Raw genomic sequence first — 57,671 nt, 5'->3', positions numbered from 1 at the left:
TGTGGGGTCGAACGCCCATCCCATCTGGCGGTGCGCGGCAATTCGCTCCTGCATGAATGCTGGATGGGTTCCAGCAAACGGGCGCAGCTCGAAAGCTCCGTCGTAGCCATACTGCTCGGCCTGGGTAACGTTCTGCTCCACCCACTTGTCATCGTGCCACATCCGGCTGCTGTCGCGCTGCTTGCTGGCTTGCACCTTTGGCGGGCGCACCCATCCGTAGTGGAAGATTCGCACCTCCGTTTGCCGCGCTTTCAGCAGTGCATCCTGGCCGGAAGGGAGGAGCTTGCGGAACCCCTGGGCATCGCCCCATGAGGTGACGGCGCGGGTGTTCCGCACGGCGCGGATTTCGCGGCGATACCACTGGCGGCCAGCCCCCACATAATCATACGTCCCGTAAAAATGGACGTACCGCATCAGCAACGCCTCAACGTTGGGGTCGTTGTGGGCTTGCTGAATCATCTGACGAAGCAGCTGGTGATCCTCCTCGTGGATCACCTCATCGGCTTGCAGGTAGATGCACCAATCGCCACGGCATTCGGCAAGGGCAATGTTGGTTTGTTGCGCCAGCACCCGCCCCCCTTCGCGAAGGGAATCGTCCCACACGGTTTCCACAATGCGGATGCGGTCGTCGCCAATTCCTTGGACCATCTCTAACGTGTCGTCCTCCCCCGCGCCAACCGCCACAACAAGCTCGTCGCAAAGCGGAAGCAACGAACGGAGCGATTCCACAAGGGGGAAATCGAACTTCCGTGCGTTGCGCACAAACGAAAAACCGGAGATAGTTATGGGATTCACGATATGCGATTCAGGAGAGTGCCAGATTGCAGAAACGATTTATGGATAGTAGCGGACCCCAATGGCTCCCATAAAATTCAAGCCGATGCTGGGCGCGAAGCTGAGGATTGGGTCAATCTCAAAAAAGAACTCGATTGGGGAGCTAAACGGAACCGTGTTGAATCCCGCAACGCCACGCACCCCAACGGCGGTTTCCTTCTTCTCATCATCATCATCGTTTTTGATGACGATCCCCTTCCCATTTCCAATCCCCAGCGCGCCGCCAACCCCAAAGTACAACCCCGCTTTGTTGGAGTTGAAGACGTTCGCATTCCACAGGTAATCGGCTTGGATTGTCACGTTGCCAAACCATGAGGTCCCGATTGCCATATCCCAAGCGTTGTTCCCTTGCAGCGATCCCTTCAGGGTGATCCCCGTTGGCTCGCCAAGCATCAGGCCAAACCCGATGCTCCCAATTTTTGGCTGTGCGTGAAGCGTTGCCGCCCCGGCAGCAATCGCAATCACGGCTGCGATTATTCTGAGTTGATTGTTCAAAGTTGATTCTTCCAGGCCCTGCGTGTTGGATAGTGGAGAGATGGGCAATCGCCGAAAGAAGGAATCGGCAATGGCCAAGCTGATGATGCCACGGCAGTGATTCTTGGCACCTCCCCATCCCAACGAATTATCCCCGCGCTATGATAGCACAGATTGCCGCAACATCAACAATGTCATCCACCGAGCACCCACGCGACAGGTCGAACATCGGCTTGGAAAGCCCTTGCACGATTGGCCCAATCGCCAGCGCGCCGGCCATGCGCTGCGCCATTTTGTAGGCGATGTTCCCCGCGTCAAGGTTGGGGAAAATAAGGACGTTGGCTTGGCCGGCGACGGGTGAGTTCAGTGCCTTCCGCGCAGCAACATCGGGGACGATTGCCGCGTCAAGCTGAAGCTCGCCATCCATCACAAGGTCCGCCGGGGCCTTTGCCCGGGCAAGCTGGAACGCCTGCTGCACCTTCTCCACATCGGGATGCGCCGCGCTCCCTTGCGTGCTGAAACTGAGGAACGCAACACGCGGCGGGGTCCCAATCAATGCCCGATAATTTTCTGCGGTTGCCAACGCGATGTCGGCAAGTTGCTGGCTGGTGGGGTTGGGCATCACCGCGCCGTCGGCAAAGGCGTAGGTGCGGTCGGGGAAGACAATCAGGAAGAAGGAGGAGACAACGGAAATGCCTGGCTGCAGCCCAATCACCTGGATTGCCGCGCGCAGGACATCGCCGGTGGTGCTAAGGGACCCAGCAACGCACCCGTCGCAATGGCCGGCGCGGACCAGCATTGCGGCGGTGTAGAGTGGGTTCCGCATTGCCTCGTGCGCCGTTTCCAGCGTCACCCCTTTGTGCTGGCGGGCCTGGTGGAACGCCACGGCAAACGCCTCCGCCTGGGAATGCTGCCCGGGTTCGATGATGGAAATATCAGCAAGGGGGATACCAAGCTGGGAAGCCTGCTGCGTGATTGCTGCTTTGGTGCCAACCAGCACCGGCTGGGCAATCTGTTCATCGGCAAGAATCCGTGCGGCGCGGAGCGTGCGTTCGTCCTGGGCATCGGGGAAGGCAATCCGCGCAGGGCGTTCGGCGGCTTGGGCGCGGAAACGGAGCAGTAATTCTGGGTATGAACTCATGCCGGCAAAAGTACGCCGCCGCCGCCGGAAGGGGGGCGTGCTAGTCGGTACAAAATGGAAACGGAGCAGGCCAGCGCGTGGCCGCCGCGCCATCAGTTTTGTAAGTTTGCCCGCAATGAATGCCAACACCGCACCGCCGCCGCCGCTGAATTTGCGCTGGACCCTATCGAACGGATTAAGCGCGCTTCGTATGCTTCTGGTGGTCCCCACGTGGTTCACGCTTGCTTCCGGGATGCGGCTTGCAACGGTTGCCCTGTTCATCCTTTCGGCCCTGACCGATGTTCTGGATGGATGGCTTGCACGCAAACGGAACGAGGTCTCCGATCTCGGCAAAATCCTGGACCCGCTGGCCGATAAAGTCTATGTTGGCGTGGTGGTGGTGGTCATGCTGATGCAGGGGATGCTCCCGCTTTGGTTTGTGTTGGTGGTGTTGGGCCGCGACCTGCTGATCTTGGTGGGGGGAATTTTGTTCGAGCGGCGCACCGGCGTGGTGCTTCCCTCCAACTATCCCGGAAAAATTGCCGTGCTGGTGCTGTCGGCAACGCTGCTGGCGATTGTGGCCGGCGCGTCAACATTGGTGGTGGAGATCATGGGGGGGACGGCGTTGCTGCTGCTGGCCATTTCCTTAACTCTGTATGCGGTTCGGGCCGTGAAGCAATGGCGGTAAGGCGAAGCACTGTTGTGGATATTCAAAACAGATTCAAGGGTATGCTATGGGATTGTTCGACAAACTGAAAAGCAAGGTGAAAGAGGCGATTGAGGAGACCAAAACCTCAATCCGCGAAACCGTGGATAGCCTTCGGGCCGACCGGCTGAAAGAAGGGCTGGCAAAAACCCGCGAAGGGCTTGCCGAGAAGATCGGCTTGGCCGCACGCCAGGGGCGGAAGATTGACGACGCGTTGCTGGATGAGCTTGAAGAATCGCTCATCATGGCCGATGTCGGGGCCGACACCACCATCCAAATCAGCGACCGATTGCGCGAACGGGTGAAGGCCGAGGGGTTCAAAGAAGCCGCCGACCTTAGCCGCTTGCTTCGCGAAGAAATCAGCGCGCTGCTGAAGCGTTCCCCTTCGGCGGACAACGACCGTTTGTTCGCAATCCCCGAAGAGAAACGGCCACACGTTATCATGGTGGTGGGGGTCAACGGCGTTGGCAAAACCACAACGATTGGGAAGCTGGCCTACAACTACCGCAACGCCGGGTTGAACGTCCTGATTGGCGCAGCCGACACCTTCCGCGCAGCCGCCAACGAGCAGTTGGAGGTCTGGGCCGAACGCGCCGGTGTGGAGATTGTGGGGCAAGGCCAGGGGGCCGACCCCGCCGCCGTTGCCTTCGACACACTGCAAGCCGCCGTTTCGCGCGGGGCCGACGTTGTGATTATTGACACCGCTGGCCGGCTTCACACCAAAAGCAACCTGATGCAGGAGCTTCAGAAAATGTCCCGCGTGATGAAAAAGGTCCGCGAGCACGCCCCCGATGAAGTCTTCCTGGTGCTGGATGCCACCACCGGCCAGAACGCAATCCAACAAGCAAAGGAGTTCACCCGCGCGGTGGAGGTGACGGGGCTTGTGCTGACCAAGCTAGACGGAACAGCCAAAGGGGGCGTGGTGATTGCCATTGCCAACGAACTGAGTATGCCGGTTCGCTACATCGGCGTTGGGGAGCGGATTGATGACCTGCAGCCGTTCAACGTGGATGAGTTTGCCGAAGCCCTGTTTGCCTTCGAGGAGACGGAGGAGGTAAAAGAGGAATGAACCGTGGATGCAGCATCGGGCTGATGATTGCGTTGGTGATTGCTGGGGTTGTTGGATACATCGGCTACCGTTTCGCCAACCAGTTTGCCGAGCTTCCAGAAGAGATCGCGCCGTACCAGCATCTGGATTCCGTGCGTGGCATGGTGGCCAACGCCGCGCCGCGCCCGTCCGATTCCGCCCGGTTGACCGAAGCGTGGCTATCGCCACTGCTTGCTGCTACCGATTCCTCCAACGCGGTTGTGGGCCAGATCGCCAACAAAATTGCGGCGTTAAAAAAGGAGGATGGAGGCTTCATAAAAAACTTTGGCGCAGGGATGAATTTGGTGAAAGAAGCGCGCTTGATCCCGTTGCTGGTGCGCCGTGGGTTGGTTCAGATTCTGAACCAACAGAACCGTTCGTGGGCGGAATATGACTGGGTCAAGGAGCGTGCGATTGCGGCGGCGGGCATCACCCGCAGCAACGTAGATTCGGCAGCGCAGGCGTTATTCCACGCCACCCTGGGCGACACCACAAGCACGCAGATACGGATCCCCGATGGAGCAGTCGGGGATTTCTACCGCCGCACCGATTCGCTGCGAGCCTCGGGGGCGATTGACTCGGCAGAGTTCGCGCTGATGCGCCCGTACCGCCAAATGCTGCTGGATCGTGGAGTGCTGCTGCTGCTGGGAATTGAGGCCCATGATTCGTTCGATGTGATCGTCTCCGAGTAAAGCAAAACGCCAAGCCGGCTCGATGTGAAAAACTATCAAATAGCTTGCGCTGGCCTACTGCTGGGCGTATGTTTGCAGTCCTTTCAGCGGGCAACGCGCCCAACAAAAGGTTTTGACATCGCGGGGTGGAGCAATTGGTAGCTCGTCGGGCTCAAGAGGTAAGATGAACAATCTTGCACATTGGGCTGCATGAAGGGAAACCTTCATGTGATAACCTCTCAAATTCGGGGAAGCCTGTAAGATGGTAATCCCGAGCCAAGCTCAAACAGGAATGTTTGAGAAGGTGTAGAGACTTGATGGGAGGTACCCTAACGTAAAGCCGAGGGTAAAGGGAAAGTCCAGACTACAAACGTTGCAGGCGCAGCGGCAGTGAAAACTGTAGTAGTACGCATAACCCGAAGGTTGTCGGTTCAAGTCCGGCCCCCGCTACTAAAAACGCCGATTCTTTTTTTTAGAGTCGGCGTTTTTTTTGTTGAGTCTCATTGGCTCTTTACCTGGCCTCTTCTTCCACCCGCTCCATCACCTCCAAAATCTCCCGCACTGTTGTTCGCCCTTTGTCGCGGGCGTACCAGGCGCGGATGTGGCGGTAGCGTTCATCTTTCTCCATGGTGATCCCAACGCTTTTCACCCATGCCTGCAGCTCCGTCGGGCGTGGTCCCACCAGCCTAGCTCGTTGAAATTTTGGTCATAGACAATCACCACGGGGATGGAGCGCGATGCCCCGGTAAGGTGGGTATCCATCAGGTCCGGGTTTGCGTCGCGGCCAAGCACCCGAAGCTCAACGTTCGGTGCCGATTCGGCAAAACGCGCCACCACCGGCAGCAGGTTCGCTGTGTCGCCACACCAGTCTTCCGATAATGCCAGCAGGTGGAAATGATCCTTCAATTCGCTTGCCTGCTCCACCGCCTCCGGCGCGATTGTTGCCCGCTGATAGACCCCACGCCACAAGTCCGGGGTCTTCTGAACCGTTTCCAAATAATCGGTGAAGGTAAGCGCTGCCTGATAACGTTCGCGAGTCATCATGGTTGTTCGATTAGAGATTGATGAGAGTTGAGTTAGGATGGCAGCAAGGGGAATGACGGATCAACCAATGTTTTTGGGGGACGGCGGCGTGTTGCGAAATGTGCCGTTGCCAACCCTTCTTGAAAGAGGGAAGAGCAGCCTCCACAACGCTCCGATCCCCCCTCGGATTTCCACCCCTCTCCATGCCGAACACTTCCGGCTTTGGCCCGTTCGTCATCGGCGCATGAATGGCTTGCATTCCATCCGCAACGGCTCCGGCCCGCCCATGGTGTTTGTGCATGGGAATCCCTCCACCCACACGCTCTGGCGGCCACTAACCGAACGCCTGTGCGACCGGTTCACGGTGGTGGCGGTGGACCTGCCAGGGTTCGGAAAAAGCCAGGCCCCACACCAGCAATCGGGGTTCCGATTGGACCAGATGGCGGAAACGCTCCTTCGCTTCTGCCAGCATCACCAGCTTGAACGGATTCATCTTGTTGGCCACTCGTTCGGGGCGGCGGTTGCTGCAACCATGGGGGCAATGGAGCCGGGGCGCATCCGCACGCTAACGCTGATTACTCCATTGGGTTTGCAGACACCTCCGGTTGGCCAGCTGGCAAAAATTCGGATGCTCCGCGCGGTGGCGATTGCCGCGTGGCCACGGCTTCCGGCAGGGGTGAAAGGGGCGTTGGCAAAAGGGGGAGCGCGATTCAGCTACGGGGCGGCATATCACCCCCACCGCGCCGCCGAGGTTGCCCGCGAATCGCAACGCCACGACCTTCCCCGAAGCATGAGTTCCTTGATGATGGAAGCCGATTTGCAGGGATACCGCCAAGCCCTTTGCCAGCTGAATATGATCCAAGAATTCCCGCTTCTGCTGATCGGTGCCGGGCGCGACAGGGTGGTTCCGCCAAAGCAATTCCAGAAGGTGGCGGAGCTTCTGCCGCGTGCACGCCGCCACGTGTTCCCGAACGCCGGCCACGTCCCAATGTGGCAGCATCCCGATGAAATCGAGCGGCTGATAATGGATGGCTTGGCGCAGGAAGAAGGCTAAACAACCGCAGGCCACAATCAGCATGGCAGCCGCCCGCAACGGATGCCCCATTTTTTTTTTCTAACCCTTGCATCTTGCCGAACGCCGTGAAGCAATGCTTGGCCGTATGTTTGCGGCAAACCACTGATAACTAACCATCAACCCACCATGAACTTCTCCCTTGTCTCCGATTACAAGCCCATGGGCGACCAACCCGAAGCCATTCGCCAACTGGTGGAAGGGGTCAACCGTGGCGACCGTTTCCAGACGCTGCTTGGCGTTACTGGCTCCGGAAAAACCTTTGCTGTCTCGAACGTTGTGCAGCAGTTGCAACGCCCCACGCTGGTGTTGTCGCACAACAAAACCTTGGCGGCGCAGTTGTATGGTGAGTTCAAAAGTTTCTTCCCGAACAACGCGGTCGAGTTTTTCATCAGCTACTACGATTACTACCAGCCGGAAGCCTACATCCCCAGCACCGATACGTTCATCGAGAAAGATTTCAACATCAACGATGAGATTGACCGCCTGCGGCTGAAGGCCACCAGCGCGCTGCTGGACGGGCGGCGCGACGTTATCATCGTTAGCTCCGTCTCCTGCATCTACGGTATCGGCTCCAAGGAGGCCTACGGCGGGCAGCTGCTTCGGCTGCAGCGTGGCCAGCAGATTGAGCGGAACGCACTGCTGTACAAACTTGCCGACATCCATTACAGCCGCAACGATGTTGATTTCTACCGTGGCAATTTCCGCGTCAGGGGGGATGTGGTGGAGGTGATCCCGGCGTATCAGGACGACACCGGAATCCGCATCGAGATGTTCGGCACGGAGATTGAACGCCTGAGCGAGTTTGACCGCCTTACCGGGAAGATGATCGCCCCGCTGGAGACCGTCACCATCTACCCCGCCAAGCATTTCGTCACCACCCGCACCGAGCTTGACCGCTCCATCGGCGAAATCCGCGACGAGCTGTATGTTCGGCTGAAAGAGCTGCGGGAATCGGAGAAACTGCTGGAAGCGCAACGGCTGGAGCAACGGACGCTGTTCGATATCGAGATGATGCGGGAGCTTGGATATTGCTCCGGAATCGAGAACTACTCCCGAATCCTTGCCGGGCGGCAGCCGGGCGAAGCTCCATCAACATTGATTGATTACTTCCCCGAAGACTTCCTGTGCGTGATTGACGAAAGCCACGTCACCCTTCCGCAAATCCGTGGGATGTACAATGGCGACCGCGCTCGCAAACTCACCCTGGTTGAGCACGGCTTCCGGTTGCCGTCGGCGTTGGATAATCGCCCGCTGAAATATGAGGAGTTCATGGAGCGGATTGGGCAAACAGTGTTCGTTTCGGCAACGCCCGGGAACGTGGAGCTTGAGCTGAGCGGCGGCGTTGTGGTGGAGCAGATCATCCGCCCAACGGGGCTGCTGGACCCGGTGATCGAGGTCCGCCCCATCGCCAACCAGATTGATGACCTGATTGCGGAAATCCGCGAGCGGGTGATGAAGGATGAGAAAGAGCGGGTGCTTGTCACCACGCTGACCAAGCGAATGGCCGAGGACCTTGCCGACTACCTGACCGAAATAGGGGTGAAGGTCCAGTACATCCACTCCGAGATTGATGCGCTTGAGCGGGTGGAAATTTTGCGCGACTTGCGGCTGGGAAAATTCGACGTGCTGATTGGCGTGAACTTGCTCCGCGAAGGGCTGGACCTGCCGGAAGTCTCGTTGGTGGCAATTTTGGATGCCGACAAGGAGGGCTTCCTACGAAGCGAACGCTCGCTGATGCAAACCGCAGGGCGCACCGCCCGCCACGAGGAAGGGAAGGTGATTATGTACGCCGACAAGATGACCGATTCCATGGAAGCCGTGATTGGGGAAAGCCGCCGCCGCCGCGAGCTTCAGGTTAGCTACAACACCGAGCATGGCATCACCCCGCGAACCGTCCGGAAATCGCGCGAGGCGATCATGGAATCCACCGCGATTGCCGATGTGAAAGCCCACAGGGATCAGAAACGGAAGGAGGTGGAGAAGAAATCAACGCCATCGCTGGTGGAGGAGCCGGTGTTCAAGTACATGACCGACGCGCAGAAGCAGGACCTGATTGAGCATCTTCGCGAGGAGATGAAGCAGGCGGCAAAAGGGCTGGAATTCGAGCGCGCCGCCGAGCTTCGCGATGAAATCGGGCGGCTGGAAGCAGCGGTTTCAGGGGGGAAAGGGTAGCCCTGCAAAGGCCCGCACACAAAGGGGACAAAGAAAATTCAATCGTTACATGGGAAATTTTTAAGAAATCAAGCAAAAGAGTGTTTCGGTTATCTTTTGATGAAATACCTCTTGCGAACCCCTTCCCGATTGTTGTATGTTAGTGTTGCGGTCAGGCAAGACCATCCGCAAAAATTTGACAATCCAGACAATCGAATCATTTGGCTTCGCTTTAAGCGAAGGAGATTCAGAAAACCTCTCTCTGATGGTGGAGTACAAGTATGGAGACTGTATTCTTGCCGTCAAACTCTCTCTCTCAAATTCTCCTTTCGTTGTGGTGGTGAAACAAATGAGATAGGGGAATGCCTCTTTCACGTGTGGTGACGATGAAAGGGGCATCTCATTTTTTAGCCCTTTCGGTTGCGTATCTCTTCTGTTTTTCCACCCCCCATCGCTGCTCCAACTCACGACAATTTGTCAGAATCGGCCAGCTGAATTCTTCTGCCGCGCTATGTTTGCCCCATGCCGCAGCCAGCGCAACCGCACCGCACCAGCAAGCAACAAACCGCTGTCATTGCCCGCCGATTGAAGGCGTTTATCGGCAAGCCGTACCTTTTCCATCCCGTTTCGGTGGTGGAGACGTTGGTGGCCACCATCCTTTCGCAAAACACTTCGGACCGGAACAGCGAGCGCGCCTACCGCCAGCTGCGCGTCACGTGGGAATCGTGGGACCAACTTGCCCAGGCGGACCAGGGTGAGCTTGCCGCAGCAATCCGCGTTGGGGGGCTGGCCGAACAGAAATCCCGAACAATCCTGAACGCCTTGCGGGCCCTGCGCCAACGGCATGGCAATCTAGACTCCATCACCTTTTCCGACACCTTTGCGGACCTTGATGATGATGCCGTGCTTGCCGAACTCACCTCCATTCCCGGCGTTGGCCTGAAAACCGCAAGCTGCGTTCTGATGTTCGCCCTGGGCCGCGACGTTTGCGCGGTGGATACCCACGTCCACCGCGTGGCCAATCGCCTCGGGATCGTCCACGCCCGAACCGCCGATGCCACCTTCCACGCGCTGCGCCCGCTGCTTCCCAAGAACGCCGCCGTGCAGTTCCATGTTGACCTGATCCGATTTGGCCGGTGGGTCTGCAAAGCCCAACGCCCGCACTGCTTCCACTGCCCACTCTATCAGCTGTGCCAATGGCCCGAACGCGAAGCCATTGCTGCCGCTGCCCAGCCCGGACCCAATCCTGTAAGTGGCGATATTCTTCTCTCCGACATCCTTCGCCCACACCACTGATGGCTATCAATCGTCAACTGCTCCCGCTCGGCAACTCACAAGCGCAATTCGCAAACCACAACTCATAGCTCATAACCATGCCAACCCACATTCCGCTCCTACGGCTCCCACAGTTTGAAACGTCGGGACTGAGGGAGCCCATAGATGCTCGGATGATCGTACTTCGCAACCTCTCCCGATTCACCCCGGAACACCGCGCCATCCTTGCCGACGCGCTCCTTGCCGATCTGCACCGCTGGAATGCCCCGCCGCAAGCGATTGCCGCCGCCGAACGGCTTCGCCAGCCGAACGCCTACGCCGTGGTGACGGGGCAACAAGCCGGGCTGCTGACCGGCCCGCTCTACTCTATCTACAAAGCAATGGGGGCGGTAATCCAGGGGAGGAGGCCGGACTATCAGTTCGTCCCGGTCTTCTGGATTGAAGCCGACGACCACGATTTCGCCGAAGCCAGCGCGGTTGGGGTGCTGGACCGCGCCGGAAAACCGGCCATGCTTCGCTACGACGACGGCGACCCGCGCCCGCTCCATGTTGGCGACCGCGTGGTGAGCCAGGAAGGCTTGCTGGCGCTTGCTGAATCTTTGCGCCAACACCTTCTTCCAACCGATTTCTCCGACGCAGCAATCGGATTGCTGACCGACAGCTACCGCCCGGGCGAAACCCTTGCCGACGGCTTTGCCCGCGCATTCTACGCGATTGCTGGCGACGTTCCCATCGTCCTGCTGAACTCCCGCTCGGCCCCGCTGAAACGGCTTGCTGGCGATCTGTTCGCCGCAGCAATCACCGAGCGCGACGCGGCGTTTGCGGCGCTTTCCAAATCCACCGAATCGTTGCGCGCATCGGGAATATCAACGCCAATCGAGCCGAAGCCAGGGATGCTGTTCCTGACCCACAACGGGGAACGGCGCGGGCTGGAGCCGCAGGGGGGGGAAGGCTACCGGATAAAAGGGACGGAGGAATGGATTTCCGAAGCCGAGCTACGCCAGATTGCCGCCACCGCGCCGGAGCGGCTGTCGCCAAACGTTGCGTTGCGGCCAATCATCCAGGATGGAATCTTGCCAACGACGATCTACATCGGCGGGCCGACGGAGCTTGCCTACCAACGCCAGGTGAACCAGCTCTACAGGCTGTTTGGGGTGGAGGAACCGACAGTGATCCCGCGCCCGTTCGCCACGCTGATCGAGCCGAAAGTGAGGCGGATTGTTGAGCAGGGGCGGTGGGGGATTCAGGAGTTGCTGAACCCAGCGTTCGACCCCGCAACCGCGCTGATGGATGGCCAGCTGAACGACCAACTTCACGCCGCCGCCGAACGTGCGTTGGCTCTGGTAAACGATGCCGAGCAAGAGCTTGTGGGGATTGCTGGTGAGATTGATGCCTCGCTGAAAGGGGCCTTGGGGGCCGCCGCCACCGCCGCCCGGAAGCAGTTCGATGACTTCAGCAAGCGGCTGCGGTCCGCGCTGAAGAAGCGGGAGCAAACCGAGGCGGACCGCCTAACCGCTGCGCAAACGCTGGTCCTTCCCGACGGAGCGTTGCAGGAGCGTTTCCTGAACCCGATCTACTTCATCAACAAATTCGGGTTGGATGGATTCCGCGCCATGCTTGGCCAGCTTCAGGCAGGGGAGGGGCTGATGCAGCTGATGGATCTGTGAGAAGCCGATGGAGTGCCGAATGAAGAAGGGGCGCAATGGTTCGGTTCGTTGCGCCCTGGATGTCTGGTGGTGGTGGTGTCCATCTTGGCTCATCCAATTCGGTCCATCCAAGCCTATTCTCTGCCATGCGTGTTCTTCCGTTGTTGCTTGCTGTGGTTCTCTGCTCCTGCCTTCCTGTTCGGAAGTATTCTTTTGTTGAGCCGGAAAGCCAATCCAGCAGGGTGATGGTGTACCAGGACGAAGGCCTTACCTGCACAATGACGGTGCGCCCAGAAGTCCGTGGCCGGATGACGGTAAGCACCGAAATGAACGCAACCTTCCCGCAGCAATTCAGGGTGGAGGATTGCGTGGTGCAAGTCCGTTGCGCCCCTGGCAACCAGCCTCTGCCACGCATCTTCAACTATGAGTTATTCTCCTGGCAGATTGCTCCCGGGGTTTCCGACACAACGTTGAAGCATGGCTACATGGAGCTTCCCCAGGCCTCCATCTTCCGCGACCCACGTTACACCATCGTCCAGCAATTCCAGCGCGGCGACTGCCAGCAACTGCTGGTGGTGCTCAATCTCCGCCTTCGCAATCTTCCCGCCGACACCACACTCACCATTGCCGAAACCCGGACATTCGCATTGACTTCAACCGTGAAAATCGAGTCTTTTTTCGGGCATTAGCGTTGTGGAGGGAAAGCCAGACTTTCAATCAGCCGAGGGGAAAACTTTCAATCAGCCGAAGAATAACGGGCGTAAAATCCCGTATCAAGGTGACGAGAAGAGGTGTTGAGTGGCTATGAAAGCTAGCACCTTCACCCCCCCGCATCCTCCTTCAGCGTCACGTTCCCATGCTTCACTGCCAGCTGGCCGCAGGCTGCTTCGATGTCTTGGCCGGAGCTTGAGCGGACCATCACTTGAACGTCGTGGGCGCGGAGCATCGCCACAAAATTGTCGAACTGCTGGCGGGTGGTTGGGTGCAGCCGCGCCGAGATTCCGGTGGGGTTGGTGAAGTTGATGCTGTGGAACGGGATGATGTTCACCTTGGTGGGGACCCGCCGCGTCAGCTTCGCAATCCGGCGTGCGTCCTCCTCGGTGTCGTTCAATCCCTCGAACAGGATATACTCAAACGTGACCGGCCTTCGGGTTTTGCGGTAGTAGTACTCCACTGCGTCCATCACCTCCGTCAAATCATGCCGCCGGTTGATCGGCATCAGCTCGCTCCGCAGCCCGTTGGTGGAGGCGTGCAACGAGATTGCCAGCTTGATCTTCTCCCCCGCGTCGGCCATTCGCCGGATCCCTTCCACCAAGCCCGAGGTGGAGATGGTGATGCGCGAAGCCGGAACCAGATCGTTCTCCGGCGCGGTGAACAACGCCACCGCGCGGAACACCGCGTCGTAGTTCAGCATCGGCTCCCCCATTCCCATAAACACGATGTTCGTGATCTTCTGCCCGGCAGCCTCCTGGACCCGCAGGAACTGCTCGATAATCTCACCCGCCGCCAAATTCCGTTTCAGCTTCATCGAAGCGGTTGCGCAGAACTTGCAATCAAGCGGGCAACCAACTTGGGTGGAGATGCAGATGGTGCGGCGTTTCGGTTCTTCCTGGTCGTCGCGGGCCTCGCTGGGGATCAGGACCGACTCGATGTTGAAGCCGTCGTGGGTGCGGAACAGGAACTTGATGGTCCCATCGCTGCTGGTTTGTTGGTCGGCAAGGGTTAGCGTGCGGAGCGTGGCGGTTTCGGCAAGGCGTGCGCGAAGCTGGCGGCTAAGGCTGGTGATGTTGGCAACGTCCGGCACGTGGCGGCGGTAGGCCCACTGGTACACCTGTTTGGCGCGGAACTCCGCTTCGCCGATGCCGGCAAAAAACGTGGCCAGCTCCGATAGGTCCATTCCCAGCAGCGATTGCCGTTGGGTCCCATCGGAAGCCGTAAGCGATATGGAGAAAGGAGCAGGTTTCATGGCTGGTGTAGTTCGGATAGGGTAAGTGCAAGCTGCCCCCCGCGTGCGTGGCGGCGTGCCCCTTTCTGCTGGGGTGTGGTGGATGCCGCCGCCAATGCCTTGTGAAGGATTGCCTCCAGCAAGCGGCTCCGCTCGGTTTCGGCGGCGGTAAGCTGTGCCTCCAGTTCGTCGCAGATGGCCATCAACTCATCCACCTTCGCAACAATGCGGTGCTGCTCGGCAAGGGGGGGGAGGGCAACGATCATACGGCCAAGCGTTTGCCCATTGACATTTGGTTGACCACCTCCTCTTGCCCCGTCCTGTAATTGCTTCCAATAGAGTGGTGACTCAAGGAATAACTTGAGATATTGGTCATATATCAAAGACGACCCCTGCACTCGAATCAAATACGACGCAAACACTGCTATGACTGGTATTTCCCTAACAAGGAATGTCTTTCCGATTGTTCCTCCTGTTCGTGCAATCAGGATATCACCTTGCTCAAGTCTGTATTGATTAACCTCAGACTTAGAGATTTCGCATCCGGGTACAGAATCCCAAACGACAGAATTATTCTGAATATCAGTGATTCTCAAAAGTCGGACTTCAGTGAGAGAGCGATTCGCTGATGCCGTATATCCATAATGGATCTTTTGACTAATCGTAGCTAATCGGGTCCAACACCATCCAGTAGGTAATGGAAAGGGGTGTTCGTCCATCCGTATCATTAATGCCGAATCCTGTTTCTTGGCCTTGCCTTCCCTCACCAACCGTTCTTTCTCCTTCTGAATTTTCTTCAGGAGTTCTGCTGCGGGTTCATCATCGGGGTGTTGGTCCACAAGTTTGCCGCGGACGGCAAGGTTCAGGATGGTTTGGCGCAACTGCTTCACGTGCTCCACCCGGGTAGCAAGGCGTGGGAGGTTGCCAAGGTAGAATTGGGCATGGGTGCGGAATGTTGTTGCGTCGGTGCTATTGCTCAGGCGTTGCAGCAATGCCGCCACCAGCCGGTCCCGCTGGTTCTCCTGTTGTTGCTCTGCGGCCTCCAGTTCGTCGCAGATGGCCATCAACTCATCCACCTTCGCAACAATGCGGTGCTGCTCGGCAAGGGGGGGGAGGGGGAAGGCAAACCCAACAATCTTAATCTTTGAGATGTTGGGTTGAGCACCGCCTTCACTTGCTAATTGAAACTGCGTTCTCTGAGAAAGAAGGAAGTTGAACAAATAAAGATTGAGTATCCCTGAAAAAGGTGTGCAACCGCAAACGGCCTGATTCGTGACTGCCGGTTCAGCAAGTATTGCGACTTTTCCAATTGTCGCACCGTACATGGCAATGAGAACATCGCCAGGTTGGTTCTGCCGGAATGAGCAGTTAGCAAGTGCTAGTTCAGTGACGGTTTCTTCTGAACCAACTAACTGGCGATTGTCATTTAGTTCGCCAGACTTTAGCCAGGTTACCGCTCCACCAAAGAATTCAAAGTTTCCTCGAGAGGGTGTTGATCCAGACCCCCAATCACCGATATCTCCTAGTCGGGTCCACACCCACTGGCTAGGGATGTTGAAAGGCTCATCATTTTCATTGATAGGCAATGTTGTCAGCTTTTTGATTTCCCCACTCTTCACCAACCGTTCTTTCTCCTTCTGAATTTTCTTCAGGAGTTCAGCTGCGGGTTCATCATCGGGGTGTTGGTCCACAAGTTTGCCGCGGACGGCAAGGTCCAGGATGGTTTGGCGCAGGCGTGGGATTGCGCCGGTGGCATTGGCAATGCGGTGGAAGTGGGCAAGAAGTTGTTCGGGGTTCATCGGAGCAATGCCTCCTGAAGGATCGTGCTCAGGCGGTTGCGGAGCTTGGCGGTTTCTGCTTCGGCGTTGTCCAGGCGTGCCAGCAGTTCTTCGGGGTCGCCGTGGTCGTCGGCAACGGTGTGTGGGTTTTTGAAGTCAAGGTTGTAGCCACGTGCCTTCACGTCGGCGGCGGCAACGCGCCAGGCCACGGGGGTTTCCACGCGGCCTTGCCGGTTGGCGCCGCCCCACCATTCCACGCATGGCTGCAGGTGTTCAATCCGTATGGGGCGGGTCATGGAGTAGGCTTTTTGGCCTTCGGGCACGCGGTGTTCGTAGAACCATATCTCCTTGGTGGGGGTCCCTTTTTCAAAGAAGAGGAGGTTGGTGCCGATGCTTGCGTAGGGTTTGAAGACGCTGTTCGGCAGGCGGACGATGGTGTGAAGGTTGCATTCTTCCATCAGGTGTTCTTTCAGGCGTGTTTTTACGCCTTCGCCAAACAAGGAGCCATCGGGCAGGACCACGGCGGCGCGGCCCGTAGGTTTCAGCAGGCGGATGATAAGGGCCAGGAACAGGTCCGCGGTCTCGCGTGTTTGGAAATGCTTCGGGAAGTTCCCCTCGATTCCATCTTCTTCGCGCCCGCCAAAGGGTGGGTTGCTCAGGATGATGTCAACGCGGTCGCTGGCGGTGTAGCTGGTGTAGGGGCGGGCCAGGGTGTTGTCGTGCTTCACAACGCTGGGGTCTTCAATTCCGTGCAGCAGCATGTTGGTGACGCAGAGCATGTGGGGGAGCTGTTTTTTTTCCACAGCGCGCAGTGCCTGCTGCATTGTTTGTTCGTCCTGGACCTTCCGGACGTAGCGGTCGCGCATTTGGCGAATGGCGCTGGTAAGGAATCCGCCGGTGCCGCAAGCCGGGTCCAGCAGCAGTTCGCCCGGGCGGGGGTCAATGCGGTCCACCATGAATGCGGTGACAGCGCGTGGGGTGTAGTATTCGCCGGCGTTGCCGGCGCTTTGCAGGTCGTTCAGAAGCTGTTCGTAGATGTCGCCGAAGTGTTGGCGTTCGGCCAGGTTGTTGAAGTCAACGGCGTTGATTTTGTTCACCACTTGGCGCATCAGGTGGCCCGATTTCATGTAGTTGTAGGCATCCTCGAAGACGTCGCGGACAACGCGGCGGCGGTCCCCCTGCTGGCCCGTGCCGGCCAGCCCTTTCAACCCCGGGAACAGCTGTGCATTGATGAAGGATAGAAGTTCATCGCCGGTGATTCCTTCGGGGTTGGCGGCCCAAGCGCGCCACTGAAGGTGGGGCGGGATTGGGGAGCGGTAGTTATCGTGCATCAGCTCCAGTTGCTGGTCCTGGTCGTCAATGATTTTCAGGAAGAACATCCAGCAAAGCTGGGAGATGCGCTGGGCATCGCCATCAACGCCAACATCCTGGCGCATGATGTCTTGGATGGATTTAACGGTATTGCGAACGGACATAGGTTAGGCTGCTTCTTGATTAGGCTGCTTCTTGATAGAGTGCGGTTTGGAGTTCATGGACTGCGCGCTCGAAATCGGCGCGGGCGCCGAACTGGCGGATCAGTTCAACGGGGGTCCCCATGGTATCGAACGGATTGATCTGGAGGATACGAACGTCGTGGAAGTCAAGGACCGCTTCATCCTGATATTTCTGCAGGAGGGCTTCCAGGACGGCGCGGGCCGTGGGGCCATACTTCGTGAAGATGTCGCGCTTGCGCACGTTTTCGGCACGTTCGCGCCGGGTAAGTGCTGGGCGGTCGAATGCCACGTGGCAGATAAGGTCAAAGGGGTCCAGATTGCTGCCAACTTCATCGGCAATCGGTTCCAGCGGTAGGCCTTCGGCGGCCAATGCTTCGATAATCGCCTGCTTGCGGTCGGCGGCGTTCCACTGGTTCAGGAACTGGTCCAAGCTGGCAAATCGCTTGCGCAACTCGGTCTTCGTAAAGTCGCGCAGGCTTTCGGTAATCAGCTTTCCCCCTTCGTCAATATACTGCACCCGCTCGCCGATGATATTGACCTGCACGCCATCCACGTAGATCTTCGGATTCTCGAAAACGCCGCCGCCGCCGCCGCCGCCAAACGGAGGGTCAAGGATGATACGGGCCTCCTCATCGGTGGAGTAGGTGGTGGCGTCGGCCTCGTCGTCATCGGGTGGGGCAATGGGGTCCTCCTCGCTTGGTTCGTAGATCTGCACTGGCTCGCCGTCGAACTCGGGGTCGGCAAAATGGTTGGTTGCGCCACGGAAGTCGAGCAGGGTGAAGTAGTACTTTTTGGTGTCGTCGTGGATGCGTGTACCGCGCCCAACAATCTGCTTGAATTCGGTCATGGAGCCAACCTCGCGGTCAAGGACGATCAGGCGGCAGGTCTGGGCATCAACGCCGGTGGAAAGCAGCCGCGATGTGGTGACGATCACGGGGTACTTTGCTTCTGGGTCAATGAAGTTGCCCAGCTGTGCTTGGCCGATAGGGTCGTTGCCGGTGATGCGCATCACGTAGCGGTCGTTCTGCTGCACCAGGTCGGCGTTTTGGTTGACCAGTGCCTGGCGCATGCGTGCGGCATGCTCGGTATCAACACAAAAGACGATGGTTTTCTGGAACCGGTCGCCGCTCTCCTTCAGGAAGTCGGTGATTTTCTTGGCGACAATTCTTGTGCGGTTGTCAATAACGATGCTGCGGTCGAAGTCCTTGGTGTTGTAGATGCGGTCTTCTATCTCATCCCCATTCCGGTCCACAGTTCCTTTCTCCGGGCGATAGCCCTGAACATCAACATTGATATGAACCTTGACGACCTTGTAGGGCGCAAGGAACCCATCGCGGATGCCTTGTTTCAGGGAGTAGGTGTACACAGGCGGGCCGAAGTACTCAATGTTGGAGACATAGGCTGTCTCCTTGGGTGTGGCGGTCAGGCCAATCTGGGCAGCACCGGAGAAATGCTCCAGAATTTCGCGCCATGCGGAATCTTCGGCGGCGCTGCCACGGTGGCATTCATCAATCACGATAAGATCGAAGAATCCTGGGGAGAGTTCGCGGAAAAGTTTGTCGCGTTCTTCCGGGCCGGTGATTGCCTGGTACAATCCCAGGTAGATTTCGAACGAGGTGTCAATGCGGCGTTTGGTATCGAGTGCTGTGGGGAGTTCCACCTGGGTGCCATCCTCCCGCTCAATGGTTTTTGCATTTGTGCTGAGCTTCGCCATTGCGGATCCAAATGGGCGGAAGTCGTTCACCATTGTCTGGTCAATCAGGATGTTGCGGTCGGCAAGGAAGAGTATGCGTTTCTTCTGCTTGGCCTTCCAGAGCCGCCAGATAATCTGGAATGCGGTGTAGGTTTTGCCAGTGCCCGTGGCCATTACCAGCAGGATACGGTTTTGGCCTTTTGCAATGGCCTCGATGGTGGCGTTAATGGCGTTGGTTTGGTAGTAGCGCGGGGTCTTGCCGTCGTGATAGGGTTGCAGGATCACGGCTTCTTGTTCGGGGCTGATGCCTTTCCAATCGCAGTATCGCCGCCAGAGTTCGGCAGGGGTGGGGAAGCCATCCAACGGAAGTTCCGATTCCATCTGGGGGCTGTTTCCGGTGCGGTCGTGAAAAACAAAGCCATCGCCATTGGAGGTGAAGACGAAGGGGATGTTGAGGGTCTGGGCATAATCCAGTGCCTGCTGCATCCCATCGCCCACGGCGTGCTTGTTGTCCTTGGCTTCGATAATGGCAACCGGAATGTTCGGCTTGTAGAAGAGCACATAGTCGGCAAACTTGGCATTGCCCTTGTTCACAAGTTTGCCCCGGACGATGATGCGCCCCTTGGTAAAATAGAATTGCTCCAGCATCTGGGTTTGTTCATCCCACCCGCATTTCCGAAGCGCGGGGGTGATAAACTTGGTGCAGATGTCGCGTTCGCTTAAGGACTTTTTATCAAAAACACTCATGCCAATTCACCTCATCCGAATGGGTTGTTGATAGGTTGCCGCTACTTGCTATCGCACCACAGGCAGGGCAACGGTGTGAAGCGGGCTGTGTGGCCTGTGTGAAGCTGGCGTAGCTTCTGGAAAGCATTCCGCAGGCCGTGAAAATAAATCGCTGATTTGGTTTCCTGGCGGCTCGGCCCCAATTCTTTTCGTTGGTTGCTGTTGCTTGGGTCGTTCGGGGGGCAACTCTTCTCGCAAAATTGGGGAAGGCGGTGCGGCTGCGGTAGCGGGCTTGCGCGGTGGATGCTTTGCATGAAGGGATGGGTGGGGCAACGAATGCTGACGGCTGCCGGGGCCGCACGCTATGGCTGGTTCGGCACTTTGAACTGCGCCTTGTACTCTGTGAAAAAAAGAACGACGGCGAAGAGTGCTCTTCGCCGTCGTATCTTGCTTCTGGGTGCCCGGAACAGGAATCGAACCTGCACGTCCGTACGGACACTACACCCTGAATATAGCGCGTCTGCCAGTTCCGCCATCCGGGCCATTTCCCCAACGGGGAGGGCAAATATAAGCCAGTCTAACCCAATCCAAACGCTTTCAGACCCGGAAAACTGTATCATGAAATTTCTCCTATCGTGCGCACTCCTTTTTCTGGTGGGCCTTGCGGTGGCCACCGCGCAAACCAAAACGTTCTCGCCCCTTGTCCCGCGTGATAAGTTGGAGTACATCGTCGTGCTGGAAAGCGGGGATCGCTTCCGCGGGAACGTTGTGGCCTCGGGCGATACCTTCCAAATCAAGACGGAGTTCGATATCGTCCGCGTTCCGAAGAACCTGATCAAGGAGTTCATCCCCATCACCTTCCCCCGCGACACCTACCTGCACCGCTCGCAGCACTTCCTGATGCCGACCGCCTCGCCAGCCGGACCGGGGTTTAGCTTGACGAACTACGAGCTTGGGTTCCTGTATGCCACCTTTGGGCTGGGATATGGGGCAACCATCAACGCGGGGGCAACCATCGTCCCAACGGTTTCGCTGAAATCGCAGCTTTATCACGTCAACGCAAAGTTTACGGTGGAGCGGGAGAAGGATATGGAGTTCGCGGTGGGGGGGACCTACACCTTCTTCACCACGGACCACCCGTACGCGCATATCTACGGCGTGGGGACCTTTGCGCTGGGGACGGGGCGGTACTCGGCCATGATCTTCTACAAAGCGGCGGGGGATGAGCAAGCCCCTGTGAATATCCTTGGTCCCGGGGAGGACACCACGCAGTTCACCCTGTACTATCAAGGAGCAATGGGCGCGGCTTTCGGGTTCGACGCTCCGGCCTTCGGTCGCGACGATATGTTCTGGGTGGGGGAGATTGCCACCAACGATTTCTCGCGCCCGGAGAACACGGTCTCGATGGTTGGCATCCGGCTGCAGAACGAGCATCTTTCGGCGGATTTCGGAATCGCCCTTTCCGCCGCCCCGCTGGTGCTTCCGGTGACGAGTTTTCGGTATCGGTTTTAGAAGAAAACCGCGACCATTGCGCCCGCTGTTATCCCTTCGTGGGATTCGTGTCCAGCAATAAAACTGGAGGTTCCCAATGGTCCGATTGTGCATGATGCTGCTTGCGCAGCTGTGTGGCGTTGCGATTGCCGCTGCCCAACTTCAGGTTACCCGTGATGTTCTGCTTGATCCATTCGTTGATTCGGCAGCAGCCGTTGGCTTTTTGCAACACCAGGGGATCACCCTTGAGGTGAACCGTGGCTACGGCTCCACCGATGGTGAGGTGGCGTGGGACATCAAAGCTGGCGGGTTTATTGAACTGTACCGCTGGTCCGATGCCACCCTTTCGCTGCTGTTTGGCAATGAGATGATTGGCAATGCCAAGAACGACATCGGCTTCAACCCGCGCCAGGTCCGGTGGGAAGAAGCGTTGGCTCTCTCCAAAAAATTTGGCAGCGTCACCGTGCAGTTGGGGGGGATCCATCAGTGCAAGCATGATGTTGACAACTCGGACCCTGTGGACTCGGACGACCCCGACCTTACGGCGATTGCCAAACGGGTGGTTATTCTTAGCGGACCCTACGCTGCGGTGGCACTGCCAGACCTTCAACTGCTCAACGGACTTTCGATTTCTACCTATCTCCGTGCCGACTGGTATCCGGCTTCTTCGGAGTATCGTTTCCCGGCCAACAACGGCGGGCGCAGCCTTGCCGAAGCAAGCGGAAATATCACCGCAGGGGGGCGAATAACGTACTTGGTTGGCACGGCTGGCCAGGCCTATCTTCTCGGTTGGGGGGCATGGTCGGTTCCAGGTGGGTCGCTTGCGGAGTCGGTCAGCTTCCGTTGCGAGGCGGGCGTTGGGTTGAAGGGGGGAATTGGGACGTTGCGGCCATACGTTGCCATCGAGCGGTTTGCCGACGATCTAACCCGCTACTTCCCACAACGCTCAACCGTTACCCAAGTGGGGATCCGTTTCACCAGTGCCATGCTGCGGTAACGTTCCTTTGGGCTTGGGGGTCATATCACTCAGAAAATCGGTCTGCATCCACTATTTGCAATCACGCATAATCCGTTCAACAATCCCAAGAAGGAGAGTGTAGCATGAAATTCCCTACCCCGTTTGCACGGTGGTGGGGCTTGGCGTTGATGCTGGCAATCATGCCGGCGATGGCCTGGTCCCAATCAAAAGTTCGCGTTGTTCATCTGTTGCCTGGTGGGCCGGCAATGGATTGCTATTGGAACAAGGAAACCACACCGCTGGAAAGCGCGATGAACTTCGGCGACGGCTCCAAGTATGTCGTCACGGAGATCACCGAGCCGGCCGGGCAAGGTTTCCGGGAAGTGAAGATGACCCGCGCCGGCCAGGCAACCACCATCTTCACCCGTTCCTATCCTATCGTCAAGGATAGCTCCTACACCGTCTATCTGTTTGGCGTTAATCAGCCGCTGAATATCTCGCAGGTGATTCTTGGCCGCCATAAAGTGGTTGCTGGGACCAACGCGCTGGGCGTGGTTCGTTTCATTAACGGTTCCTCCGATGCTGGCAAATTGGATATCAGCATCACCGATGCCAAAGGGAACAAGAACACCACCCAGCAGCTTGATTATCAACGCTTCACCGGCTACCAGTCGTATGCCAATGGCGTGTGCACGGTTGAGGTGTCGCAGGCCGGTGGGCCGGTGTTCTACCGCGCTACGTACAACCTTGCGGCAAACCAGATCATCACCATTGTTCCATCGGGGCGGCTGGCGGTTCCCGGGGAGTTCAAGTTGCGTGTGGTTGATGAAACCAACGACAACACCCAGATGCCGCTGGCCCAGATGACCCCGTTGTTGGAGAACAAGCAATCCACCTTCCGCGTTGCCCACCTTGTCCCCGATGGCCCCGCGCTCGATTTCTACGTGGATAACATCTTCCCCGCGCTTGGCACCGGCCTTACCTACCGCAACGCCACGGACTTGATGACCACCGGCGACGGAAACCACACCATCAAGATGATTGCCCCTTCGCTGAAACCTGGCGACACCACCTTCAAAACCATGGCGATGAAGCTGAGTGCCGACACCATCTACACGTTGGTCCCGATTGGCTCCATGGCCACCACCACCAGCGTCGTGACGCTTGCCCGTGGCAAAACGGTAAACGTGCCGGCGGGGAAATCGCTAGTGAGGATTCTGCACGCTGGCGTTGGTGCGGGCATTGTGGACCTTAAAATCACCGATGCCAACAACAACAAGGTCAACCGCGATGCCATTAACTACGGCACGCTGATTCCAGCAATGGAGCTTCCCGCCGGCGCAACGCGGATTGACATTGCTTCCAGCGGCGGTGCAACGTATATCAGCACCACGGGGGTGATCCCTGCCGGCAAAATGCTTACGCTGGTGCTGAACGGGCGGAAGGATACCGAAGGGGAATTGAGCTTCACGATCGTTGACGAAACTGCCGACGCTGCGCAGATGCCAATGGCCACCTTCACCTACGTCCCGCAAGGGGAAGCAAAGGTGCGGATTGTCCATGCCGCGCCAACGGTCCCTGCGGTTGACATCTTTGTTGATAACGTCACCCCAGCCGCCGAAGCTAACCTGTCGCCACGGAACGCTACGGCGCTCCGCTCGTTTGCCCCGGGCACGCACAACGTGAAAGTCCGATTGGCCGGCGCAGGAATTGATAGCCCCGTCGGGATTGAATCGAACTCCCTGCTGAATGCCGACTCCGCCTACACGATTTATGCAATCGGGCTAACGCAGCCTGTTGCCTTGACCCGTGCCTTCAGCCTGACAACGCCCGCCGGAAAAGGGCTGGTGCGGTTGCTCCACGGGGCGGAAGATGCCGGAACCGTTGACGTGAAACTGACTGATGCTTCCGGTGCATCATCGGAACTGACGGGTGTTGCGTTCAAGGCCTTCAGCGAGTATCTGCCGCTTCCCATTGGGCAGCTGACGGTGGAGTTGAAGAAGGATGGGAAGGTGTTCTATCGCGCTCGCGGATCGGTGGAAAGTGGCCAGCTGGCAACCATTGTGGCCAACGGAAGCGTGACCACGGGCGATTTCAAGCTGAACGTTGTGGTGGACAACAACGATGCCGAGCAGAAGCCCCTTGCTGAGATGACCAGCCTGCCAATCCAGGCGGTGTATCAGGACCGGGCAATGGTGACGGGGATGAGCATCACCCCGAACCCGGCAGCCAGCGTCGCCACGGTTAGCTACGGCTTGCTGAAGGAATCGGAAATCACCATCCGGCTGTTCGATGCCTTCGGCCAAGAAGTTGGGCGGTTTGGCCGCGCAGCCGCTGCCGGGGACCAGCAAGCCGTGATCGGGACCGAGGGGCTGGCAAACGGTTTCTACCGGGTGATGATTAACGCCGCAAACGGCCAGGTTCTTGCCAGCGATAACCTGATAATCGCACGCTAAAACAACCCCGCCCCACACCAACAACAACAACAGCGGGTTCGGCACCATTACGGCGCGGAACCCGCTGTTCCGTTCGTATCAGTTTTTCGTATCCGTTCCGCGAAAATCTGCCGGAAACCATCCGCCTTGCCTGCGCCTCCATTCTGGGCATTTGGCCGCCGTCATCAGTAGTAACGCTCTTGATAGCCCCTTCCCACACCGTTATTCTCTCCCCAATGTTAATTTCGCGCACCGTTCTGCTTTGCCTGTGGCATTTGCTTGTGGCATGGCGGGCTTCACTTGCGCGAACTTCTGCATGGACTTCGATCTGTTCAACGGCCTGACCAGTGGCGGCCAGACCTTTCTGCTCATCCTCTGCCTGCTCATTGCTCTTGGCTTTGAGGTGGTAAACGGCTTCCACGACACCGCAAATGCGGTTGCTACGGTGATCTACACCCGGTCGCTTCGCCCGTGGGTAGCGGTGGTTTGGTCGGGTATCTGCAACTTCTTTGGCGTTTTCCTTGGGGGCATTGCCGTTGCCCTTGCTATCGTCCATTTGCTTCCGGTGGACCTGCTGATAACCAAAGGGACCGGCGGCGGGCTTGCTGCCGTGCTGGCGTTGCTGGTGTCGGCGGTGCTGTGGAATTTGGGGACGTGGTACAAAGGGCTTCCCGCTTCCAGCTCGCACACGCTGATCGGCGCGATTCTTGGGGTTGGGTTGGCAAACTCACTTCTCCCGGGCCATGTTTTTGGCGATGGTGTCAACTGGAGCAAAGCCGAAGGTGTTGGGCTTGCTCTGCTGATTTCCCCCTTGATCGGTTTCACCCTTGCCGGAGTTTTGCTTTGGATATCGAAACGGACCATCCGCCAGCCCTATCTGTACGATAAACCCGCCGAAGATGCCCCCCCGCCATTCTGGATTCGCGCTCTTCTTGTTCTTACTTGCACCGGTGTCAGCTTTGTCCACGGCTCGAACGATGGCCAGAAAGGGGTGGGGCTGATTATGCTGGTGCTGATCGGCATCCTTCCGGCGCAGTACGCCCTGAACACCGCCATGACCCACGCCGAAACCGAGCGCACCCTGAACGCCGTGCGGAAGCTGGAGCAGACCTTTGCCGCAGGGGTAATCCTTGAGCCGGCATTGCCAGCATCGGCAAGCGTGCAGCAGGCTGGCTTTGCGCCGCAAGGCGCGCCCACCACTGCCGCCGCTGCCTCAACGGTGGCAACGGTGCAAGGGGATTTGGCGTTGATCCGGAAATTGTTGGAAGGGAAGGATACGCCAAAAGATGTGCCGAAGGAGCAGCGGTGGGAAATCCGCAAAAGCGTTCTGCGGGTGGATAACGCAATCGCCGTGGCGGAAAAAAATGGGAACCTTGCGCTTCCCCCCGAAGCCAAAGCCGCAGTGAAAAATTACCGGAGCGACATCCGCGCAATCACCGATTACGCGCCGTCGTGGGTGATGGTGGCCGTGGCAATCGCCCTGGGGCTTGGCACCATGATCGGCTGGAAACGGATCGTCGTCACCGTCGGGGAAAAAATTGGAATGGGGCATTTAAGCTACGCCCAAGGTGCCTCGGCAGAACTGGTGGCCATGAGCACGATTGGGATTTCGGCAGTGGCCGGATTGCCCGTTAGCACCACCCACGTCCTTGCCAGCGGCGTTGCCGGAACAATGGTGGCCAACCGCGCCGGCCTGCAAAGCGGGACCGTTCGCAAAATCGCGCTGGCCTGGCTGCTAACGCTCCCAGCCTCGATGCTGATGGCCGGCGGACTCTATCTCCTGTTCCGGTTGTTCGTGTAATCCTCCCCCTCTCCGCATTCTTTCTGTTCCCCCGGGCAACTCTTCCCGGGGGTGATGATTTCCGATAACCGCTTCCCGCAGCAATCGCTTCCCGTGCCAGACCGCTACGATCAACTCCTTGATTCCCTTCGGCGCACGTTCCCTTTGTTGGATCGGGCAAAAGGGGCCATCGCGCTTCCGTCCCACGTGATTGAAAGCCGCAGCAATGACGTTGCAACCCTTGCTGCGGACCTGATCGCCGATGCCGAACGGGAAGGAAACCGGCAGGCCATTGCCAGCGGGCGGCTGCTGCTTGCGGCGGTGCTGTGGCGGCGCGAACGCGACTCCGCACGCGCCACCGCACTGTTTGCCGACGCGCTTGAAACCTTCGAGGAGGAAGGGAACGTTGCCGGAATGGCACGCACGCTTCTTGCCAGCGGGGTGATGTACTTCGAGCTTGCCGACATCCGCCGCGCGCTGGATCAGTTTCAGTTTGGGTTGCACGTTTCCACCACGGCCCCTTCTTCCCCGTACCTGCCTGAGCTTCTGCGCAGCATCAGCCTTGTTCAAAATCGGCTGGGGGAATTCCGCGAACGGGACCAGACGTTGGTGCTGGGGATGCACGTTGCTCGCCAGCAGAATAATCGCTCCGCACTGCTGCGGCTTCTGTTCGATGCAGGGCAGTACGATGCCAGCTCCGGGCGGCTGCAGTCGGCATTGGAGCGGCTGGTGGAATCCGCCAGCATTGCCCGCCAGGAGCAGGAGGACCTGTGGTACTACCGTGCCGTCAAGGTGATTGGCGAGGTCCATGCCGAGGCCGGCTCGCACCTGAAAGCGATGGAGTATCTGAACGATTATCTGGCCTACGCCGTTGCCCGTGGGTTGGATAACGACCAATCGTTCGCGCTTGCCTCCCTTGCGGTGGTTCATGCTCGCATGGGGGAGCATCCGCTTGCCTTGCATTACTGCCAACGCGCACGCGCCGCCGCCCGCCGATTTGGTTCCCCGCTTCCCGAAGCAAACATCCTGATGACCCTTGCTCCGGTGCTGGCCCAGCTGGGGGAGTACGATGCCGCGCTGGAAGCAATCACCACTGCGGCGCGGATTGCTTCGGCCATTTCATCGGCGATTCGCATTGCTTCCTGCCACCAGATTCGCGGGCTGATCCTGTGCAATGCCGGGCGTTATCCCGAGGCCATTCCCGCGCTGCGCGACGCGCTTCGGTGGGCCCCAAGCAATGCCGAACAACGAGGGGGACACGATTGCCGAGCTTGCCCACCGCGACCTTGCGCTGGCGCTCCGCGCTTCCGGAATGGCGCGCGAAGCCGAACCCCACCAGAAAGAACATGAGCGATTGCAGCAAAAACTGAACGCCGAACAACAGCACGCCGCCACCAGCAGCGCGTTGCTGGACTTCGACCTGCAAACCCTTCTGGACACCGCCACCCCCACCAGCGGCGACACGCTTACCCAAACGGTGGAGCGATTGCTGAAATCAAGCCATGAGTGGTTGGCGCGGGCTAACGCAACCCCAACCGAACCGCCACCCGCCGCGGCCAGATCCAAAAAATCTCAACAGGGGATTGCTGCGGCGCGGGAATCGAGTGCGGAGCCGGATTCTGCCAATTCCCCTTCCGTTGTTGTTCGGACGTTGGGGGATTTTGCGGTGGTGGTGAATGGCCACACCATCACCCAAGAAGAATGGGGAAGGAAGAAAGCGCGCGACGTGTTCAAGTACCTTCTGCTGCGCCACGGGCGGGCGGTTCCGGCCGAGGAGTTGGTGGATGCCATTTGGGAAAATCCCGCCGGGCGGAACCTTCTCCCATCGCTCTGGAACGCAACTTCCTGCATCCGGAAAGCATTGGAGCCGGGGCTGAAGCCAGCAATGGCCAGCCGCTACATCACCATTGCCGACGGAACCTACCGGCTTGATCTTGGCAACGATTCCCAGATTGATTTTGTGGAGTTCCGCCGCCTGATTGCTGCCGCCGCAAAGCAAGCGGATGCCAAGCAACAGGCGGGGCTGCTGGAGCAAGCGGTGCGGCTCTATCACGGAGATTTTTTCCCTTCGGACACTGCCCAGGAATGGACCAACTTTGAACGCTCAACCCTGAAAGATGAACTGCTTCAGGCCCTGATGGAGCTTGCATCGCTCCAAAAAAAATTAGGGGATGCCGAGCGCGCTGCCGCCTACCTTCAGCAAGCCTTGCAGGCGGATGCGATCTTTGAGCCGGCATGGAGTTTTTTGCTGGAGTTGCACAGCCAGCCGCGCCATCAGCACCAGCGTCAATCCCTTCTTCAGCGTTGCCACGAAGCCTACCAGCGCGAGCTTGGCACCCCCCCGCCGAAGCATCTGGTTGGGGAAGGGTGAGGTGCGAGTCAGGAGATAGAGGAAGTAGAGAGAAGCAATAGAGAGAAGAAACCAACCATCCAACCTTCATTGCCCATGCGTGCCACCGAATCGGCCACTCGTTCATATTTCCAACGCTTTCCAGAATTGCCGCCAATCCAGTTTGGGCGAACCGGGCTGATGGTCTCGCGGGCGGGATTTGGCGGGTATCGGGTTTCGGCGGGGATTGCGGGGCACCATGCTGCGCTGCGTGGCGCGTTGCTTTCGGGCATCAACCTTCTTGACACCTCCGCCAACTACGCCGATGGCGGAAGCGAGCAGCTAATTGGCCAGGTCCTCCATGAGTTGTTTGCCGAAGGGGCATTGCGCCGCCAAGAAGTGGTGGTGGTGACAAAGGCCGGGTATATTCAGGGAAGCAACTTCGAGATGGTTGCCGAGCGCGAGTCGGCGGGAAGCGGCTTCCCCGATGTTGTTCGCTACGGCAACGGGCTGTGGCATTGTATCGCGCCGGAGTTTCTGCACGACCAACTTACCCGCTCGCTGCAACGGCTGAACCTTCCTGCGGTTGATGTTCTTCTGCTTCATAATCCGGAGTACTATCTGGGCTGGGCGGCGAAGCATGGCGTGCCGTTGCCCGATGCACGCCGCGAGTATTACCGCCGCATCCACGATGCGTTCGCCTACTTGGAAACAGAGGTGGAGCGGGGGCGAATCGGCTGGTACGGCATTTCCAGCAACAGCTTCCCAAGCCTTCCTGATGCCGATGATTTTACGTCGCTGCAAGAAGTCATCAACGTGGCGAACCGTGTGTCGTTGGTGAATCATTTTGGGGTGATTCAGTTCCCGGCAAACTTGTACGAACGCGGCTTTGTTGCCACGCCGAACCAGCCCGACGGAAGCACCCTTATCCAGCTTGCCCGCCAGCGGAACCTTGCCACGCTTATCAACCGCCCGCTGAATGCAATCCAGCCCGAAGGCCTGCTCCGCCTTGCCGATTTCCCCACCGAACGCCACGTCTCTCCCCAAGAAATCTTGCAAGCTCTGGACCAGCTTCAGGCCCTGGAGCGGGATCAAGAATCGTTGACAGCGGAGGTGGCGGACCCAGACGAGCGCGAGGCGTTGGGCCAGGTCCTCGGCATCGGCGCGGTGCTGCGGGAACACTGGGAGGGCTTCGGTTCGATTGAGCGGTACAACGACATCCTTTCCCACCATTTCGCGCCCCGGCTTCGGTACGCCCAGCAGCAATCGCTGGCGCATCCCGATGACCCGTTGGGGGGATTTCTTGAGGGATACGTCGAGCAAGCTCGTGCCGCCCTTGCGCTGATTGGCAATCACTACGGCCAGCAAGCGCAGACCCGTTCGGATCGCCTGCGCGCCGCCATTGGAAACGCTATTGGAAACGCCACCGGAACCGAGCCGGATGGCTCCCTTTCATCCCTTTCCCTTCGGCTTCTTCTTTCCGTTCCTGGGGTTCACAGCGTGCTGGTGGGGATGCGGCGGTTGGAGTATGTGGAGGATGTTTTGCAGGCAATTCACAACGGGGAACTTGGTGGGGAGGAGGCGTTGAAGAAGCTGCTGGTGTAGGTTTTTTTACCAACTCTATCCCCCAAAAAAACACTCACTTGCCGCGACGAAAAAGGGTGCGGCAAGCCCATGAAGTTTTTAAAAAATCGTTTGATTAACCGGGGCATGAATGGTAAGTTGCCCGCCGATTTTTTCCCTTCCGTTCCTGCGCCCGCCTGTCTGGTTGCCGTGTGGCAATCAAGCTCCGTTGCCAATCCAAAGCTGCTGCTGGAGGTGTCCGTTGCTGAAGTACGACAATGCGGAATTGCTGCACCAAGGCCCAAACGCCGTGGTGCGCCGTGGGGTGCGCCGTTCCGATGGAGCCAGCGTCATCCTGAAAACCATTGCTACCGACTATCCCACTGCCGAACTTCTTGAACGATTCCGGCATGAGTTCGCGCTGCTTCAGCAGTTCCATCACCCGCAAATTATCCGGCCCATCGAGCTTCAGGAAAGCGGAAGCAGTATCACCATCGTCCTGCATGACGACCACGCGGAATCGTTGCTGGAACGGCTTGCGGGAACGCCTTGTTCGATTGATGAATTTTTGGAGCTATCAGTCAGCATCGCCGATGCGTTGCAGGCGGTCCATGCCGCTGGGGTGATCCACAAGGACATCAACCCCGCCAACATTATCGTTCTACCGGGAACCCATCAGGCGACCTTGATTGATTTCGGCATCGCCTCCATGGCTGCCCCCACGGCGGCAACGATTTCCCATAATGCTGCCAATCCAGATATCATCAAAGCAACGCTGGCCTACGTTGCGCCGGAGCAAACCGGGCGGATGAACCGCACGGTGGACCACCGCTCGGATCTGTACTCACTTGGCGTCACCTTCTACCAAATGCTGACCGGGCGGCTTCCGTTCACCACGCTGGACCGGCTAGAGTTAATCCACAGCCACATTGCCCGCCTTCCCGAACACCCGAACACGCTTCGCCCTGGCATCCCCCCGATACTTTCCGAAGTGGTGCTGAAGCTGATGGCCAAAAGCGCCGACGAACGCTACCAAAGCGTTGCCGGGCTTCGCCAGGACCTGCAGCATTGCCGCCAGCAGTGGCAAAGCGGCGGGGGGATTGAACCGTTCGCGCTTGCCCAGCACGACGTTGCCGACCGCTTCCGCATTCCCGACACGTTGTATGGCCGGGAGAGCGAGGTGGAGCAGCTTCTTGCGGCGTTCCAACGTGCTTCCGGCGGACCCAGCGAGCTGTTGCTGATTGCTGGAGGATCGGGGGTGGGGAAGTCGCGATTGGTCAACGAGGTGCAGCGGCCGATTGTGGAGCATCGGGGCTATTTTCTGGCGGGGAAGTTCGACCAATTCAAACGGAATATTCCATTCAGCGGGCTGCACGTTGCCTTCCGCGAACTGATCCGGCAGATCATGGCCGAAAGCCCCGAACGGGTGGCCGCCTGGCGCGAGCAGATTAACCGCACGCTGGGTTCGGTGGGGCAAGTGATTGCCGAGGTGATCCCCGAGTTGGAGCTGCTTGCCGGCCCGCAGCCTCCGGTTCCCGAACTCCCTTCGGAGCAATCGCGCAACCGTTTCAACCAAGCCTTCCGCCGGTTCGTGCAGCTGTTCTGCCGGCCCAATCACCCACTCTGCATCTTCCTTGACGACCTGCAGTGGGGCGATGCTGCAACGCTTGCATGGATTGAAGAAGTGCTGGCCGACCGAAGCTACGGAAGCCTTCTGCTGGTGGGTGCCTACCGCGCCAACGAGGTCAGCGCGTCGCATCCGCTGTCAATCATGCTGGACCGTTTGGCCGAGCGGAAAAGCCTGGTCGCCACGTTGCCGGTTGCACCGTTGGAGCGCGCAGCGGTGGCGGGGCTGATTGCCGAAACATTATCCCAGGACCCCGCCGATTGCGCGGACCTTGTGGAGTTGCTTTTCAGCCGGACCGAGGGGAATCCGTTCCACCTTACGCAGCTGCTGACCGCGCTCCATGAAGATGGCGTGATCCACTTCAGCCACCAGCAGCACGCCTGGCAATACGACATCAGCGGGGTGAAGAGTTCGCGCATTACCGACAACATCGTGGATCTTCTGACCGAGCGGATCCAACGCCTTACCCCGCAAGCCCAGTGGGTGCTGCAGGTGGCTTCCTGCATCGGCAACAGCTTTGATCTTGAGATGCTGGTGTTGGTGATGGAAACAAACCGCGCCGAGCTTCGGCAGCTGCTGGCCCAGGGGATGGAGCAAGGGCTGATTGTTGAACATTTTGTGTGGAGCGGGGAGCATCGCCAGGGATACCGATTCCTCCATGATCGCGTGCAGCAATCGGCGCATTCCTTCCTGACGGCCCAGCAAGTGCAGGAGCTGAACGTGCAGATTGGGCGGCAGATGCTGGCCGCAGCAGCCAACCCCGAAGAGGATGACCACCTGTTCGAGATTGTGGACCACCTGAACATGGCCGCGCCGCTGATAACCGACCCTGCCGAGCGGTCGCGCCTTGTTGGGCTGAACTTGGCCGCCGCACGGCGTGCACGCAACTCCACCGCCTACCAACTTGCGCTGCGCCACGTCACCGCAGCGATGGAAATGGCGGGGATGGAGATAGAAATGGGAGAGATAGGAATGGAGATGGAGGGCCGCGCGGGGGCAGAAGGTGAGTCCGCAGGTGAGTCCATAATTGCGGCGGAGCTGCTGGCCGAACGTGCCGAGTGCGAGCATCAGTGTGGGAACAATGCCCAGGCCGAGGGATTCTTCAAACGCGCACTGTTGGCCGCGCCAACCACCGATGGGAAGATCGCCGTCTGCGAGCAGACGATTCATTTCTACACCAACCTTTCCCGCTTTGCCGATGCCTACGCGGCGGCCCGCGCAGGGGCGCAGCGCATCGGCTACTCACTTCCCCCAAAATTCATCCCTCCGCTCTTCCTTGCGGACCTTGCCAAAGCTCGGGTGCGGATGCGCGGACGCAGGATTGAGGATGTGGTGAACCTTCCAACCATGAGCCAGCTGCGCCAGCTTCAGTTGATGAAGTTGATGGGGGCCGTTGCCAAAGCCGCCTACCAGATCCGTCCAGAACTCTGCGTTGCCATTGCCACCAAAATGGTGATCGAGTCGCTTCGCTACGGCAACGCGCCCGACAGCGTTATCGGCTACTTGGCCTACGGGGTGATCTTCAGCGGGGCGGTGCTGGGGAACCATCCGGTGGGGCATCGCTACGGGGTTGCCACGCGGGCGCTGATCGAGCGGTTCAGCAACGAGCGCCAGAAGGCCGAGGTCTATTTTGTTGGCGGCTACTTCGGGATCTCATGGATGGAGCCGGCTGCCGAGGCCGAGCGGTTGTGGGAATTGGCCTATCAGTCGGGGGTGGATGTTGGGGACCTGTTCCATGCGGGCTGCGCCTGTAGCGGGACCGCGCAAAGTTTGCTGATGCGCGGCCACCCGTTCGATGACGTTCTAAAAACCACGAATCGCTTTCTGGATTTTCTGGGCCGCGTGCGGAACCGCGAGGCAGCGGGGGCGGTGCGTGGGGTGGAGCAAGCAATCAAAAATTTGCGTGGCGAGACGGAGTCGTCCGCGTCCTTCGGCGATGCTGGATTCAACGAGTTGGAGTATCTGGCGGAGCTTTCCACCTACGGGTCCCGCCATTTTGCCCACTACTACTTCATCAACAAAGCCGCCGCGCTTTACCTGTGGGAGCATCACCAACAGGCGCTGGACCTTATCGCCAGCGCGCGCCCCTACCTGAAAGATTCGGTGGGGATGCTGCACGCTGCCGAGCACCGTTTGTACCACGCGCTTGCCGCCGCAGCGTTGGTGGAGTTGGCCCCCACCCAGCAGCGTTCGGCGCGGCTGCGGTTGGTCCGCGCCACCGCAAAAAAATTCCAGCGTTGGGCTGCGGTTTGCCCAAGCAATTTCAAGCATAAAGCCTTGTTGCTGTTGGCCGAGCTTCGGCGCGCAACGGGGGACCACGCCGGGGCCATCAACTTGTACAACCAAGCGATCGAGGCCGCCGCCGAGTTCGGCTACTCCCAAATTCAGGCATTGGCAAACCAGCGCTGCGCGCAGCTGCACCACCAAAGCGGGGCGCGGCGGATTGTGCGGTATCACCTTCGCGAGGCGGAGTATTGGTACCGCCGCTGGGGGGCAACCGCCATTGCCGATGGGCTGGTGCAACGCTACCCCGAGCATTTGGGGCAATCGGTTCGCGCCGAAGGGGCCGCCACCACCACCGTAACCGTCACCAACCCGATCACCACCACCGGCAGCGGGCTTGCACAGTCGCTGGATATGATGACCGTTATCAAAGCTGCCGAGGCTATCTCCGGCGAGCTTCGGCTGCAATCGCTGTTGCGCCGGTTGATGCTGACCGTTAGCGAGAACGCCGGGGCCCAGCGGGCCGTGTTGGCACGCCCGCACCAGCAGCAATGGCGGGTCCAAGCCGAGTTCCAGATTGCCACCGGTGAGCTGCGAATGCCGGAGATGGAGTTTGTGGAATCGGAGGGTGAACTTCCGCAAAGCATCATCCATTTTGCCTCCCACAGCAAGAAGCCAGTGGTGCTGGACAACGCCGCTGCCGATAGCCAATTTGGCCGCGACCCCGCTGTGCAGCGGCGCAACCTCCGTTCGGTGCTTTGCCTTCCGCTGCTGAACCAGGGGAAGCTGAGCGGCGTGATCTATCTGGAAAACAACTTGACCGACGGGGCTTTCACCGAGCAGCGCGTTGGACTGCTGAAACTTCTTAGCGGCCAGATTGCCATCTCGATTGACAACGCGCTGCTGTACGATAACCTGGAAGAAAAAGTGGCCGAGCGGACGAAGGAGATTGTGAAGGAGCAGGAGACCAGCGAGCGGTTGCTGCAAAACATTCTTCCGCGCCAGACGGCGCAGGAGCTGAAAAGCACCGGGCGTGCCCGCGCCCGCTCCTACGGGATGGTCTCAATCCTGTTCACCGACTTTGTGAACTTCACCGGAACCTCGGCCCAGCTTGATCCCGATGAATTGGTGCAGCAGCTGGACACCTGCTTCCGTGCGATGGACGACATTGCTGCGCGCCACAACATGGAGAAGATCAAGACGATTGGCGATGCCTTCATGTGCGCCGGCGGAATCCCCAACCCGAACCGCACCAACCCGATTGACGCAGTGCTGGCGGGTTTGGAGATTGCCCGAACGATAGAGGGGTTTCGCAAGAAAGCCAACAGCGAGGGGCGATCCTTTTGGGGCTGCCGAATTGGCATCCACACCGGCCCGGTGATCGCCGGGGTTGTGGGGAAACATAAGTTCGCCTACGACATCTGGGGGGATTCCGTGAACGTTGCCAGCCGCATGGAATCGAACGGGCAGGACGGTCGGGTAAATATTTCGGCAGACACCTACCATCAGATCAAAGATTTTTTTGCGTGCACAAACCGTGGCAGCCGGCAGGTGAAGGGGAAGGGGGAGATTGAGATGTACTTCGTGGATGGAATCTTGCCGGAGCTTTCCGTGGATGGAAATGGGGATGAGCCGTCGGACCTGTTTTTCCAACGGCTGGCAAGCCATGGCAATGCGGCTTGAGCAGGAAGGATAGTTCAGCAAAGAACGTGCTTCCATAGAGCCGTGGCCCTGCAGGGGCAATGGGGCCAATCAATACAACACCAACATTTTCAACAGTAGGGAGGTGAATCTTGAGCTACCTTGATGTTCCGCGAATCCATTTCATTGGCCGGTTTTATGCCGACCCTTCCACGGTCAACAACGACCCAACCCACTACGACCCCAACGTCACCAACCCGGCACCGTGGCAGGACCCGGCGGGGCTGCACTCCTTCCGCATCCTTGATTGCAGCGTCACCTCGGTGGAAGGGGGGGCGGCTTCGGACCCGCTTATCGGCGCGGCGGTGACGACCACGGACCTTCCCACCCCCGCAAAAATTGTTGACCTTGACGTGTACCAGCAAGCGGTCCCCACCATTTTCGGGATGCAGCTGAAGATCACGCTCTCCGATGGGACCTCCATTGTTGGCGATGTCCAGCCGGTTTCCCTGAACAGCCTGTGGTTCAATGCTGTGCTGCCGATGCGGGGCTGGAACGAGCAATACGGCTGGGGAAGTTTCGGGGGCGACTCGAACGCCTGCGGGACCTATCAAACCGTGATGAGCGTGAAGGCCAGCAACTGGCCAACCACCGCAGGGGCGTTGCAAACCTTGAGGGAGAGCACAATCGTGGAGGATGGAAACGTGCTCCTTGCGTTCCGCTTTGTGGTGGATGGCTACATCAACGTTCCGGGGAACCAGAACTACCGGTACGGCAGAATCACCGGCGCGATTGGACCGGTGGGCATTAACCAGCCGGTCCAGGCCGTTGGGCCGCGCTGGCTTGCGGGGCGTGCAACCCCGCCAAACGCCAACTGGGACGTTCCCGCCTTCTATGGAGCCTCCTTCAAAGTGGACCCGGACCGGAAGGTGATGGTGATTGACATGGCAAACGGGGTTTGCCGCGTGCTTCCTGGCGGGGACCCTGTTGACTTGGGGACGGTGAACGTCTGCGTGGTGGCGAACGGATCCCAAACGGTGCTTGGCCAGATTGATTGCACCTCGTTCGCCTACTCCAACAGCTCCGGAATTGTGGAGCTTCCGTTAAGCGATGCGCAGCTTGCGCTGGTTGGGTCCAACCCAATCGTTATCACGACTTCGCGGACCGACATTGGGCCGAATCCAATTTTTTCCGAGAGCCCTTCCGGCTGGTTTCTTGCTGCCGATAATCGCGCGCTCCGAATGGCGGGCACCCCGGGCACTACGGCCCAAACCGATCTTTACCTCACCCGCTGGGGAATGCCGGTCCCGAACGTCCCGATTGAGTTGATGATTGAGCCGGTGTATGGCGCAACGCAAGGGGCAACCGTCCCGCCAACCAACCCTGGCGACACGCCCCAGGCCGTGAACGTCTTCCAGCCGCCAACCACCTACGCCACGCCAACCGATGAGAACGGGAAGTCCGTGGTGGCCTTGCAGGTTATGCACGACCCCGGCGCACGCACGCCGCAGCTGGATGGCCAACTCTATTTTGTTGTCCCTTACATCGGCGGCACGGTCCCGCCGGACATTGTGAACCAGCCGCCGGCGCAGGAACTCCAAATCTCGGTGGTGGCGTGGGCCAACGTCCCCATCATTGAGCAGCCAACGTGGGCCGACATCCTGGCGATTATGGAGCCGTACGTGAAGCTCTATCCGGGGATGACTCACAAGATTGATCTGAGCGTGGAGGCCACGTTCAACCTGTTCGCCACCAACCCGCCGTGGATAGCAATGCACGAACCGCAGCCCCGCAACGGCATCTGCGCCGGGGCCATTGGCTTCTACATGACGCGCGATTTTACCGACACCCGTTTCATGCCGGTCACGCGGGACCTTTCGCCAAGCAAGTTCCAGACGGTCATCAATTACATCGCCAATCTTCAGAAGTCCATGGGCTTCCCGCCATGCAAGCCAGATAGCCCGCCAGCCGCAAGCGAATCAACCGCATCAACTGGATCAACCACAACCGCAACCGAAGGAGGGGCAGCATGAAACTGAGCACTGAAACTCCGGCGCGGGCGTTTGCCTGGATGATCGCGGTGGCAGTAATGGTCGCAATGATGGCCGCAGCCGCAGCGGGATGTGGGGGTGAGAAAACGGCATCGGACATTGAGCCGGCGGCAGGCTTTGCGACAACCGCAACCCCTCCCCCGCCAGCCACCGACACCATCCCGTACACCATCGAGTTTGTTCCCAAGACGCTTAGCGGGCCTCCGTTGCCAGCGTTGCAAGGCTACCACGCTTTTGTGAACCGGGACGGGCGTTGGTTGGTGGTTGGCGGGCGTGGACAAGGGCTGCATACCTTCATGCAGGCCCCGGCCACAAACTTCATTGACTCCCTTTCCAACCATTTCCTTTGGGTGATTGATCCGGAGAGTGGGAAGTATTGGAGTTTCGACGTTGCAAGCCTTGCCGACACACTTTCGGCACCGCTTTCTTCCACAACGGCGCAGGCCTGCTACGACCCGGCCACCGACTTGGTGTACCTTATTGGCGGCTACGGCTGGCTGGCCGACGGGAGCAACATGAAGACCTTCAACACCATCATCAGTTTTCCGCTGGGGAAGATGGTGGATGCCGTTGCGCAATCATCGCCGGACCCAGTGGCGATTCGTGGGCTGATAAAGTTCGGGCAGGATGACCGGTTTGCGGTGACGGGGGGGGAGTTGTTCCAGCTTGGGGGATCGTTCTATCTGGTGTTTGGGCAGGTGTTCAACGGCCAGTACCGCGCTTTTGGCGGAAGCGACACGGGGTTCTACCAGCAATACACCAGCCAGGTTCGCCGGTTCACGCTGAACCCAAACACGCTGAAAATTTTAAGCTACGGCGCAACCACCGACAGCGCGTTCCACCGCCGCGATGGCAACATCGTGGCCAGCATTGACCCCGCAACCGGGGCCGAGCGGATAGCGGCGTTTGGGGGAGTCTTCCAGCCAGGAATCATTGGGGGATACCAGCAGCCGGTGTATATCAACAGCAAAGGATTTGCGACGGTGGACACCACGGTGGCGCAAAAATTCAGCGCGTACGAGTGCCCGGTGATTGCCATTTACGACAGCAGTGGCGGGGCAATCTATCACACCTTCTTTGGGGGGATCAGCCATTACTACTACCACCAAACGGATTCGCAGCGGGTGGTGTTTAAGTTGGCCACCGAGCAGGGGAGGAACGATGGCTTGCCGTTTATCGGCGACATCTCGGTGTTTCGGCAAGGGAGCGATGGGAAGTATGGCGAGTATTTCCTTCCAACCGCCACGCCGGGGGATTCGCTGGTTGGCGCAAGCATCCCGTTTATCCCCAGCATCAAGAACTTCACCAGCGGGATTGCCTACCCGAACGGGGTGCTGAAGCTGAACGCGCTGCCAGCCGGGAAGCGGACGTTGATTGGCTACATCTACGGCGGCATCCTTGCCTACAACCCACTGCCGGTTGTTCCGAACACCGGCACCAAAGCCGTCAACCATCTGTACGAAGTCTATCTAACCCCCAAGCCGATGGGCGTTGCCCCCGCCACGCTGGCAAAGGAGAGCACGTGGAGCGGAGACAATCTGCACCGCCGGTAGCGGGCAGCGGGCTGCTGGGCGGATTACGTTGGGCATTCAGTGACTTGGTAGCCGAAGGCTAAAGACCTTGGTAGCCGAAGGCTAAAGACCTTCGGCTACCGGGCATGGCATCATAACTGCTTCAGGCGTACAACGCCAGCGATTCCTTCAGTTTGGAGACGGCTTGGCGGTAGCCTTCCAACTTCTCGCGCTCCTTCGCCACCACTTCTTCCGGTGCGTTGGCCACAAATTTTTCGTTGCTCAGTTTCGCCTCCGTTCCTTTGATCTGCCCTTCCAATCTGGCAATCTCCTTCTCGGTTTTCTGGCGTTCTTTCTCCACATCAATCAGCCCCTCAAGGTGGACGTGAAGCTCGGTTCCGCGCACGACTTCGGTGGCCGATAGCTTCGGTTTCTCGGTATCAAGGCCGATGGTGAGATTCTCAATTCTTGCAAGCCGTTGGATAAGCCCCGCGGCCTCGGCAAAGAACGCCGATGCTTTCTGGTCGCTGGCGTGCAGGGTGACGTCAACCCCTTTCGATGGCGGCACGTTCGCCTCGCTCCGCATCCGCCGGATCGCCTCCACACACTCCTGCATCGTCTGGAAATCGTGCTCCAGCCCGGCGGCAATCATCGCTGCGTCGGCAGCCGGGAAGGGGGCAATGGAGATCGAGTCCCCTTCGGCGCGGGTGCTGATGTTCTGCCAAATTTCTTCGGTGACGAACGGCATGATCGGGTGGAGCATTCGCAGGAGTTGGTCGTACAACCCAAACGCGAACGTCACCATCTGCTGGGAACGCTGGCTATCGGTGCTGATGGCCAGTTCCGTCTTCAGCAGCTCCAGATACCAGTCGCAGAAATCGCGCCAGACGAAGTCGTAGATCAGCTTGGAGTACTCGTTGATTCGGTAGCCCTCCAGCGCCCGCTTCACCTCGGCAAGGGCGGAGTGGAAGCGGCTGAGTATCCAGCGGTCCGAGTCGGTAACGGGCGCAAGGTCGGCAGCTCTGGATGGGAAGGGGACGTACCCGCCTGCGTGGAGCGCGGCCACGTCGTCCCGTTTCATCATCAAAAATCGCCCGGCGTTCCAGACCTTGTTGGCGAAGTTCCGGCCAATCTCGCAGAACTCTTCATCGAACCTCACATCCTGTCCGGAGGGGGCCAGATAGACGATGGTGAAGCGGAGCGCGTCGGCCCCGTAGGTGGCGATAACATCAAGCGGATCGGGGGAGTTGCCCAGCGATTTCGACATCTTCCGCCCCAAGCGGTCGCGGATGATGGAGGTGAAATAGACTTGGCGGAAGGGGATGATTTCCTGCATGGCGGTGCGCGGCGTGCCATCGGATTTTGGTTCCCCGGGCATGAACTCAATCCCTGCCATAATCATCCGCGCCACCCAGAAGAAAATGATGTCGGGACCGGTCACCAGAAGGTCGGTGGGGTAGAAGTAGGCAAGCTCGCGTTCGTTCTTTTCATCGCTTCCCCAGCCATGGACCGAGAAGGGCCACAGCCAGCTGCTGAACCACGTGTCCAGCACGTCTTCATCTTGGCGGAGCGGGGCATCGTTGTCCAGCCCCAGCTTTGTGCGTGCTTCTTCTGGCGTCCGTGCGGCGGTGTAGCGTCCGTCTGGGGCGTAGTACACGGGGATGCGGTGGCCCCACCACAGCTGGCGGCTGATTGCCCAGTCGCGGATGTTCGTCATCCAATGCTCGTAGGTCTTGGTCCAATGCTCCGGCGCAATGGCGATATGCCCTTCTTTCACTGCCTGCAGGGCCGGCTTGGCAAGCGGAGCCATTTTCACAAACCACTGATCGCTCAAGTACGGTTCAATCTGTTCCCCGCCCCGTTCGCTGAATCCAACGGAGTGGGTGTATGGCTCCATTGATTCAATCAGGTCGGCTTCCTGCAACAGCTTGACGGCCAGCTTCCGCGCGGCAAAGCGGTCCAGCCCGGATAGGGGTCCGGCAAGCTCGTTCATCACTCCATCGGGGTTGATGGTGTTCGGCATCGGAAGGTTGTGGCGTGTTCCAACCTCATAATCGTTCGGGTCGTGCGCGGGGGTGATTTTCACGGCTCCGGTTCCGAACGTGGGGTCGGCATAATCATCGGCAATGATGGGGACCTCGCGCCCAACCAGCGGAACAATCAGGGTGGTTCCGATCATGCCAGCATAGCGTTCATCCTTTGGGTTTACGGCAACGGCAACATCGCCGAACAAGGTTTCGGGGCGTGCGGTTGCCACGCGGACGGTGCCGCTTCCGTCGGGGCGGTGGTAGCGAAGGGTGTACATGGTGTCCTGGACCTCTTTGTGGATCACCTCCTCATCGCTCAGCGTGGTTTGGGCCAGTGGGGACCAGTTGACGATTCGTTTGCCACGGTAGATCAATCCTTTATCGAACAGGCGGACGAACACCTCGGTGACGGCACTGCTCAAAGCCGGTTCCATGGTGAACCGTTCGCGCCGCCAATCCACCGAAACGCCCAGCGCGCGAAGCTGCTGCAGGATGATGCCGCCATACTTCTCCTTCCACTCCCAGACCTTCTCCACAAAGCCTTCGCGGCCCAAGTCGCGGAAGTTGACTCCATCGTCGGCCAATGCGCGGACCACTTTGGATTGGGTTGCAATTCCGGCATGGTCCATGCCCGGGATCCAGCACGCCACCTTCCCCTGCATCCGATGCCAGCGGATGTACAGGTCCTGCAGCGTGTTGTTCAGGATATGCCCCATCGTCAGCATCCCGGTAACGTTTGGGGGCGGGATCACGATGGTGAAGGATTCGGTTTGGGTGGTATCGGCGGGGACCTGGGCATCGTACAAGCGATGGGCGTACCAGTATTGATACCAGCGGGATTCCGCCTCGGCGGGGGTATATGTTTTTGGAAGCTCGGCCATAGGTCCGTTCAGCAGTTGGAAAGTTCTTGGTAGTTGAAAAACTCAGAAAAGGGAAAGTGCTACCATCCACAATCGGGCCAGAAGATACAACGGAAGCAAGGGCAGGCAAAGGAGCAGAGCCTGCGGAACACACATTTCAACGCACCCACCCGCCCGCACAATCCAGCCCTAATCGCCACACAGAAACGCTTCGTGCCCCCGCCACCACAAAGATTGACGAAGGCACGAAGAGGAGAGGAGAATCCCCGCGTGTGCGGGGAACAGGCGTGGTTGGTACAGAAGCCCGGGGTTAAAGACGGAGAATCCCTGCGTGTGCGGGGAACAGTGTTCCTGTGTGTTCTTCGCCTTCTTCCCGACGGGATCATCCCCGCGTATGCGGGGAACAGGAGTCAGTGCCACGCAAAAAGCGATGGGCAAGCTGATCATCCCCGCGTATGCGGGGAACAGGAACACGACCCCTTTATGAGCCTGCACAACGAAGGATCATCCCCGCGTGTGCGGGGAACAGTTGTGCGACACCTGCAAGTATCTCCAGTAATACGGATCATCCCCACGTGTGCGGGGAACAGATCACTGAAATCGCCGCTTTCCACAACGTGTCGGGATCATCCCCGCGTGTGCAGGGAACAGGGACCCTCTTGGTTCTACTCCTCATTTTTTTTGGGATCATCCCCGCGTGTGCAGGGAACAGGTTGGGTTGTGGTTGCGGTTGCGGTTCGGTTGGGGATCATCCCCGCGTGTGCAGGGAACAGATTTGGGGAACGCCTGGTGCAGGGAAAAGCCACGGATCATCCCCGCGTGTGCAGGGAACAGATGTTCTTGCCGCCTAGTCGCTTTACTGCACGAGGATCATCCCCGCGTGTGCAGGGAACAGATCGTTGACGCAAGGACAGGAGAAGAGCGGGTGGGATCATCCCCGCGTGTGCAGGGAACAGGATTGCGTGATGGATACCGCACCGACGGTAAAAGGATCATCCCCGCGTGTGCAGGGAACAGTTCGCCGCTGCCCGCCCGTTCCGTTCCTCAATGTAGCCAACGCCGGGGGCTTCACGGCAAACCCAGCGGGGTTTCTTGGGGCTTCGGGGGCGTGACATATGAAGGGCTATTTACAGCGAACGGTATAATCGCCGCCGGGCTTTATCTCGATCGTATCCGCCCAAATAACGCGCCAAAAATTCCCCTCCTGAACTTGCCCAACGAACCCAACCTTCGCCCCTTCTTTCTGTATCCAAAGCCGCCGCTTTTCCCCCTTCCTCACCTCAAACGAGGGCTGGCCATTGCTAAAGGTTGCCGAAATTTTGACGGGGCCGAATAGGTTGCTTGAATAGCATTCATCGGGCGCGGAAATCAGGTAGGAACATTCAATCCGCCCGAACGCGTCATCGCGGCATTCCGGTTCTTCCGGCCCGGTTGAGCCACAGCCTGAAGCGGCCAAAACGGCGGCCCCCAATAACATCACCTTGAAAGGTTTCATCGCTCTAAATAAGCATTGTGAATGTGTCAAACCACCGTCCCAATAATTTGGGCGGTTTCTGTTGCCGGAACGGGAACCTTCACCTTGCGCCCGTTGGCATACTAAAATAACCCGTTAGGCTGATAACGCTTCACAATAGGGTCGCGGATCATCCCCGCGTGTGCGGGGAACAGGGGAGACGGTACTTCGCAAAGCATTGATCGGAGGGATCATCCCCGCGTGTGCAGGGAACAGTCAGCGACTACAGCACGGAGTACACGGGGCCGAGGATCATCCCCGCGTGTGCAGGGAACAGCCCGGGGGAGGCGATAAGAGCAACTACTCAAAGGGATCATCCCCGCGTGTGCAGGGAACAGTCAGGAATCACTTGCCGAATTTGGCCCCGCCCGGGATCATCCCCGCGTGTGCAGGGAACAGTTTTGGTCATCGCTCTGTGATCGGGTGGTATCCGGATCATCCCCGCGTGTGCAGGGAACAGTTTCCGCAACAATCGCAAGTGCAACACCAACGAGGATCATCCCCGCGTGTGCAGGGAACAGTGAAGGGGATAGCGATATGCTAAAGCTCTTCGGGGATCATCCCCGCGTGTGCAGGGAACAGGGCGCTACTCATACGGTAACAATCCAACAGGCGGGATCATCCCCGCGTGTGCAGGGAACAGGTTGCCTCCGTTATGCTGTGACTAAGTCTTCGGGGATCATCCCCGCGTGTGCAGGGAACAGCGTTGGGTAAGGTGTACGCTGCCAGCGCAAATGGGATCATCCCCGCGTGTGCAGGGAACAGGCGCGCAATCGGTCACAGGATGGCGCAAGGGGGACATCATCCCCGCGTGTGCAGGGAACAGGCAGGGGGAGGGCTGTTTTGGGTGGTTCGGTGGGGATCATCCCCGCGTGTGCAGGGAACAGCCACTACGCAGCCGCACCGTCAACGCTTCCGCGGGATCATCCCCGCGTGTGCAGGGAACAGATCGCAGCCAACCCCATCTCCAACCGCATCACCCGATCATCCCCGCGTGTGCAGGGAACAGATGTATGGCACAACCGTGCTTTTGGTGACGTTGGGATCATCCCCGCGTGTGCAGGGAACAGCGATGCTTGCAGCGATATTTTCAAACGCAACCGGGATCATCCCCGCGTGTGCAGGGAACAGCCAGCGGAATCCGTGGATATGATCCTTGCAGACGGATCATCCCCGCGTGTGCAGGGAACAGGTCGAAGAACCAATCGGAGAATAAAATAATGGGGGATCATCCCCGCGTGTGCAGGGAACAGAGCTGCTGCAATCAATAACCACCAAACAAGGACGGATCATCCCCGCGTGTGCAGGGAACAGCCAACCATCGCTGCGGTTGTGGAGCCGCCACGAGGATCATCCCCGCGTGTGCAGGGAACAGCCGTGGTGGTTATTGTGTGACTAAGTCTTCGTCGGATCATCCCCGCGTGTGCAGGGAACAGTTGCCCGTGGCATCAGCAATGACTGCCTTTGCGGGATCATCCCCGCGTGTGCAGGGAACAGTATCCTTTGGAGCGAAAGGGCTTTACAGTTTGCGGATCATCCCCGCGTGTGCAGGGAACAGGTACTTTTTCCTTGCGCGTTTAGCGTAAGGATAGGATCATCCCCGCGTGTGCAGGGAACAGGACACCGTGGAGCGTGGCAAGCTCCACGGCTGGGGATCATCCCCGCGTGTGCAGGGAACAGACGCTTTTCATCTTCACGCTGATCCCGCATCACGGATCATCCCCGCGTGTGCAGGGAACAGCATAAAACCTTTTGCGAGTTCTAGTGCTGAATCGGATCATCCCCGCGTGTGCAGGGAACAGCACTACCTCAAAACCGTCCAGTACCTCCAACGGGGATCATCCCCGCGTGTGCAGGGAACAGAACTTCAAGTGCATGAGCAATTTGTTCTAAGTGGGATCATCCCCGCGTGTGCAGGGAACAGATTCTTGTACGTCCTCGCAACTGAATGGTGTGAGGATCATCCCCGCGTGTGCAGGGAACAGATTCTTGTACGTCCTCGCAACTGAATGGTGTGAGGATCATCCCCGCGTGTGCAGGGAACAGTTGTCCCCTGAGCCGTTTATCGCGACTTCAAGGGGATCATCCCCGCGTGTGCAGGGAACAGCAGAAGGTGACGGCGTGGAATTCGGTGACGAAGGGATCATCCCCGCGTGTGCAGGGAACAGCCAGCGGAATCCGTGGATATGATCCTTGCAGACGGATCATCCCCGCGTGTGCAGGGAACAGCTTTGGGGTTCTCCGATTGCTCCAAGATTCCCGGGATCATCCCCGCGTGTGCAGGGAACAGGCTTCGCTTTGCGTCCTCCATCGTCCCCCATTCGGATCATCCCCGCGTGTGCAGGGAACAGCGCTCATCGAATCCGACCGTGCGCCAGAAATAGGGATCATCCCCGCGTGTGCAGGGAACAGGATCGCCGAGCGATGACTTGATAGAGGCAAGGAGGATCATCCCCGCGTGTGCAGGGAACAGGTCGCTCAAAACTCTACGGAGGGAGGCGAGACGGGATCATCCCCGCGTGTGCAGGGAACAGTGATTGAACGCCAGGTATGGCGCAGAGAGATCGGGATCATCCCCGCGTGTGCAGGGAACAGCATACTACACGATGCAGTTTGCGCAGGCAATCAGGATCATCCCCGCGTGTGCAGGGAACAGAACCGTTGGAGATTCGACAGGCTTGGGGACACCGGATCATCCCCGCGTGTGCAGGGAACAGGACAGTGGTTCAGCGACTCACGCAGCTTCGGGAGGATCATCCCCGCGTGTGCAGGGAACAGTTTGGCTCTTCTTGAAGTAGCTCATCTTGAAAGGGATCATCCCCGCGTGTGCAGGGAACAGGTTGCTCTCACAGCAATATGCGTAACCACTGACGGATCATCCCCGCGTGTGCAGGGAACAGAGATGCAATCGCTTGAACGCCGGATAGATGAGAGGATCATCCCCGCGTGTGCAGGGAACAGGGTTATCAGCACCCAACACCGTCACCCGCTTCGGGATCATCCCCGCGTGTGCAGGGAACAGAACGTCAACGGTGGTGGTGCAAAAGCATCAGCCGGATCATCCCCGCGTGTGCAGGGAACAGTGTACGAAGAAGATTACTCACTTGGTGGGAACGGGATCATCCCCGCGTGTGCAGGGAACAGCTAGCTGCTGATGAGCCTCCGCACATCACGATCGGATCATCCCCGCGTGTGCAGGGAACAGCATGGTGTGTCGGTTTCGATTGTGTGAGTGTTAGGGATCATCCCCGCGTGTGCAGGGAACAGGCGAAGGATCAGGCCAGCGGATTCGGGAGCGCGGGATCATCCCCGCGTGTGCAGGGAACAGATCCTGCTGGTAGCCTCTATGGTAGCATGGTGGGGATCATCCCCGCGTGTGCAGGGAACAGCATCGCACCAGCCCGCGCCGCTTGCCGATCTTCGGATCATCCCCGCGTGTGCAGGGAACAGTTTTCCTCCTGACTTGGTAGGCTCTTCAGCAGCGGATCATCCCCGCGTGTGCAGGGAACAGACGGTTCGCTTTCCGACGTGGACACCAGCGGACGGATCATCCCCGCGTGTGCAGGGAACAGCTTGGTTGGTTTGCCTGTTAGTATCTCTGTTGGGGATCATCCCCGCGTGTGCAGGGAACAGCAGTGTGCCAGTAGCAGCGAAGGAACCCGCGACGGATCATCCCCGCGTGTGCAGGGAACAGGGTCATCATATCCCCCTCACCTGTAAGCAACCAGGATCATCCCCGCGTGTGCAGGGAACAGCCTGAAGTTGGTGTTGGCGCGGTTCGCGAAATGGGATCATCCCCGCGTGTGCAGGGAACAGGAAGTGTTCCGCTTGGTGATCCATCCGCAAAACGGATCATCCCCGCGTGTGCAGGGAACAGGGCTCCGATATGTCTGCCAGTAGGGTGCGGGCCGGATCATCCCCGCGTGTGCAGGGAACAGAGGTTGCGCCGCGTTGTCCCGTGTAGTCCGTCAGGATCATCCCCGCGTGTGCAGGGAACAGGTCTTTGCATCGAGCTTCAAGTCGTGGCGGATGGGATCATCCCCGCGTGTGCAGGGAACAGGTTCGGTTGTCCCTTCATCCAACGCCTATCGCGGGATCATCCCCGCGTGTGCAGGGAACAGACTCACACGGCAAAGACCCAAGCGGTGAAGATGGGATCATCCCCGCGTGTGCAGGGAACAGCGTGCTGCTGGATATAGCAGGATCGAGAACCGCGGATCATCCCCGCGTGTGCAGGGAACAGCCGTTGGCGTTCTTCTTTGGTTAGTCGCCGCCAGGATCATCCCCGCGTGTGCAGGGAACAGCGCAGTATCCAATTCGGAGCCTTCGTATATCTGGGATCATCCCCGCGTGTGCAGGGAACAGCTGCCATTTCGCTGCAAGCGCGTTCATATGCCGGGATCATCCCCGCGTGTGCAGGGAACAGAACGCACAACGAGCGCTATAACGAAGACAACGGGGATCATCCCCGCGTGTGCAGGGAACAGTGTTGAAGTTCGATTTGGATGCCGATGGGGAGGGGATCATCCCCGCGTGTGCAGGGAACAGTCCGGTGATAGCGAAGAGGCGTTGGCCGAAAGGGGATCATCCCCGCGTGTGCAGGGAACAGTCCGGTGATAGCGAAGAGGCGTTGGCCGAAAGGGGATCATCCCCGCGTGTGCAGGGAACAGCCCCACGTAGTCAACCCCGAAGACCGCCCCCACGGATCATCCCCGCGTGTGCAGGGAACAGATCTCTCTGTGAATCCAGTTCAGTTGCATGGTGGGATCATCCCCGCGTGTGCAGGGAACAGAGGTCGCAGCGTGTCATCCTCTCCGATCCCCCCGGATCATCCCCGCGTGTGCAGGGAACAGGGTGCGAGGCTAAAGACTTTCGCGAAGACGCGGGGATCATCCCCGCGTGTGCAGGGAACAGGAAGGGATCACGCCGGACGTGGCAAAGGTTCGGGGATCATCCCCGCGTGTGCAGGGAACAGCTTGCGGATGGCTTCGGATTGGATGGTGAACGAGGATCATCCCCGCGTGTGCAGGGAACAGCATGCGATGGCCGTTGCTGACGTGTTGGCAAAGGGATCATCCCCGCGTGTGCAGGGAACAGGTAGTCGTTGCCGCTACACAGGGGAAGAGATCGGGATCATCCCCGCGTGTGCAGGGAACAGCCACTTGCTGTAAAGGGTCTCACGCGTTGCCACGGATCATCCCCGCGTGTGCAGGGAACAGTGTTGCTTGGTAGCAGAAGACGGAACCGCCTTCGGATCATCCCCGCGTGTGCAGGGAACAGCGGATGAATGGGGTGACGGGGAAAAGATCACCAGGATCATCCCCGCGTGTGCAGGGAACAGGGCTCCGCTGGGAGCCGTACGATATCGTCCCCGGGATCATCCCCGCGTGTGCAGGGAACAGCAAGTATGTCAGCATCGTGATGCAACCTCCCTGGGATCATCCCCGCGTGTGCAGGGAACAGGTGACACCAGTTGCAGCGGCGGCGGGCGTGAAGGGATCATCCCCGCGTGTGCAGGGAACAGCGCTTTTCGTTCGCCCATTTGACCGCTGCGAGGGGATCATCCCCGCGTGTGCAGGGAACAGAAAGACCAGCGTTCCTTCCGGTGGTGGTCCGCGGGATCATCCCCGCGTGTGCAGGGAACAGCTTCCATGCCTTGCGTATCGGATGCAACCACCAGGATCATCCCCGCGTGTGCAGGGAACAGCGCTCTTCCTCTTCCTCCCAAAGACCGAGCATCGGATCATCCCCGCGTGTGCAGGGAACAGAGGCACACGCCGGGGCTGATCCGGCCCGCCCCGGGATCATCCCCGCGTGTGCAGGGAACAGGTCTATGCCGCCATCGGTGAAGAGCCGACGGAAGGATCATCCCCGCGTGTGCAGGGAACAGCCGCCGGGCTGTGCGATGAACATCATCACGAACGGATCATCCCCGCGTGTGCAGGGAACAGAAAACAGCTTTTGCCCCCGCTTCCGCGCTGGGAGGATCATCCCCGCGTGTGCAGGGAACAGGCCGGATCATACGAATCTCCAATCTCCGGGAGGGGATCATCCCCGCGTGTGCAGGGAACAGTGTCAGCCCCCGGAGGTCTTGCCACCTCCAAAAGGATCATCCCCGCGTGTGCAGGGAACAGCGTTTCCACGGCAAGTTGCGCCTTGCCCCCTTCGGATCATCCCCGCGTGTGCAGGGAACAGATCCCTTGTTGGATTACGATGCCACCGTTGCGGGGATCATCCCCGCGTGTGCAGGGAACAGCCCCGAATCCGCAACAACTTCCGTTGTGATTGGGGATCATCCCCGCGTGTGCAGGGAACAGGAATAAGTGACCGGATATTGAAGCGAATTCAAGGGATCATCCCCGCGTGTGCAGGGAACAGACGGGGCGGAAGATGTGGGCGGCAAAAGCCCGCGGATCATCCCCGCGTGTGCAGGGAACAGGGAATCGTTCTACTGAATTGTTCAAGGCAGCGAGGATCATCCCCGCGTGTGCAGGGAACAGCAGCATCGAACTTGACGAACGGTTCGCTGAGGCGGATCATCCCCGCGTGTGCAGGGAACAGATGGCCTCATATCCCACCGGAAGGTTCGCACGAGGATCATCCCCGCGTGTGCAGGGAACAGGGGGCAACGCGAAATAATGCTTCCAATTCGCAGGGATCATCCCCGCGTGTGCAGGGAACAGCGATGCTTGCAGCGATATTTTCAAACGCAACCGGGATCATCCCCGCGTGTGCAGGGAACAGATACAGCAAGAGTATCTCGTGAAGTCATCCATCGGATCATCCCCGCGTGTGCAGGGAACAGGGCCCCATACCGCGCAACGTGAATCGCGACTACGGATCATCCCCGCGTGTGCAGGGAACAGAGAACGAAGACAACAACAAGATCGTGTTGGGGAGGATCATCCCCGCGTGTGCAGGGAACAGGCACCGAAACCCGCCATCGCTGTTAAAAAAAAGGGATCATCCCCGCGTGTGCAGGGAACAGACCGTCCAGCTCGTTACCCTCAAGGGATAGGTGGGATCATCCCCGCGTGTGCAGGGAACAGATCCGCTGCAAGTCCAACAGGGTCCTTGCTCCGGGATCATCCCCGCGTGTGCAGGGAACAGCTCGACTGCCCGGGATGTGTCAACAAGCCAGTGGGATCATCCCCGCGTGTGCAGGGAACAGACGGAGTTCATCCTGTGGGGATCAAAGGGGGAGGGATCATCCCCGCGTGTGCAGGGAACAGGGCTATGTAACTGGCAGGGCTAACTCCCCCGAAGGATCATCCCCGCGTGTGCAGGGAACAGTTTGGAGCGGACCTACTGAAACAGCAGCAGGGGGGATCATCCCCGCGTGTGCAGGGAACAGATGTACCCATGTCCATCCCCTTCCCCGTTCCCGGGATCATCCCCGCGTGTGCAGGGAACAGACCGTCCAGCGCGTTATCCTCAAGGGATAGGTGGGATCATCCCCGCGTGTGCAGGGAACAGTAGTGCCGCATACTCCTCAATGTCCGCCCGTTCGGATCATCCCCGCGTGTGCAGGGAACAGACACGTTCGATGGGCTGTGGTCCACCTCGGTGAGGATCATCCCCGCGTGTGCAGGGAACAGCCTTCATCAATGGCCAGCTTGGCAAGCTCTTCGGGATCATCCCCGCGTGTGCAGGGAACAGGTCCCAAGCACGGCGCGGTTTGCAGCGGTCACGGGATCATCCCCGCGTGTGCAGGGAACAGCACGGTGGTCGCGGCTTCGATGGAGCTAAAGACGGATCATCCCCGCGTGTGCAGGGAACAGACACCAAGATCGGTCCTTTCCAAGCTCGTGGAGGGATCATCCCCGCGTGTGCAGGGAACAGGCGGCAACAACCTTCTGTTGGTCTGCGATCCCCGGATCATCCCCGCGTGTGCAGGGAACAGTGGGACGCAGACCGTCGGCAAGTGTGCTTTGGGGGATCATCCCCGCGTGTGCAGGGAACAGGATAGCTGACTGCCAGATGTCATCGCCCCACCGGGATCATCCCCGCGTGTGCAGGGAACAGGCGCAGGTAGATAAAGAAGGCCGAGAGAAGCGGGGATCATCCCCGCGTGTGCAGGGAACAGTTCGATAGCTCCACAGGCTCTTGGCGTAGTATCGGATCATCCCCGCGTGTGCAGGGAACAGGCAAGATTTCCAATCGCTTTGCCAGCCGATCCGGGATCATCCCCGCGTGTGCAGGGAACAGAGTCAGCATCCGACCAGCCCCGCTTGCGAATCAGGATCATCCCCGCGTGTGCAGGGAACAGCAGTGCAGCCAATTCAGCTTGAATGTCTGCCAGGGATCATCCCCGCGTGTGCAGGGAACAGAAGCTCATCGTATGCGGTGACGGCTTGGGGGACGGATCATCCCCGCGTGTGCAGGGAACAGTCCTTGTACGGCGTGGTTGCATAGACGGGCTGGGGATCATCCCCGCGTGTGCAGGGAACAGTCCTCAATGTCCGCCCGTTCGTTCGGGCTGAGGGGATCATCCCCGCGTGTGCAGGGAACAGCGCGCACCTTCAAGTTCGACCTACAAGCGTGCGGGATCATCCCCGCGTGTGCAGGGAACAGAACATGGCATCCGCAGCCAACGGAATCTTCATCGGATCATCCCCGCGTGTGCAGGGAACAGTTCGCAGCGGGGATCGCACAAGTGGGGGCGGTCGGATCATCCCCGCGTGTGCAGGGAACAGACTGGTGAAGTAATCGCCGTAGAGGTCGCGCCGGGATCATCCCCGCGTGTGCAGGGAACAGTCATGATGTGATCCGGTTAAAGCGTTCGCGCTGGGATCATCCCCGCGTGTGCAGGGAACAGCTGGCGTAGCCGTGCCCTGCGTTTGTGCGTGCGGGATCATCCCCGCGTGTGCAGGGAACAGCAAGGGATTGGAGGCACTGCAAAAAGACCTCCGGGATCATCCCCGCGTGTGCAGGGAACAGGAAAGAGTAGCGGCGGAACGCTCATCCCGCCGCGGATCATCCCCGCGTGTGCAGGGAACAGAAAACGCCGTTACCGCTCCATCGCTTTCCGCTGGGATCATCCCCGCGTGTGCAGGGAACAGTGCTGCGAGCGTTTCGCGCCTCCAATCGAGCGGGGATCATCCCCGCGTGTGCAGGGAACAGTTGCACCACGGAAAGAGATTTACGACGCAGCTGGGATCATCCCCGCGTGTGCAGGGAACAGTTTTCCAAGCTGAACGCGCACTACACGATGCTGGGATCATCCCCGCGTGTGCAGGGAACAGTTGAAAAAAAAATTGCGTGGGACGAAGATTTTAGGATCATCCCCGCGTGTGCAGGGAACAGTGTAAGTTCGCATCAGATCGGTCACATGACCGGGGATCATCCCCGCGTGTGCAGGGAACAGCACACCCAACCGCGCCAGCTTTTCCAGCAGGTCGGATCATCCCCGCGTGTGCAGGGAACAGGTGGGGGATTCGCACACTGGGTACGTTACAGCAGGATCATCCCCGCGTGTGCAGGGAACAGGCCCCTTAGCGTTGCGATCCCCGCAGGTAATGCGGATCATCCCCGCGTGTGCAGGGAACAGAAGTGTTCAAAAAGGTGGCCTATTACCCTAGCCGGATCATCCCCGCGTGTGCAGGGAACAGTGCTACACTAACGAAAGCATCTGCCTGCCTATCGGATCATCCCCGCGTGTGCAGGGAACAGCAATCGAAGCCGTGTAGTCTTCCGCGCTCTTCGGGATCATCCCCGCGTGTGCAGGGAACAGTTCAAGTCCGCATCTAACTTGGCCTTCGCTTCGGGATCATCCCCGCGTGTGCAGGGAACAGCCAACATGGCAGACCAAGAAGTCGTTAAGATGGGGATCATCCCCGCGTGTGCAGGGAACAGTAGCAGCTGCGTACGGTGTAAGCGTTGCGCAACGGATCATCCCCGCGTGTGCAGGGAACAGTTCGACCTACAAGCCTGCGTTGGAGACCCTGACGGATCATCCCCGCGTGTGCAGGGAACAGAGCATCGGCGGCCCCGGCTGATGCTGTTTTTGCGGATCATCCCCGCGTGTGCAGGGAACAGTGTTGGTTGGGTTGCGCCGCCCGTTGCCCCGTCGGATCATCCCCGCGTGTGCAGGGAACAGCCCAGCCCCCAACGCTTGCGCATTGATAATGCCGGATCATCCCCGCGTGTGCAGGGAACAGCGTTGGGGAAGGTGTACGCTGCCAGCGCAAACGGGATCATCCCCGCGTGTGCAGGGAACAGGCTGCTGCCAGTTGCTTGCGAAGGTCTTCCAGCGGATCATCCCCGCGTGTGCAGGGAACAGCTATCCCCGCCGCTAACGTACCAGTGGCGGGGCGGATCATCCCCGCGTGTGCAGGGAACAGACAGCCGCCCGCTTCTCCCTCCCAGAAGAACGGGGATCATCCCCGCGTGTGCAGGGAACAGAATAACCTCGACAATCGCAACGCCGTCTTTGTCGGATCATCCCCGCGTGTGCAGGGAACAGCACACCCAACCGCGCCAGCTTTTCCAGCAGGTCGGATCATCCCCGCGTGTGCAGGGAACAGGAGGGTTGCTCCCGGGTTGGCTCCAAAGTGTGGGGATCATCCCCGCGTGTGCAGGGAACAGCCTTGACCCACTTGCTGTAAAGTGTCTCACGCGGGATCATCCCCGCGTGTGCAGGGAACAGGATGTTCTTGGTGCTGCTGAATCCTTCTTCGGGGGATCATCCCCGCGTGTGCAGGGAACAGAGAAGTGGCAGCTACTGGTGGAAGACTTTAGCGGGATCATCCCCGCGTGTGCAGGGAACAGCGGATGTGATAGCCAGCATGAAGGGGAAGTTTAGGATCATCCCCGCGTGTGCAGGGAACAGCATCACCTTCCCGCCCTTTCCCTTCGGCAAAGGGGATCATCCCCGCGTGTGCAGGGAACAGTCCCGGGTTGGCTCCAAAGTGTGGTTTTAGGAGGGATCATCCCCGCGTGTGCAGGGAACAGGCATCGGTGCGTCCCGGTGTCCACTGTGTACCGGGATCATCCCCGCGTGTGCAGGGAACAGCCCCTGGAATTTTTCGACGCGGATAAATGGCAGGGATCATCCCCGCGTGTGCAGGGAACAGCCATAGGATGAAGATGGTGCAAATAAACCCCGAGGATCATCCCCGCGTGTGCAGGGAACAGTCAAGCGCCTGTTCCCCCAATACCCGGGAAAGGGGATCATCCCCGCGTGTGCAGGGAACAGGGCAAGCGTTGCATCGTTGTCCCCGATAGCTGCGGATCATCCCCGCGTGTGCAGGGAACAGGATGGAATTTTATAGGCAGGATGAACGGGAATCGGATCATCCCCGCGTGTGCAGGGAACAGAAGTTTCAAAACGCCTGCAACGGTAAATGCGACGGATCATCCCCGCGTGTGCAGGGAACAGTCCGGCGGCTTGCCCTTGTACGGAAGCGGCGTAGGATCATCCCCGCGTGTGCAGGGAACAGGCGGGCGCGTTCCCGCTTAACACTTGCATCGCCGGATCATCCCCGCGTGTGCAGGGAACAGCAGCGATTAGGTCGCTTGCCGTGCGTAGGTCGCGGATCATCCCCGCGTGTGCAGGGAACAGAAGGCAAGGATGGAGCCTTCAAGGTCTTGAAAGGGATCATCCCCGCGTGTGCAGGGAACAGTCATCGCGCCGATACCGATACGCTGCAAGGTGGGGATCATCCCCGCGTGTGCAGGGAACAGGGCGGAAATTGACCGAATCGTTAGGCGCGTTTCGGATCATCCCCGCGTGTGCAGGGAACAGTAAACACCACGGAAATTTGCGAGAATTCCCCGAGGATCATCCCCGCGTGTGCAGGGAACAGAATGCCGCCCGCTTCTCTCTCCCAGAACAGCGGGGATCATCCCCGCGTGTGCAGGGAACAGGCGATTCCTGAATCAGCTTGCGGCTTCTTGGTGGGATCATCCCCGCGTGTGCAGGGAACAGTTACCCGCTGGATAGAGCTTGCCTCTTCGGTGGGGATCATCCCCGCGTGTGCAGGGAACAGTCCAAACGCGGTTGCGGCGGCGGGGGGGACGGGGGATCATCCCCGCGTGTGCAGGGAACAGCGGCGAAGGGAGTGCTGGAAGGCTTTGGAGTAGGGATCATCCCCGCGTGTGCAGGGAACAGCGTTGCCCTCGGTCATATCGCCTCCCCCCATGCGGATCATCCCCGCGTGTGCAGGGAACAGCAAGCCTGCGTTGGAGACCCTGACTTGGAAGACGGATCATCCCCGCGTGTGCAGGGAACAGGCTACCCTTGTTTTTCGCTTGCCGGAAAAGGTGGGATCATCCCCGCGTGTGCAGGGAACAGGCATTTTGGTTGCTCCGTTTAGGTGTTGCGCCGGGATCATCCCCGCGTGTGCAGGGAACAGGCCGCTGTTTTTTGCGTTCGTTTCCATGTTAGGGGATCATCCCCGCGTGTGCAGGGAACAGGCAACCGAAGCGGGGCGGGTGTCTGACATCCTGGGATCATCCCCGCGTGTGCAGGGAACAGCAATGATGACGTAGGAAATAGCCCAAGCGTAAAGGATCATCCCCGCGTGTGCAGGGAACAGCTAAACAACGTGCAAGCGGGCTTCATCTCTCTGGGATCATCCCCGCGTGTGCAGGGAACAGGCATCGCTCCCGTGGTTGGCTGGGATACTCCGGGATCATCCCCGCGTGTGCAGGGAACAGGCCGAACACGTTCATCACTCCAATGGGCAAGCGGGATCATCCCCGCGTGTGCAGGGAACAGTGTTGCCGATCCGATGCTGATATCGCTCACCCGGGATCATCCCCGCGTGTGCAGGGAACAGTGGCGGTTGCAGAATTCTTTCGCAATGCATCCAGGATCATCCCCGCGTGTGCAGGGAACAGCTGCTGTATTCGCTGCCATGCTGTGTGCGTTGCGGATCATCCCCGCGTGTGCAGGGAACAGGACTTGTACGTGCATGGAGACGCGGAGGAACCGGGATCATCCCCGCGTGTGCAGGGAACAGGTTGTCCCTATGTCAACACGCACGTCCTGCGGGGGATCATCCCCGCGTGTGCAGGGAACAGCTCCTTTTGACACCACTCCATGCACCAGCGAGCGGATCATCCCCGCGTGTGCAGGGAACAGGTCTATAACGTCCGCGCTCTTCCATGTGAACGCGGATCATCCCCGCGTGTGCAGGGAACAGTTCAACAGGGTGAACCCGATGCTTCCGGCGGTCGGATCATCCCCGCGTGTGCAGGGAACAGTAGGTAAAAAGAAACTCGCATAACGTCCAAGTGGGATCATCCCCGCGTGTGCAGGGAACAGGGAACGTTTCCATGTAGAAATAGCGCATCGCCGGGATCATCCCCGCGTGTGCAGGGAACAGAAGTACGTTCCTGCCATGTCCCTCTCCTACGTAGGATCATCCCCGCGTGTGCAGGGAACAGTGGTTGATAACGGAACGTACTTCAACACCTTGCGGATCATCCCCGCGTGTGCAGGGAACAGTTGCGTGTGTCAGCTCTTCCCCTTTGCTCTGACGGATCATCCCCGCGTGTGCAGGGAACAGTGTTTTGTAGGCTCAGCATAAAAGAGGGTTCCGGGATCATCCCCGCGTGTGCAGGGAACAGCAGGCGGCAGTCAATGGCAGCAAGCTGCTGGGGGGATCATCCCCGCGTGTGCAGGGAACAGGACCTGCGCGGCATGGTGATGTCGCCACGGACGGGATCATCCCCGCGTGTGCAGGGAACAGCTTCCGCACGTGGTTGCGCTTCATCCCGCACCGGGATCATCCCCGCGTGTGCAGGGAACAGGTATTGCATCAGAGAGACACCACTGCAAAAAGGGGATCATCCCCGCGTGTGCAGGGAACAGCTCGCGGAACTGGTGAAGGACCGTCCAAGTGTCGGATCATCCCCGCGTGTGCAGGGAACAGCGTGCCGATTGCGCCGCTCACCCAATCAATCACGGATCATCCCCGCGTGTGCAGGGAACAGTGTTGAAGTTCGATTTGGATGCTG

Annotated in this window: 29 protein-coding genes, 1 tRNA gene and 1 CRISPR repeat array (2 of these 31 only partly in view); of the genes, 18 read left to right on the top strand and 12 right to left on the bottom strand. The window is 59.1% G+C overall.

Features of this window, described 5'->3' with window-relative positions; all coding sequences use genetic code 11:
* From IPM61_00860 to pta, 3 genes are all read right to left on the bottom strand, one after another.
* Positions 1-795, bottom strand: the 5' portion of a protein-coding gene (locus tag IPM61_00860; protein MBK8909857.1) for a glycosyltransferase. It extends 99 nt beyond the left edge of the window; the window shows 795 of its 894 coding nt (coding positions 1-795); it begins with the start codon at positions 793-795; its stop codon lies beyond the left edge, outside the window.
* Positions 796-834: 39 nt separating this feature from the next.
* A complete protein-coding gene (locus IPM61_00855; GenBank protein ID MBK8909856.1) occupies positions 835-1,329 on the bottom strand; it encodes a hypothetical protein in 495 nt (164 codons plus the stop codon).
* Between the two features lie 127 nt (positions 1,330-1,456).
* The gene (pta, locus tag IPM61_00850) at positions 1,457-2,449 is read right to left on the bottom strand and encodes a phosphate acetyltransferase (GenBank protein MBK8909855.1); all 993 of its coding nucleotides are present in this window, start codon (positions 2,447-2,449) and stop codon (positions 1,457-1,459) included.
* Between pta and IPM61_00845 the strand changes: the two genes are divergently transcribed.
* From IPM61_00845 to IPM61_00835, 3 genes are read left to right on the top strand one after another with little or no spacing between them, the layout of a single operon-like run.
* A complete protein-coding gene (locus IPM61_00845) occupies positions 2,448-3,116 on the top strand; it encodes a CDP-alcohol phosphatidyltransferase family protein (protein MBK8909854.1) in 669 nt (222 codons plus the stop codon). The genes pta and IPM61_00845 overlap by 2 nt on opposite strands.
* 46 nt (positions 3,117-3,162) lie before the next feature.
* On the top strand, positions 3,163-4,203 hold the full coding sequence (ftsY, locus tag IPM61_00840; GenBank protein ID MBK8909853.1) for a signal recognition particle-docking protein FtsY: 1,041 nt from the start codon (positions 3,163-3,165) through the stop codon (positions 4,201-4,203).
* A complete protein-coding gene (locus IPM61_00835; GenBank protein ID MBK8909852.1) occupies positions 4,200-4,913 on the top strand; it encodes a hypothetical protein in 714 nt (237 codons plus the stop codon). Before ftsY ends, IPM61_00835 begins: the two co-directional genes overlap by 4 nt.
* 490 nt (positions 4,914-5,403) lie before the next feature.
* On the opposite strand, the gene IPM61_00830 is transcribed toward IPM61_00835, so the two are convergent.
* Positions 5,404-5,574 (bottom strand): hypothetical protein, encoded by a 171-nt coding sequence (locus IPM61_00830; GenBank protein MBK8909851.1) that lies wholly within the window; start codon positions 5,572-5,574, stop codon positions 5,404-5,406.
* Entirely contained in the window at positions 5,538-5,936 is a 399-nt protein-coding gene (locus tag IPM61_00825) for a thioredoxin family protein (protein ID MBK8909850.1), read from the bottom strand. Before IPM61_00825 ends, IPM61_00830 begins: the two co-directional genes overlap by 37 nt.
* A 223-nt stretch (positions 5,937-6,159) precedes the next feature.
* Here IPM61_00825 and IPM61_00820 point away from each other — a divergent pair, with 223 nt between their 5' ends.
* The 5 genes from IPM61_00820 to IPM61_00800 all read left to right on the top strand — a co-directional run bounded on the left by IPM61_00820 (position 6,160) and on the right by IPM61_00800 (position 12,751).
* A complete protein-coding gene (locus IPM61_00820) occupies positions 6,160-6,969 on the top strand; it encodes an alpha/beta hydrolase (protein MBK8909849.1) in 810 nt (269 codons plus the stop codon).
* A gap of 147 nt (positions 6,970-7,116) precedes the next feature.
* Entirely contained in the window at positions 7,117-9,162 is a 2,046-nt protein-coding gene (gene uvrB, locus IPM61_00815) for an excinuclease ABC subunit UvrB (GenBank protein MBK8909848.1), read from the top strand.
* 501 nt (positions 9,163-9,663) lie between these two features.
* The gene (locus IPM61_00810) at positions 9,664-10,437 is read left to right on the top strand and encodes an endonuclease III (protein ID MBK8909847.1); all 774 of its coding nucleotides are present in this window, start codon (positions 9,664-9,666) and stop codon (positions 10,435-10,437) included.
* Between the two features lie 152 nt (positions 10,438-10,589).
* Positions 10,590-12,083, top strand: coding sequence for a bacillithiol biosynthesis cysteine-adding enzyme BshC (gene bshC, locus IPM61_00805; GenBank protein MBK8909846.1), 1,494 nt, complete (start codon positions 10,590-10,592; stop codon positions 12,081-12,083).
* 125 nt (positions 12,084-12,208) lie between these two features.
* Complete coding sequence (locus IPM61_00800; protein ID MBK8909845.1) at positions 12,209-12,751, top strand: hypothetical protein; 543 nt, start codon at positions 12,209-12,211, stop codon at positions 12,749-12,751.
* 131 nt (positions 12,752-12,882) lie between these two features.
* Here IPM61_00800 and rlmN read toward each other — a convergent pair whose 3' ends face one another.
* The 5 genes from rlmN to IPM61_00775 all read right to left on the bottom strand — a co-directional run bounded on the left by rlmN (position 12,883) and on the right by IPM61_00775 (position 20,239).
* Entirely contained in the window at positions 12,883-14,028 is a 1,146-nt protein-coding gene (rlmN, locus tag IPM61_00795) for a 23S rRNA (adenine(2503)-C(2))-methyltransferase RlmN (GenBank protein MBK8909844.1), read from the bottom strand.
* Positions 14,025-15,806 (bottom strand): restriction endonuclease subunit S, encoded by a 1,782-nt coding sequence (locus tag IPM61_00790; GenBank protein ID MBK8909843.1) that lies wholly within the window; start codon positions 15,804-15,806, stop codon positions 14,025-14,027. The genes rlmN and IPM61_00790 overlap by 4 nt, the downstream gene beginning before the upstream one ends.
* Positions 15,803-17,260 carry an SAM-dependent DNA methyltransferase gene (locus IPM61_00785; protein MBK8909842.1) on the bottom strand — a complete coding sequence of 486 codons (1,458 nt, stop codon included), beginning with the start codon at positions 17,258-17,260 and terminating at the stop codon, positions 15,803-15,805. The genes IPM61_00790 and IPM61_00785 overlap by 4 nt, the downstream gene beginning before the upstream one ends.
* 19 nt (positions 17,261-17,279) lie before the next feature.
* Positions 17,280-19,718, bottom strand: coding sequence for a DEAD/DEAH box helicase family protein (locus IPM61_00780; GenBank protein MBK8909841.1), 2,439 nt, complete (start codon positions 19,716-19,718; stop codon positions 17,280-17,282).
* 437 nt (positions 19,719-20,155) lie between these two features.
* Positions 20,156-20,239 (bottom strand) — tRNA-Leu (locus IPM61_00775).
* A gap of 76 nt (positions 20,240-20,315) precedes the next feature.
* On the opposite strand from IPM61_00775, the gene IPM61_00770 reads away from it, so the two are divergent.
* The 10 genes from IPM61_00770 to IPM61_00725 all read left to right on the top strand — a co-directional run bounded on the left by IPM61_00770 (position 20,316) and on the right by IPM61_00725 (position 39,348).
* On the top strand, positions 20,316-21,209 hold the full coding sequence (locus IPM61_00770; protein MBK8909840.1) for a hypothetical protein: 894 nt from the start codon (positions 20,316-20,318) through the stop codon (positions 21,207-21,209).
* A 76-nt stretch (positions 21,210-21,285) separates the two neighbouring features.
* On the top strand, positions 21,286-22,185 hold the full coding sequence (locus IPM61_00765; protein ID MBK8909839.1) for a hypothetical protein: 900 nt from the start codon (positions 21,286-21,288) through the stop codon (positions 22,183-22,185).
* A gap of 104 nt (positions 22,186-22,289) precedes the next feature.
* Positions 22,290-24,602, top strand: coding sequence for a DUF4397 domain-containing protein (locus tag IPM61_00760; GenBank protein ID MBK8909838.1), 2,313 nt, complete (start codon positions 22,290-22,292; stop codon positions 24,600-24,602).
* 295 nt (positions 24,603-24,897) lie between these two features.
* The gene (locus tag IPM61_00755) at positions 24,898-26,382 is read left to right on the top strand and encodes an inorganic phosphate transporter (GenBank protein MBK8909837.1); all 1,485 of its coding nucleotides are present in this window, start codon (positions 24,898-24,900) and stop codon (positions 26,380-26,382) included.
* Positions 26,383-26,433: 51 nt separating this feature from the next.
* A complete protein-coding gene (locus IPM61_00750; protein MBK8909836.1) occupies positions 26,434-27,711 on the top strand; it encodes a tetratricopeptide repeat protein in 1,278 nt (425 codons plus the stop codon).
* The gene (locus tag IPM61_00745) at positions 27,599-28,732 is read left to right on the top strand and encodes a hypothetical protein (GenBank protein ID MBK8909835.1); all 1,134 of its coding nucleotides are present in this window, start codon (positions 27,599-27,601) and stop codon (positions 28,730-28,732) included. The genes IPM61_00750 and IPM61_00745 overlap by 113 nt, the downstream gene beginning before the upstream one ends.
* 75 nt (positions 28,733-28,807) lie before the next feature.
* Positions 28,808-30,295, top strand: coding sequence for an aldo/keto reductase (locus IPM61_00740; protein ID MBK8909834.1), 1,488 nt, complete (start codon positions 28,808-28,810; stop codon positions 30,293-30,295).
* A gap of 220 nt (positions 30,296-30,515) precedes the next feature.
* The gene (locus tag IPM61_00735; protein ID MBK8909833.1) at positions 30,516-35,786 is read left to right on the top strand and encodes an AAA family ATPase; all 5,271 of its coding nucleotides are present in this window, start codon (positions 30,516-30,518) and stop codon (positions 35,784-35,786) included.
* Between the two features lie 110 nt (positions 35,787-35,896).
* Positions 35,897-37,777 carry a hypothetical protein gene (locus tag IPM61_00730; GenBank protein ID MBK8909832.1) on the top strand — a complete coding sequence of 627 codons (1,881 nt, stop codon included), beginning with the start codon at positions 35,897-35,899 and terminating at the stop codon, positions 37,775-37,777.
* Entirely contained in the window at positions 37,774-39,348 is a 1,575-nt protein-coding gene (locus IPM61_00725; protein MBK8909831.1) for a hypothetical protein, read from the top strand. The genes IPM61_00730 and IPM61_00725 overlap by 4 nt, the downstream gene beginning before the upstream one ends.
* Before the next feature lie 121 nt (positions 39,349-39,469).
* Here the strand turns inward: IPM61_00725 and IPM61_00720 are convergent, their stop codons facing one another.
* Entirely contained in the window at positions 39,470-42,214 is a 2,745-nt protein-coding gene (locus IPM61_00720) for a valine--tRNA ligase (GenBank protein ID MBK8909830.1), read from the bottom strand.
* 1,102 nt (positions 42,215-43,316) lie between these two features.
* Positions 43,317-43,688, bottom strand: coding sequence for a hypothetical protein (locus tag IPM61_00715; protein MBK8909829.1), 372 nt, complete (start codon positions 43,686-43,688; stop codon positions 43,317-43,319).
* A gap of 145 nt (positions 43,689-43,833) precedes the next feature.
* Positions 43,834-57,671: direct repeats of the CRISPR family, unit length 28 nt; unit sequence GGATCATCCCCGCGTGTGCAGGGAACAG (it continues 5,954 nt past the right edge of the window).

The organism is Chlorobiota bacterium (assembly GCA_016710285.1).
In the GTDB taxonomy this organism is placed as follows: Bacteria; Bacteroidota; Ignavibacteria; order OLB7; family OLB7; genus OLB7.
The sequence above is the reverse complement of the archived record's forward strand: the minus strand, read 5'-3'. Positions and strand labels throughout refer to the sequence as shown.

Coding starts and splice junctions, on each gene's coding strand:
- IPM61_00765 (MBK8909839.1), top strand. CDS start 21,286: ATGGTCCGATTGTGCATGATGCTGCTTGCGCAGCTGTGTGGCGTTGCG.
- IPM61_00740 (MBK8909834.1), top strand. CDS start 28,808: ATGCGTGCCACCGAATCGGCCACTCGTTCATATTTCCAACGCTTTCCA.
- ftsY (MBK8909853.1), top strand. CDS start 3,163: ATGGGATTGTTCGACAAACTGAAAAGCAAGGTGAAAGAGGCGATTGAG.
- IPM61_00845 (MBK8909854.1), top strand. CDS start 2,448: ATGCCGGCAAAAGTACGCCGCCGCCGCCGGAAGGGGGGCGTGCTAGTC.
- uvrB (MBK8909848.1), top strand. CDS start 7,117: ATGAACTTCTCCCTTGTCTCCGATTACAAGCCCATGGGCGACCAACCC.
- IPM61_00820 (MBK8909849.1), top strand. CDS start 6,160: ATGAATGGCTTGCATTCCATCCGCAACGGCTCCGGCCCGCCCATGGTG.
- rlmN (MBK8909844.1), bottom strand. CDS start 14,028: ATGAAACCTGCTCCTTTCTCCATATCGCTTACGGCTTCCGATGGGACC.
- IPM61_00790 (MBK8909843.1), bottom strand. CDS start 15,806: ATGAACCCCGAACAACTTCTTGCCCACTTCCACCGCATTGCCAATGCC.
- IPM61_00800 (MBK8909845.1), top strand. CDS start 12,209: ATGCGTGTTCTTCCGTTGTTGCTTGCTGTGGTTCTCTGCTCCTGCCTT.
- IPM61_00835 (MBK8909852.1), top strand. CDS start 4,200: ATGAACCGTGGATGCAGCATCGGGCTGATGATTGCGTTGGTGATTGCT.
- IPM61_00770 (MBK8909840.1), top strand. CDS start 20,316: ATGAAATTTCTCCTATCGTGCGCACTCCTTTTTCTGGTGGGCCTTGCG.
- IPM61_00715 (MBK8909829.1), bottom strand. CDS start 43,688: ATGAAACCTTTCAAGGTGATGTTATTGGGGGCCGCCGTTTTGGCCGCT.
- IPM61_00825 (MBK8909850.1), bottom strand. CDS start 5,936: ATGATGACTCGCGAACGTTATCAGGCAGCGCTTACCTTCACCGATTAT.
- bshC (MBK8909846.1), top strand. CDS start 10,590: ATGATCGTACTTCGCAACCTCTCCCGATTCACCCCGGAACACCGCGCC.
- pta (MBK8909855.1), bottom strand. CDS start 2,449: ATGAGTTCATACCCAGAATTACTGCTCCGTTTCCGCGCCCAAGCCGCC.
- IPM61_00725 (MBK8909831.1), top strand. CDS start 37,774: ATGAAACTGAGCACTGAAACTCCGGCGCGGGCGTTTGCCTGGATGATC.
- IPM61_00810 (MBK8909847.1), top strand. CDS start 9,664: ATGCCGCAGCCAGCGCAACCGCACCGCACCAGCAAGCAACAAACCGCT.
- IPM61_00745 (MBK8909835.1), top strand. CDS start 27,599: ATGCCGAACAACGAGGGGGACACGATTGCCGAGCTTGCCCACCGCGAC.
- IPM61_00755 (MBK8909837.1), top strand. CDS start 24,898: ATGGACTTCGATCTGTTCAACGGCCTGACCAGTGGCGGCCAGACCTTT.
- IPM61_00720 (MBK8909830.1), bottom strand. CDS start 42,214: ATGGCCGAGCTTCCAAAAACATATACCCCCGCCGAGGCGGAATCCCGC.
- IPM61_00760 (MBK8909838.1), top strand. CDS start 22,290: ATGAAATTCCCTACCCCGTTTGCACGGTGGTGGGGCTTGGCGTTGATG.
- IPM61_00780 (MBK8909841.1), bottom strand. CDS start 19,718: ATGAGTGTTTTTGATAAAAAGTCCTTAAGCGAACGCGACATCTGCACC.
- IPM61_00785 (MBK8909842.1), bottom strand. CDS start 17,260: ATGTCCGTTCGCAATACCGTTAAATCCATCCAAGACATCATGCGCCAG.